53 protein-coding genes and 1 other RNA gene (1 of these 54 running past the window's edge) are annotated in these 56,153 nt (G+C 66.4%); 38 read left to right on the top strand and 16 right to left on the bottom strand.

Annotation, left to right across the window (positions count from 1 at the left end):
* The 3 genes from ACCC97_RS16010 to hmpA all read right to left on the bottom strand — a co-directional run.
* Nucleotides 1–766, bottom strand: the 5' portion of a protein-coding gene (locus ACCC97_RS16010) for an NAD(P)/FAD-dependent oxidoreductase (protein WP_413333838.1). Its footprint begins 872 nt before the window's first position; the window shows 766 of its 1,638 coding nt (coding positions 1–766); its start codon is at nt 764–766; the stop codon falls past the left edge of the window.
* A 141-nt stretch (nt 767–907) separates the two neighbouring features.
* A complete protein-coding gene (cysK, locus tag ACCC97_RS16005) occupies nt 908–1,828 on the bottom strand; it encodes a cysteine synthase A (protein WP_007838209.1) in 921 nt (306 codons plus the stop codon).
* A 115-nt stretch (nt 1,829–1,943) separates the two neighbouring features.
* The gene (hmpA, locus tag ACCC97_RS16000) at nt 1,944–3,128 is read right to left on the bottom strand and encodes an NO-inducible flavohemoprotein (RefSeq protein WP_413333836.1); all 1,185 of its coding nucleotides are present in this window, start codon (nt 3,126–3,128) and stop codon (nt 1,944–1,946) included.
* A 135-nt stretch (nt 3,129–3,263) separates the two neighbouring features.
* Here hmpA and norR point away from each other — a divergent pair, with 135 nt between their 5' ends.
* The 7 genes from norR (at nt 3,264) to ACCC97_RS15965 (ending at nt 10,646) form a co-directional block, all read left to right on the top strand.
* On the top strand, nt 3,264–4,850 hold the full coding sequence (norR, locus tag ACCC97_RS15995) for a nitric oxide reductase transcriptional regulator NorR (protein WP_007838212.1): 1,587 nt from the start codon (nt 3,264–3,266) through the stop codon (nt 4,848–4,850).
* A 59-nt stretch (nt 4,851–4,909) separates the two neighbouring features.
* Nucleotides 4,910–5,278: RNase P RNA component class A (rnpB, locus tag ACCC97_RS15990), an RNA gene on the top strand.
* 164 nt (nt 5,279–5,442) lie between these two features.
* The gene (locus ACCC97_RS15985) at nt 5,443–5,904 is read left to right on the top strand and encodes a MarR family winged helix-turn-helix transcriptional regulator (RefSeq protein WP_042674313.1); all 462 of its coding nucleotides are present in this window, start codon (nt 5,443–5,445) and stop codon (nt 5,902–5,904) included.
* A gap of 3 nt (nt 5,905–5,907) precedes the next feature.
* On the top strand, nt 5,908–8,019 hold the full coding sequence (locus tag ACCC97_RS15980; RefSeq protein WP_413333833.1) for an FUSC family protein: 2,112 nt from the start codon (nt 5,908–5,910) through the stop codon (nt 8,017–8,019).
* Nucleotides 8,016–8,222 carry a DUF1656 domain-containing protein gene (locus ACCC97_RS15975; protein WP_007838217.1) on the top strand — a complete coding sequence of 69 codons (207 nt, stop codon included), beginning with the start codon at nt 8,016–8,018 and terminating at the stop codon, nt 8,220–8,222. Before ACCC97_RS15980 ends, ACCC97_RS15975 begins: the two co-directional genes overlap by 4 nt.
* A gap of 13 nt (nt 8,223–8,235) precedes the next feature.
* Nucleotides 8,236–9,174 (top strand): efflux RND transporter periplasmic adaptor subunit, encoded by a 939-nt coding sequence (locus ACCC97_RS15970; RefSeq protein WP_007838218.1) that lies wholly within the window; start codon nt 8,236–8,238, stop codon nt 9,172–9,174.
* 5 nt (nt 9,175–9,179) lie between these two features.
* Nucleotides 9,180–10,646 carry an efflux transporter outer membrane subunit gene (locus tag ACCC97_RS15965; RefSeq protein ID WP_237726173.1) on the top strand — a complete coding sequence of 489 codons (1,467 nt, stop codon included), beginning with the start codon at nt 9,180–9,182 and terminating at the stop codon, nt 10,644–10,646.
* A gap of 9 nt (nt 10,647–10,655) precedes the next feature.
* Here the strand turns inward: ACCC97_RS15965 and ACCC97_RS15960 are convergent, their stop codons facing one another.
* From ACCC97_RS15960 to ACCC97_RS15950, 3 genes are all read right to left on the bottom strand, one after another.
* Entirely contained in the window at nt 10,656–11,198 is a 543-nt protein-coding gene (locus tag ACCC97_RS15960; RefSeq protein WP_007838220.1) for a hypothetical protein, read from the bottom strand.
* 77 nt (nt 11,199–11,275) lie between these two features.
* Nucleotides 11,276–12,004, bottom strand: a complete 729-nt coding sequence (locus tag ACCC97_RS15955) for an RNA pseudouridine synthase (protein ID WP_413333831.1) — start codon at nt 12,002–12,004, stop codon at nt 11,276–11,278.
* Nucleotides 12,001–13,665 (bottom strand): MBL fold metallo-hydrolase, encoded by a 1,665-nt coding sequence (locus ACCC97_RS15950; RefSeq protein ID WP_413333829.1) that lies wholly within the window; start codon nt 13,663–13,665, stop codon nt 12,001–12,003. Before ACCC97_RS15950 ends, ACCC97_RS15955 begins: the two co-directional genes overlap by 4 nt.
* Nucleotides 13,666–13,784: 119 nt before the next feature.
* Between ACCC97_RS15950 and ACCC97_RS15945 the strand changes: the two genes are divergently transcribed.
* Nucleotides 13,785–14,786, top strand: coding sequence for a Bug family tripartite tricarboxylate transporter substrate binding protein (locus ACCC97_RS15945; protein ID WP_413333828.1), 1,002 nt, complete (start codon nt 13,785–13,787; stop codon nt 14,784–14,786).
* Nucleotides 14,787–14,795: 9 nt separating this feature from the next.
* On the opposite strand, the gene ACCC97_RS15940 is transcribed toward ACCC97_RS15945, so the two are convergent.
* From ACCC97_RS15940 to ACCC97_RS15930, 3 genes are all read right to left on the bottom strand, one after another.
* Nucleotides 14,796–15,626 carry a TorF family putative porin gene (locus tag ACCC97_RS15940; RefSeq protein WP_413333826.1) on the bottom strand — a complete coding sequence of 277 codons (831 nt, stop codon included), beginning with the start codon at nt 15,624–15,626 and terminating at the stop codon, nt 14,796–14,798.
* 49 nt (nt 15,627–15,675) lie between these two features.
* On the bottom strand, nt 15,676–16,626 hold the full coding sequence (locus tag ACCC97_RS15935; protein ID WP_413333824.1) for a DMT family transporter: 951 nt from the start codon (nt 16,624–16,626) through the stop codon (nt 15,676–15,678).
* Nucleotides 16,627–16,689: 63 nt separating this feature from the next.
* Nucleotides 16,690–17,475: a GntR family transcriptional regulator gene (locus ACCC97_RS15930; RefSeq protein WP_413333822.1), complete on the bottom strand. Its 786-nt coding sequence runs from the start codon at nt 17,473–17,475 to the stop codon at nt 16,690–16,692.
* 166 nt (nt 17,476–17,641) lie between these two features.
* On the opposite strand from ACCC97_RS15930, the gene ACCC97_RS15925 reads away from it, so the two are divergent.
* Genes ACCC97_RS15925 through ACCC97_RS15905 form a run of 5 tightly spaced genes read left to right on the top strand, consistent with a single transcriptional unit; the run spans nt 17,642 to nt 22,344 of the window.
* On the top strand, nt 17,642–17,857 hold the full coding sequence (locus tag ACCC97_RS15925; RefSeq protein WP_007832390.1) for a DUF3311 domain-containing protein: 216 nt from the start codon (nt 17,642–17,644) through the stop codon (nt 17,855–17,857).
* On the top strand, nt 17,854–19,329 hold the full coding sequence (locus ACCC97_RS15920) for a sodium:solute symporter family protein (RefSeq protein WP_413333820.1): 1,476 nt from the start codon (nt 17,854–17,856) through the stop codon (nt 19,327–19,329). The genes ACCC97_RS15925 and ACCC97_RS15920 overlap by 4 nt, the downstream gene beginning before the upstream one ends.
* Before the next feature lie 35 nt (nt 19,330–19,364).
* Entirely contained in the window at nt 19,365–20,567 is a 1,203-nt protein-coding gene (locus tag ACCC97_RS15915; RefSeq protein ID WP_413333818.1) for an amidohydrolase family protein, read from the top strand.
* Complete coding sequence (locus ACCC97_RS15910) at nt 20,564–21,844, top strand: cyanate transporter (protein WP_413333816.1); 1,281 nt, start codon at nt 20,564–20,566, stop codon at nt 21,842–21,844. The genes ACCC97_RS15915 and ACCC97_RS15910 overlap by 4 nt, the downstream gene beginning before the upstream one ends.
* Before the next feature lie 23 nt (nt 21,845–21,867).
* Nucleotides 21,868–22,344 (top strand): nucleoside deaminase, encoded by a 477-nt coding sequence (locus ACCC97_RS15905; protein ID WP_413333814.1) that lies wholly within the window; start codon nt 21,868–21,870, stop codon nt 22,342–22,344.
* Nucleotides 22,345–22,366: 22 nt separating this feature from the next.
* On the opposite strand, the gene ACCC97_RS15900 is transcribed toward ACCC97_RS15905, so the two are convergent.
* Nucleotides 22,367–22,855, bottom strand: coding sequence for a hypothetical protein (locus ACCC97_RS15900; protein ID WP_413333812.1), 489 nt, complete (start codon nt 22,853–22,855; stop codon nt 22,367–22,369).
* A gap of 516 nt (nt 22,856–23,371) precedes the next feature.
* On the opposite strand from ACCC97_RS15900, the gene ACCC97_RS15895 reads away from it, so the two are divergent.
* Complete coding sequence (locus ACCC97_RS15895) at nt 23,372–23,626, top strand: hypothetical protein (protein WP_413333810.1); 255 nt, start codon at nt 23,372–23,374, stop codon at nt 23,624–23,626.
* Between the two features lie 59 nt (nt 23,627–23,685).
* Here ACCC97_RS15895 and ACCC97_RS15890 read toward each other — a convergent pair whose 3' ends face one another.
* Nucleotides 23,686–24,525 (bottom strand): alpha/beta hydrolase-fold protein, encoded by an 840-nt coding sequence (locus tag ACCC97_RS15890; RefSeq protein WP_413333808.1) that lies wholly within the window; start codon nt 24,523–24,525, stop codon nt 23,686–23,688.
* 254 nt (nt 24,526–24,779) lie between these two features.
* On the opposite strand from ACCC97_RS15890, the gene ACCC97_RS15885 reads away from it, so the two are divergent.
* Nucleotides 24,780–25,304 carry a hemerythrin domain-containing protein gene (locus tag ACCC97_RS15885; protein ID WP_413333806.1) on the top strand — a complete coding sequence of 175 codons (525 nt, stop codon included), beginning with the start codon at nt 24,780–24,782 and terminating at the stop codon, nt 25,302–25,304.
* 14 nt (nt 25,305–25,318) lie between these two features.
* On the opposite strand, the gene ACCC97_RS15880 is transcribed toward ACCC97_RS15885, so the two are convergent.
* The 3 genes from ACCC97_RS15880 to ACCC97_RS15870 form a co-directional block, all read right to left on the bottom strand.
* Nucleotides 25,319–25,633, bottom strand: a complete 315-nt coding sequence (locus ACCC97_RS15880) for an NIPSNAP family protein (RefSeq protein ID WP_007832404.1) — start codon at nt 25,631–25,633, stop codon at nt 25,319–25,321.
* A 150-nt stretch (nt 25,634–25,783) separates the two neighbouring features.
* On the bottom strand, nt 25,784–26,602 hold the full coding sequence (gene dkgB / locus ACCC97_RS15875) for a 2,5-didehydrogluconate reductase DkgB (protein WP_413333804.1): 819 nt from the start codon (nt 26,600–26,602) through the stop codon (nt 25,784–25,786).
* Nucleotides 26,603–26,639: 37 nt separating this feature from the next.
* Nucleotides 26,640–27,842, bottom strand: coding sequence for an MFS transporter (locus ACCC97_RS15870; protein ID WP_413333802.1), 1,203 nt, complete (start codon nt 27,840–27,842; stop codon nt 26,640–26,642).
* 281 nt (nt 27,843–28,123) lie between these two features.
* On the opposite strand from ACCC97_RS15870, the gene ACCC97_RS15865 reads away from it, so the two are divergent.
* From ACCC97_RS15865 to ACCC97_RS15850, 4 genes are all read left to right on the top strand, one after another.
* Nucleotides 28,124–29,062: an AraC family transcriptional regulator gene (locus ACCC97_RS15865; protein WP_413333800.1), complete on the top strand. Its 939-nt coding sequence runs from the start codon at nt 28,124–28,126 to the stop codon at nt 29,060–29,062.
* Between the two features lie 148 nt (nt 29,063–29,210).
* Nucleotides 29,211–29,501, top strand: a complete 291-nt coding sequence (locus ACCC97_RS15860) for a putative quinol monooxygenase (protein WP_007832417.1) — start codon at nt 29,211–29,213, stop codon at nt 29,499–29,501.
* A gap of 335 nt (nt 29,502–29,836) precedes the next feature.
* On the top strand, nt 29,837–30,349 hold the full coding sequence (locus ACCC97_RS15855) for a glycoside hydrolase family protein (RefSeq protein ID WP_042673238.1): 513 nt from the start codon (nt 29,837–29,839) through the stop codon (nt 30,347–30,349).
* A complete protein-coding gene (locus ACCC97_RS15850; RefSeq protein WP_413333797.1) occupies nt 30,346–30,801 on the top strand; it encodes a lysozyme inhibitor LprI family protein in 456 nt (151 codons plus the stop codon). The genes ACCC97_RS15855 and ACCC97_RS15850 overlap by 4 nt, the downstream gene beginning before the upstream one ends.
* 45 nt (nt 30,802–30,846) lie before the next feature.
* Here ACCC97_RS15850 and ACCC97_RS15845 read toward each other — a convergent pair whose 3' ends face one another.
* Entirely contained in the window at nt 30,847–31,434 is a 588-nt protein-coding gene (locus ACCC97_RS15845) for a hypothetical protein (protein WP_413333795.1), read from the bottom strand.
* A 335-nt stretch (nt 31,435–31,769) separates the two neighbouring features.
* On the opposite strand from ACCC97_RS15845, the gene ACCC97_RS15840 reads away from it, so the two are divergent.
* From ACCC97_RS15840 to ACCC97_RS15750, 19 genes are all read left to right on the top strand, one after another.
* Entirely contained in the window at nt 31,770–34,700 is a 2,931-nt protein-coding gene (locus ACCC97_RS15840) for a type VI secretion system Vgr family protein (RefSeq protein WP_413333840.1), read from the top strand.
* A 52-nt stretch (nt 34,701–34,752) separates the two neighbouring features.
* Nucleotides 34,753–39,543 carry an RHS repeat-associated core domain-containing protein gene (locus ACCC97_RS15835; RefSeq protein WP_413333793.1) on the top strand — a complete coding sequence of 1,597 codons (4,791 nt, stop codon included), beginning with the start codon at nt 34,753–34,755 and terminating at the stop codon, nt 39,541–39,543.
* Entirely contained in the window at nt 39,540–39,938 is a 399-nt protein-coding gene (locus ACCC97_RS15830) for a hypothetical protein (RefSeq protein ID WP_413333792.1), read from the top strand. The genes ACCC97_RS15835 and ACCC97_RS15830 overlap by 4 nt, the downstream gene beginning before the upstream one ends.
* Before the next feature lie 107 nt (nt 39,939–40,045).
* On the top strand, nt 40,046–40,942 hold the full coding sequence (locus tag ACCC97_RS15825) for an RHS repeat domain-containing protein (protein ID WP_413333790.1): 897 nt from the start codon (nt 40,046–40,048) through the stop codon (nt 40,940–40,942).
* A 334-nt stretch (nt 40,943–41,276) separates the two neighbouring features.
* Nucleotides 41,277–43,445, top strand: coding sequence for an RHS repeat-associated core domain-containing protein (locus ACCC97_RS15820; protein WP_413333788.1), 2,169 nt, complete (start codon nt 41,277–41,279; stop codon nt 43,443–43,445).
* Nucleotides 43,393–43,863 carry a hypothetical protein gene (locus ACCC97_RS15815; protein ID WP_157632285.1) on the top strand — a complete coding sequence of 157 codons (471 nt, stop codon included), beginning with the start codon at nt 43,393–43,395 and terminating at the stop codon, nt 43,861–43,863. Before ACCC97_RS15820 ends, ACCC97_RS15815 begins: the two co-directional genes overlap by 53 nt.
* A 67-nt stretch (nt 43,864–43,930) precedes the next feature.
* Entirely contained in the window at nt 43,931–44,341 is a 411-nt protein-coding gene (locus tag ACCC97_RS15810; protein ID WP_413333786.1) for a hypothetical protein, read from the top strand.
* Between the two features lie 190 nt (nt 44,342–44,531).
* The gene (locus ACCC97_RS15805) at nt 44,532–45,437 is read left to right on the top strand and encodes an RHS repeat domain-containing protein (RefSeq protein ID WP_413333784.1); all 906 of its coding nucleotides are present in this window, start codon (nt 44,532–44,534) and stop codon (nt 45,435–45,437) included.
* Nucleotides 45,434–45,724: a hypothetical protein gene (locus tag ACCC97_RS15800; protein WP_413333782.1), complete on the top strand. Its 291-nt coding sequence runs from the start codon at nt 45,434–45,436 to the stop codon at nt 45,722–45,724. Before ACCC97_RS15805 ends, ACCC97_RS15800 begins: the two co-directional genes overlap by 4 nt.
* Nucleotides 45,725–45,959: 235 nt before the next feature.
* A protein-coding gene (locus ACCC97_RS15795) for an IS3 family transposase (protein WP_413333780.1) occupies nt 45,960–47,062 on the top strand; the annotation gives its coding sequence in 2 pieces (ribosomal slippage) (nt 45,960–46,218 and nt 46,218–47,062; 1,104 coding nt in all).
* Nucleotides 47,063–47,142: 80 nt separating this feature from the next.
* Complete coding sequence (locus tag ACCC97_RS15790) at nt 47,143–47,535, top strand: hypothetical protein (RefSeq protein ID WP_413316009.1); 393 nt, start codon at nt 47,143–47,145, stop codon at nt 47,533–47,535.
* A gap of 51 nt (nt 47,536–47,586) precedes the next feature.
* Nucleotides 47,587–48,171: a hypothetical protein gene (locus ACCC97_RS15785; protein ID WP_413333778.1), complete on the top strand. Its 585-nt coding sequence runs from the start codon at nt 47,587–47,589 to the stop codon at nt 48,169–48,171.
* On the top strand, nt 48,168–48,803 hold the full coding sequence (locus ACCC97_RS15780; protein ID WP_007838424.1) for a 2-hydroxychromene-2-carboxylate isomerase: 636 nt from the start codon (nt 48,168–48,170) through the stop codon (nt 48,801–48,803). The genes ACCC97_RS15785 and ACCC97_RS15780 overlap by 4 nt, the downstream gene beginning before the upstream one ends.
* Before the next feature lie 7 nt (nt 48,804–48,810).
* The gene (dapF, locus tag ACCC97_RS15775; RefSeq protein WP_007838426.1) at nt 48,811–49,686 is read left to right on the top strand and encodes a diaminopimelate epimerase; all 876 of its coding nucleotides are present in this window, start codon (nt 48,811–48,813) and stop codon (nt 49,684–49,686) included.
* Nucleotides 49,683–50,387, top strand: coding sequence for a DUF484 family protein (locus tag ACCC97_RS15770; RefSeq protein ID WP_413316006.1), 705 nt, complete (start codon nt 49,683–49,685; stop codon nt 50,385–50,387). The genes dapF and ACCC97_RS15770 overlap by 4 nt, the downstream gene beginning before the upstream one ends.
* Nucleotides 50,384–51,019: a YdcF family protein gene (locus tag ACCC97_RS15765; RefSeq protein ID WP_413333776.1), complete on the top strand. Its 636-nt coding sequence runs from the start codon at nt 50,384–50,386 to the stop codon at nt 51,017–51,019. The genes ACCC97_RS15770 and ACCC97_RS15765 overlap by 4 nt, the downstream gene beginning before the upstream one ends.
* A complete protein-coding gene (locus tag ACCC97_RS15760; protein ID WP_007838432.1) occupies nt 51,003–51,992 on the top strand; it encodes a tyrosine recombinase XerC in 990 nt (329 codons plus the stop codon). Before ACCC97_RS15765 ends, ACCC97_RS15760 begins: the two co-directional genes overlap by 17 nt.
* A 14-nt stretch (nt 51,993–52,006) precedes the next feature.
* On the top strand, nt 52,007–53,221 hold the full coding sequence (locus ACCC97_RS15755; protein ID WP_413333773.1) for a class I SAM-dependent rRNA methyltransferase: 1,215 nt from the start codon (nt 52,007–52,009) through the stop codon (nt 53,219–53,221).
* 109 nt (nt 53,222–53,330) lie between these two features.
* Entirely contained in the window at nt 53,331–54,383 is a 1,053-nt protein-coding gene (locus tag ACCC97_RS15750) for a CobW family GTP-binding protein (protein WP_007838435.1), read from the top strand.
* Between the two features lie 137 nt (nt 54,384–54,520).
* On the opposite strand, the gene ACCC97_RS15745 is transcribed toward ACCC97_RS15750, so the two are convergent.
* Nucleotides 54,521–56,017: a YdgA family protein gene (locus tag ACCC97_RS15745; protein WP_413333771.1), complete on the bottom strand. Its 1,497-nt coding sequence runs from the start codon at nt 56,015–56,017 to the stop codon at nt 54,521–54,523.
* Nucleotides 56,018–56,153 lie beyond the last annotated feature (136 nt).

Raw genomic sequence — 56,153 nt, 5'->3', positions numbered from 1 at the left:
TCGTGCCCGTGGTCTGGTCGAGCACGGTGAGGCCGCGAAGGTGGCCGTCTTCGATGTGCACGTCGGTCACGCGCTGCTCGAAGCGGATCTCGCCGCCCAGCGCCACGATCTGCTCGCGGATGTTCTCCACCACCTTCACCAGCTTGAAGGTGCCGATGTGCGGATGCGCGACGTAAAGAATCTCGGGCGGTGCGCCGGCCTTCACGAACTCTTCCATCACCTTGCGGCCGAGGAAGCGCGGGTCCTTGATCTGGCTGTAGAGCTTGCCGTCCGAGAAGGTGCCGGCGCCGCCTTCGCCGAACTGCACGTTCGACTCGGGGTTGAGCACGCTCTTGCGCCACAGGCCCCAGGTGTCGCGGGTGCGCTGGCGCACGGTCCTGCCGCGTTCGAGCACGATCGGTCTGAAGCCCATCTTCGCGAGCATCAGCGCCGCGAAGATGCCGCAGGGCCCGAAGCCGACCACCACCGGCCGCGCCGTGCCTTCGGCCGCATTGGCCGGCGGCGTGTAGCGCATGTCGGGCGCGCTCTGGATGTGCGGATGGCCCGCGTGCTTCGCGAGCAGCGCGGCTTCGAGCTTCGCCTCCTTCAGCTGCACGTCGCAGATGTAGACCGTGAGCAGTTCGATCTTGCGCGCGTCGAAGCTGCGCTTGTAGACGGTGTGGGAGGCGATCGCTTCGAGCGGGACGTCGAGCGTCCTGGCGATCAGTGCGGCCAGCGCGTCGGGCGCGTGGTCGAGCGGGAGTTTGAGTTCGGAGATTCTCAGCATGGCGTGGGGCTTGTGGTTATCAAGCAGGCCAGAGATTTTACTCGCCCCAGGCTTCGCGCACTTCGTGTCGCTTCGCCTACCCCCTCCCGGGGGCAGCACCAGCGGCCCGGCGAAGCCGGTTCCGCGGTGCTTCCCGAAAAGTCAGGCGGGCAGGAAGCCTTCCACCGACAAGTACCGCTCGCCGGTGTCGTAGTTGAAGCCCAGCACCACCGCATCGGGTGCCAGCGAGGGCAGCTTCTGCGCGATGGCCGCGAGCGTGGCGCCCGACGAGATGCCGACCAGCATGCCTTCCTCGACTGCGCAGCGGCGCGCCATTTCGCGCGCCGGTTCGGCGTCGACCTGCAGCACGCCGTCGAGCAGCGAGGTGTCGAGGTTCTTCGGGATGAAGCCTGCGCCGATGCCTTGAATGGGGTGCGGCGCCGGCGTGCCGCCGGAAATCACGGGCGAGGCCACTGGCTCGACCGCGAACACCTGCAGCTTGGGCCACTTCTTCTTCAGCACCTTCGCCACGCCCGTGATGTGGCCGCCCGTGCCCACGCCGGTGATCAGCACGTCGATGCCGTCGGGAAAGTCCGCCGCGATCTCCTCGGCCGTGGTGCGCACGTGCACGTCGACATTCGCGGGGTTGTTGAACTGCTGCGGCATCCACGCACCGGGCGTGCCGGCCACGATTTCCTCGGCGCGCGCGATGGAGGCTTTCATGCCCCCGGCGCGCGGCGTCAGGTCGAAGGTGGCGCCGTAGGCCAGCATCAGGCGGCGGCGCTCGACCGACATGCTGTCGGGCATCACCAGGATCAGCTTGTAACCCTTCACGGCCGCGACCATCGCCAGGCCGATGCCGGTGTTGCCCGAGGTCGGCTCGACGATGGTGCCGCCGGGTTTGAGCGCGCCGCTCTTCTCGGCGTCTTCCACCATCGACAGCGCGATGCGGTCCTTGATCGAGCCGCCGGGATTGGCGCGCTCGGATTTGACCCAGACCTGCTGTTTCGCATTGCCGAACAGGCGGTTGATGCGGATGTGCGGCGTGTTGCCGATGGTCTGGAGGATGTTCTGGGCCTTCATGGAATCTCCTTGGGTGCGAGGGGCGGATGGTCAGCGCGCATTGTGGCGCCCCCTGGGCCGGGTTGCACCCGGCCCGCGACCGTTTCAGCACGAGGGGATGGCAGGCCGTTGCGGTTCAGGCCTCCAGGGCTTCCAGCGGCCCGAAGAACTCGTAGCGAAGCTGCTGCTTCGGCACGCCGAGCGCCAGCCCGTTGGCATACACCGACTGCATGAAGGGCTTCGGTCCGAGAAAGTACAGGTCGACATCGCGGTCTTCCGGCAGCAGCCCGGCCAGCAGCTCGCGGGTGACGAAGCCGGTCGCGTGCGGCGTGTCGCTCTCGCGCGGCGCGTCGTAGACATACAGCGGCTTCACGTTCGCATGCCGCTGCGCGAGCGCGTCGACGCGCTCGCGGAAGGCGTGCGCGCCGCCGTGCCGCGCCGCATGGACGAAGTGCACCGGCCGGCCCGTGTGGGCCACCGATTCGAGCATGCTCATCGCGGGCGTGATGCCCACGCCACCCGTCACCAGCACGAGGGGGCGCGCCTGTTCGCCCGCGGGCTGCAGCACGAAGTCGCCGCACGGCGCCTGCACCTGCAGCCGCGTGCCGGTCACGGCGGCCTCGTGCAGCCAGTTCGAGGCGCGGCCGCCTTCTTCCTTCTTCACGCTGATGCGGTACCACGGCTTGCCCGGCGCGTCGGACAGCGAGTAGTTGCGTCGCACCGGCTGGCCGTCGATCTCCAGCACCAGCGTGAGGTACTGCCCCGGCGAGAACGCCAGCAGCGCGCCGCCGTCCATGGGCTCCAGGTAGAACGAGGTGATGACCTCGCTTTCGTCCTCGCGCCGGGCCACGCGGAATTCGCGCATGCCGCGCCATCCGCCGGGTTGCGCCGCGTTGGCGCTGTAGACGGCTTCCTCCGCGGCGATGAGCAGGCCCGCCAGCGATTCGTAGGCTTCGCCCCACGCGGCAATCACCTCGTCGGTCGCGGCATCGCCGAGCACCTCCTTCACGGCGCGCAGCAGGTAGTGGCCGACGATCGGGTAGTGCTCCGGCAGCACGCCCAGCGCGGCGTGCTTCTGGATGATGTGGGGCAGGGCGCCGGCGATCGCTTCGAGCCGGTCGATGTGCGCGCCATAGGCGATGACCGCGCCCGCCAGCGCGCGCGCCTGCGTGCCGGCGGCCTGGTGCGCCTCGTTGAAGAAGGCCTTCACCTGCGGATGGCCCTCGAACATGATCTTGTAGAAGTGGCTGGTGATGGCCTCGCCGTGGGCCTGGAGCGCGGGCACGGTGGACTTGACGATGGCGATGGTTTGCGGGTTCATGGTCTGGCGCTTCCTCTGTTGAGATGCCTTCGTCTTCTCACGATCCGTGCCAGCCAGAAGGTCGCTGCAAGTGCTTGACGCCATTGGGGATTTATCAGGCGTGGTCAAATTCGCAACAACTTCATCGTTGTGCTTATGACCACATTGCGTGTCGATTCGACCACCGAAGCCCCGTCGCCCGAGCCCGAAGCCGAGGCCGCCCGCTACCGATCGCTGCTCGCCGCCGCGCGCGGACTGGTCCGCTGCGATGCCGCCGCGCTGCTGCAGCTCGATGTCGACGTGCTGAAGCCCGTCGCGGTCGACGGCCTGAGCGATGAAACCCTCGGGCGCCAGTTTCCCGTCGCCGCCCATCCGCGTTTCGCGCGCCTGCTTGACAGCGAACGGGGCCTGCGTTTCGCCCACGACTGCAACCTGCCCGACCCGTACGACGGCCTCGTCGCCGGCCAGCCGGGCATCCTGCCGGTGCACGACTGCATGGGCGCGCCGCTGCGCCTGCGCGGCGCCGTCTGGGGCCTGCTGACGCTGGACGCCCTGGAGCCGCACGCCTTCGATGCCGTGGGCCCGGCGCAGATGGAGGCACTGATCGCCCTCGTCGAAACCGGCATCGAGGCCGCCCACACGATCCGCGAGATGCAGGCGCGCGCGATGCGCGAGCAGGCCGTTGCGCAGGCGCTGCGTGCGGGGCGTGGCGCGCCGCGCGAGCTGCTGGGCAGCAGCCCGGCGATGAAGCAGCTGTGCGACGAGATCGACACGGTCGCCGTGTCCGACCTCACGGTGCTGCTGCTCGGCGAAACCGGCGTCGGCAAGGACCTGGTCGCGCAGCGCCTGCACGCGCGCTCGCGCCGCAGCGAGCAGCCGCTCGTGCAGGTCAACTGCGCGGCGCTGCCCGAGTCGCTGGCCGACAGCGAACTCTTCGGCCACAAGCGCGGCGCGTTCACCGGCGCCGTGCAGGACCGCGACGGCAAGTTCGAGATCGCCGATGGCGGCACGCTCTTTCTCGACGAGGTCGGCGAACTGCCGCTGAGCGTGCAGGCCAAGCTGCTGCGCGTGCTGCAAAGCGGCGAGGTGCAGCGCCCCGGCAGCGACCGCATGCGCAAGGTCGACGTGCGCGTGATCGCGGCCACCAACCGCGACCTGCCCGCGGCGATCGCGCAGGGGCGCTTTCGCGCCGACCTGTACCACCGGCTGTCGGTCTATCCGCTCGTCGTCGCGCCGCTGCGCGAACGGGGGCGCGACGTGCTCGTTCTGGCGGGCAGCTTTCTCGAGGAGAACCAGCACCGGCTGGGCGCGCGCAACCTGCGGCTCTCGCCGGCGTCGAAGGCCGCCATGCTGGCGCACGGCTGGCCGGGCAACGTGCGCGAGCTCGAGCATGTGATCAGCCGCGCCTCGCTGCGGGCGTTCCGGGAGCAGCCGCGCGGCTCGCGCTGGACGGCCATCGAGCCGCATCACCTGGCGCTGGACAGCGCTGCCGTCGTGGGAAGCGCCACGGCAGCGCCCGTGCAGGCCCCGGCGAACGAACACGCGGGGCCTGTCATCGCTGGCGGCACGCTGCGCGAGGCGACCGAAGCCTTCCAGCGGGCCTGGCTCTCGGAACTGCTCGCCCGCCACGGCGGCCGCGTGGCCAGCGCCGCGCGCGAGGCCGGCATCGACCGCAGCAACTTCCATCGGACGTTGCGCAAGCTGGGCTTGGTGCAGGCCGGCGACGGCGAAACGCCCGGCTGACGACCGGCGCGCGGCATTGTCTGAAGGGTCATTGATGGGGCGGGCGATAATCGCGCGGTGAAGCACGCCAGACCGCCGCTGGTGCAAGCCCGAAAGGGACGACGCTGCGCCTTCGGGCAACAGCATCGGGTCGAAAGACCGCACTGGAGGAACGTCCGGACTGCACAGGACAGCGCAGGAGTTAACGACTCTCCACCGTGAGGTGAGGATCAGAGCAACAGAGACGAGCCGATTGAGTTCGGGTGAAACGGGCAATCTCTGCGCGCAGCAACACCAAGTAGGCCAGTATCGAGGTGGTTCCGCTGAGCTGGCGGGTAGGTGGCATCGAGCCGTTTGGCGACAAACGGCCCAGAGTAATGGCGGTCACGTCGAAGGCTTCGCAAGAGGCCCTCGATGCACAGAATCCGGCTTATCGGCGGGCTTCACACTTTTCTTCCCTTTTCCTTTTTCGCGCCCTCGACCGCTGAAGGCAGCGGCCGCCTTGCCGCCAGCAGGAGTTGGTAGTTACCCTTATAATAGATAGCATGCTAATTAATAGGCGGCTATCGTGAGCAAATCGAGCAACTCCTCCCCGAAGCGCGAGAACGCGCTGATGCGGCTCGGCATGTCGCTCTCGGTGCTGCAGCGCGGCTACCGCGCGTCGGCGGACAGGGCGGTGGCGCACGTCGGCGTGTCGCAAACGCTGGCCTGGCCGATCGTGATGCTCGGGCGCATGAACGGCGAAGTGCGGCAGGGCGTGCTTGCCGATGCACTGGGCATCGAGGGCCCGTCGCTGGTGCGCTCGCTCGACCAGTTGGTGGAGGCCGGTTTCGTCGAGCGCCGCGAAGATCCGGCCGACCGCCGTGCCAAGACATTGCACCTCACGCCCGCAGGCAAGGCCGCCTGCGCGCCCATCGAGGCGGCGCTGAGCCTGATGCGCAGTGAGCTGTTCGAAGGCGTGTCCGACGACGACATCGCCGTCTGCCTGCGGGTGTTCGGCGTGCTCGAGGAGCGCCTGGGGCGCCCGGCCCAGGCGCCGCAGTCGCAGCAATCGCCGCAGGAAGGGCGCAGGTAAGAAATGCCTGCGCTCCGTCTTCCGCGCTTCAGCCGCGCGGAGCTTCTCTTTTCCGGCAAGAGCTTCGCCGCCGCCATGCTGGCGATGTACCTCGCCAGCCGTGCCGGCCTGCCGCGTCCGTTCTGGGCGCTCATGACCACCTACGTCGTCGCCCATCCGCTGGCCGGCGCCGTTCGCTCGAAGGCGCTGTACCGCTTCTGCGGCACGCTCATCGGCTCCACTGCGACCGTGCTGATGGTGCCCGCGCTGTCCAACGCGCCGGAACTGCTGACGCTGGTGCTCGCGCTGTGGGTGGGGCTGTGCCTGTGCATCTCGCTGTTCGACCGCACGCCGCGCTCCTACGTGTTCATGCTCGCGGGCTACACGGCCGCGCTGATCGGCTTTCCGTCGGTGCAGACGCCGCTCGCGCTGTTCGACACCGCCGTGGCGCGCGTGGAAGAAATCGGCCTCGGCATCTTCTGCGCCACGCTGGTCCACAGCCTCGTGCTGCCCGCGGGGCTTGCGCCGACCGTGCTGGGCCTGCTCGATCGCACGCTGCTCGACGCGCGCAAGTGGCTCGGCGACCTGCTGCAGCCCGCCGGCCGCAGCAGTGACGCCGAGCCGAAGCGCCTCGACGACGACCGCCGCCGCCTCGCAGGCGACATCACGCAGCTGCGCCTGCTCTCCACCCACGTGCCCTTCGACACCACGCACCTGCGCTGGACCGCCGGCGCGATCCGCGCGATGCAGGACCGCGTTGCCGCGCTCACGCCCGCGCTCTCGGCCGTCGAAGACCGCCTGCAGGCGCTGGAGCAGGCCGAGGGGCAACTTGCACCCGACGTGGCCGCGGTGCTCGCGCAGGCCGCGCAGTGGCTGCGCGAGGAGGCCGAACCTGCCTCCGCCCACAGTGCCGAGCGCCTGCAAGCCCTGCGCCGTGCCATCGACGCATTGAACGCCGCTCCTGCAGACGCGCAGCAGCCCACTCCATGGGGCCGCGCCCTGCGCATCGGCCTCGCCGGGCGCCTCGAAGAACTCGTCGACGGCTGGACCGCCTGCGCCCGGCTGCGCCTGGACATCGACGAAGGCCTCAAGGGTGCCGCGCCGCTGCGCCGCACGGCGGCGCTCGGCAGCCGCGTGCTGCACCGTGACTACGGCATGGCGCTGCTGTCGGCGCTCGCGGCCGTCATCGCCATCTGCCTGTGCGGCGCGTTCTGGATCGTCACCGGCTGGCCCATGGGTTCGGCGGCCACCATGATGGCCGCCGTCTTCTGCTGCTTCTTCGCCACCATGGACGACCCCGTGCCGGCGATCCACGGCTTTCTCAAGTGGACGCTGTGGTCCATCCCGATCTCGGCGCTCTATGTGCTGGTGCTCATGCCCACGGTGCAGGACTTCGGCATGCTGGTCGTCATCTGCGCGCCGCTCTTCTTGCTGCTGGGCTTCTACCTGCCGCGTCCGACGCATTTCATGCCCGCGATGGCGCTGATCTTCGGCGTGGCCGGCACGCTCGCGCTGCACGACACCGCCAGCTCCGACCTCGTGAGCTTCATCAACAGCATGATCGGCCAGATCGTCGGCGTGCTGGTCGCGGCGCGCGTCACGCGGCTGGTGCGTTCGGTGGGCGCCGACTGGAGCGCGCGCCGCATCCAGCGCGCCACCTGGCGCGAGCTCGGCGACATGGCCGCTTCGCCGCAGCCGCAGTACGCGCAGAGCGATGCGTATGCCGTGCGCATGCTCGACCGCATCGGCCTGCTCGCGCCGCGCATCGCGCAGGCGGGCGGCACCGTCGAAGGCGTGGCCGCCAACGACGCGCTGCGCGACCTGCGCATGGGCGCCGACATCGCCGTGCTGCAGCGCGTGCGCGCCCAGCTGCCGCTGGCCAGCTCGGCCGCGCTGCTGGGCGGCATCTCGCGCTTCTTCCGCCAGCGCGCCGAAGGCCGCACGAATCCGCGCCCGCTCGACCTGCTGCCGCAGATCGACGAAGCACTCGGTGCCGTGCTTGCCGCGCGCGGCACCGCTTCTTCCGCCGCATCGCGCTCGGCCGTCACCGCACTGGTCGGCCTGCGCCGCAATCTCTTTCCCGATGCGCCGCCCAGGCTGGCGGGCGCAGCGCTCTCCCAAGGAGCTTCCGCATGATCGGTGAAGCCAGTTTCTACGGCCTCTACGTGCCCTGGATCATGGTGCTGGCCCTCGGCGCGCTGCTCGCGCTGTGGGGCGTACGCCGACTGCTCGCGGCCACCGGCGCCTACCGCTGGGTGTGGCACCCCGCGCTGTTCGACATGGCGCTGTACCTGCTGCTGCTCTATGCACTGAGCCGCCTCACTTCCTACCTTCAATGACGACGAGATTCCGATGACAGTCCCCCGTTCCTCCGCAGACAACCCACGGGCCCGGCGCCTCGGGCGCGTTCTTCTCACCGTGGCCGTGGTGGCCGCCGCCGCGTGGGCCGGCCTGCGCCTGTGGGACCACTACGAACTTGCGCCGTGGACGCGCGACGGCCGCGTGCGCGCCAACGTCGTGCAGATCGCACCCGACGTGTCGGGCCTCGTCACAGCAGTACCGATCCGCGACAACCAGCCGGTCGCCGCCGGCACGCTGCTGTTCGAGGTGGACCGCGCCCGCTACGACCTCGCCGTGCGCCAGGCCCAGGCAGCGCTCGCCGCGCAGCGCGCCATGAGCGCCCAGGTGCAGCGCGAGAACGCGCGCAACGCGGGCCTCGACGACCTGGTGTCGAAGGAGTCGCGCGAGCAGACCCGTTCGCGTGTCGAGCAGATGCAGGCCGCCGTCGCGCAGGCCGAGGTGGCGCTCGACTCGGCCCGCCTCAACCTGCAGCGCGCCCAGGTGCGCGCGCCGGCCGACGGCCTCGTCACCAACCTCGACCTGCGCCAGGGCAGCTACGCCGCGGCGGGCCGCCCGGTGCTCGCGCTGGTCGATGCGCAGTCGTTCTATGTCGAAGGCTATTTCGAGGAAACCAAGCTGCCGCGCATCCATCTCGGCGACCGCGTGCGCGTCACCCCGATGGGCGGCGGCGCGGTGCTCGAGGGCGCGGTCGACAGCGTGGCCGCCGGCATTGCCGACCGCGACCGCTCCACCAGCGCCAACCTGCTGCCCAGCGTGAACCCGACCTTCAACTGGGTGCGGCTCGCGCAGCGCATTCCGGTGCGCATCAAGCTCGATCCGCTGCCGCAGGGCGCACGCCTCGTCGCGGGCCAGACGGTCACGGTGCAGGTGCTGGGGAACAAGCCGGCGCACAGCGCCGTGGCACCGGCAGCCGCGCCGCAGAAGGGGTGAACGCCGTGAGCCGCTTCGCATTTCGCCTTGCATCGCTGGCCGTCGCCGCCGGGCTCGCGGCCTGCGCGGCGGTCGGTCCCGACTACCGCCAGCCGCCCGAGGCGCTGGCCAGCCAGGGCGCCGCCGCGCGGCCCTTTGCCGAGGCGTCCGCCAACGCCGCGCCGCTGCCCGCCCACTGGTGGCGCCTGTACCACGACCCGTTGCTCGACAGGCTGGTCGAACAGGCCCTCGCGCACAACACCGACCTGCGCCAGGCCGTCGCCAACCTCGAGCGCGAACGCGCCATCGAAGACGAAGTGGCCGACGCCAGGTACCCGACCATCGGCGTGAACGGCGGCCCTTCGTTCGGCCATGTGTCGGGGCTGTCGCTGCTGCAGAAGGGCTACGAGCCGCCGAGCACCTTCAACTACAGCGCGGGCGCTTCGCTGTCGTACCAGGTCGACCTGTTCGGCCAGATCCGCCGGGGCATCGAGGCTTCGCAGGCCAACACCCAAGCCGCCGAAGCCGCGCTCGACCTCGTGCGCGTGAACGTCGCGGCCGGCACTGCGCGCGCCTACGCCGAGGCCTGCGCTACCGGCCTTCGCCTGCAGATCGCACAGAAGTCTGTCGCCTTGCAGCAGGACGCCGTGAACGTCACCGACCGCCTGCAACGTGCAGGCCGCGCCGGTGCCATCGACGCAGGTCGCGCGCGTGCGCAGCTGCAGCAGCTCAACGCCGCACTGCCGCCGCTGAAGGCCGAACGCCAGGGCGCGCTTTATCGTCTCGCCACCTTGACCGGCGCAGTGCCGCAGGACTTCCCGCGCCAAGTGGCCGACTGCACCATGCCGCCGCGCGTGGCCGGCACGCTGCCGGTCGGCGACGGTGCCGCGCTGTTGCGCCGCCGCCCCGACATCCGCCAGGCCGAGCGCGGCCTTGCCGCATCGACCGCGCGCATCGGCGTGGCCACGGCCGAGCTCTATCCCAAAGTCACGCTGGGCCTTTCAGGCTCCTCCGCCGGCCATGCCGACGACTTCGGCCGCAAGGACACCTTCGCCTGGAGCCTCGGCCCGCTGATCTCGTGGACCATTCCCAATACGGGCGTCGCACAGTCCCGCATCGCCCAGGCCGAGGCCGGCACGCGCGCGGCGCTCGCCAAGTTCGACGGCACCGTGCTCACCGCGCTGCGCGAAACCGAGACCGCACTCGGCACCTACGCGCGTGAACTCGATCGCCACGCCGCGCTGCAAGCCTCGCGCGACGAAAGCGCGAAGGTCGCCGCGCAGGCGCGCCAGCTCTACCAGAACGGCCGCACCGGCTACCTCGATTCGCTCGACGCCGAACGCTCGCTGGCTGCCAGCGAAGCCGCCCTCGCGGCCAGCGAGGCGCAGCTGGCCGACGATCAGGTCGTGCTGTTCATGGCACTCGGCGGCGGCTGGGAACCCGACGACGCGCACCTTGCGCAGGGTGCCGCGCCGGCCACCGCGAAGCAGTGACCACGGCCCTCAGCGTGCGAACAGCCAGCCGCCCTTGGGCTGGCGTACCAGCTCGTGGCGCTTGATGGCGCGTTCCTCACCGTCGTCGCCCACGTAGACCACCTCGAAGCGCAGCAGCTTCGGCGTGACCATCTTCCAGTTCTGGATGCGCTTGACCGTCACGCAGGCGGTCTTGTCGTGGTACTGCATCTCCGACATCGGGCCGCCCTGGAAGCCCGTGGTGTCGAACAGGCGGCCGGGCGCGGCGAAGGGGTTGAGCACCGCGCCATTGCGCGCGGTGATGCAGCCTTCGGTCCGCACGAAGGACTCGATGGTCGGCGAGGCGCTGCGCACCACCTTTCCCACAGCCGGGCTGGGGGGCTTGACGCCGATGGCATCGCGGATGCGCTCGACCTGCTCCTCGGTGATGGGCGCGAGGCCGTCCTTCGAGACGACGGCCGGCGGCGGCGCTGGGGGCGCGGACGGCGGTGACGGCGTGAGAAGCGTGCAGCCCGCCACCAGTGCCAGCGGCACGGTGCAGGCCAGGGCGGTGCTCGGTGTTCCGAACTTCATTGGCTCAGTCTCCCTGTCGGCGGCCCATCGGGGCCACGGCTGAAAATTGCGGGCCGTGAACATGCGGTGCATCGTTTTCAGAAGCGTTCGTGGGGTGCGAGATAGCGCCACTGGCCAGGCTGCAGCCCCGCCAGCGGCACGCGGCCGATGCGGATGCGCCGCATCGCAAGAATGCGCAGGCCCACGCCGTCGCAGATGTTGGCGATCTGCCCCGGCCGCGCGCCCTTGAGCGCGAAGCGCAGGCCCGTTTGCTCGTCGCTCTGGCGGCCGATGCTCACGCGCGCGGGCGAGCGCTCCAGCCGCGCCAGCACCTCCGGGCTCACCGGGCCGGCCACGTCCACCATCACCTCATGCTCGAGGATGCCCGCGTCTTCCTGCAGCTTGCGTTCGATGCGGAATTCCTGCGTGTAAGCGACCAGCCCGCTGGCGCCGGTCTCGAGCGGCGTCATGCAGTGCTGCGCCTTCGCATGCGCCGGCAGAAAACGCAGTCCGGCGCGCTCGGGCTCGTGATGATTCGCAGCCACCAGCAGGCGGTGCGCGGTGTCGGTGACCATGCCCGCAGGCTTGTACAGCAGCAATGTGACGGGCAGCACGGGCTCGGGCTTCGCGCCGGCCTCGATCTCGACCTGCTGGTGCGGCAGCACGCGCGACTGCGGCAGCATCTGCGGCACGCCGTCCACGCGCACCGCGCCGTTCTCTATCAGCAGCTCGGCTTCGCGCCGCGACACACCGGCCAGCGCCGCCACGCGTTTGGCGAGGCGGATGCCCTCGTCCTCACCCGGAGAGTTCCTGTTGCTGTTGTTCATCGAGCCACCGCCAATTGCCGGATGCGAGCCACGTGCGCGGCCAGCGAGCGGGCCGCCACCGGCCACATGCGTTCGGGTACGTCGTCGTAGGCCAGCGGCAGCCATTGCTCGGGGGTGCCTTCGGGCAGCTTCTGCATGGCGGCTGCGATCCTGGCCTCGCGCTTGAGCCGGTGCGCTTTCAGCATGCCGATGGCGGTGCGGGCAAAGCCGATCACGTAGCCGTGCGCGGGCAGGATGAAGCCGATGCCGCCGGCCGCGCAGGCCGCATCGAGCGTGTCGAGCGAATCGAGGTATGCCGTCATGTCGCCATCGGGCGGATCGACCACTGTGGTGCTGCCGTTGAGGATGTGGTCGCCGGAGAACAGCAGCCCGTCTTCTTCCAGCACCAGGCACAGGTGGTTGGCCGCGTGGCCGGGCGTGTGGATCACGCGCAGCGTGTGGGCGATGGGCTCGCCTTCGGCCGTTGTGCCCGACAGCACGAGCCGCTCGCCATCGGCCAGTTCGCGCTCGGGCGTGAAGCGTGCGCTGGCGCGAGCTGTCGGCTTCGAGGCCAGGCCGAGGATCGGCGGCCTGCCGCTCTTGCACAGCGCCTGCAGCGGCGCTGCGCCCGGCGAGTGGTCGGCATGCGAGTGCGTGCAGACGATCATGCGGATGTCGCCCTGCGTGGCGCCCCACAGCCGGCCGATGTGGCCGGCGTCGTCCGGGCCCGGATCGATCACGATGTAGCCCGTGGCCGCGTCGCCCACGATGTAGCTGTTGGTGCCCGGGCCGGTCATCGCGCCCGGGTTGGGCGCGGTGAAGCGCATCACGTTCTTCAGCAGCGGCACCGGGCGTTCGCTCTGCCAGTCGAGCACGTGCACGGCCTGCCCGTCGGGGCACACCAGCGCGAGCTCGCCGAACGGCGATTCGTGCTCCATGTAGCGCGCGTCTTCGCCCTTGAGCAGGCCGGCGCGCGGGCAGCTGGTCCACAGCGGGGTCTCGCCGGCGCAGGCCGTGAGCAGGGCGTCCACGGTGGCATACGCGGCCATGCGCTGCAGCGTGCGCACGGTCGGGAAGATCATGAAGAAGCTGCCTGCCGCATGGCGCGCGAGCGCATCGGCTGGGCGCACCCAGCAGGGCTCGAACTGTTCGCTCTCGTCGGCTGCGGGCTCCTGGCCTTCGGGCATGCGCGCCACCAGGAAGGGCACATCGAAGCGCCTGGGCAGGTCGCGGTCGGTGATCCAGTGCGCGAAGGTGAACACCCGGTCTGCATCGAGCGTCAGCCCGCGTGCCGCGCATTGGTCGGCAAAGGCTGTGCCCGCCGTGTTGCCGCGGTCCATGGCGGCGATGTCCTCGGCGTTAGCGGGACGCCCGTCGGCATGGTGCGCGAGCAGCACGCCCAGTTCCTCGAAAGCCTCGCGGATGGCCGCGATGGCCTGCGTGCGCTGCAGGCCGCTTTGCGTCGACCGCTGCGCGGCGATGCGCTGGGCCGCTTCGTCGGCGGCGTCGATCTGGCCGCCGGGAAATACATAGGCACCGGGCGCGAAACTGGCGGTGGCCGAGCGGCGGGTCATGAGCACTTCGATGCCGGCGGCGCTGTCGCGCAGCAGCAGCACGGTGGCGGCCGCGCGCGGGCGCGCGGGCTCTCGTGGGGTGTGTAGTTGTTGGGTGGAACGGACCATGGGGCGATTATGGAGAGCAGGCACGCGGCGTGCATGCCGCGCATAAGCTCATATGGAATCGGGCATCAGCGGCGCGCCACAATGCGCGCTTGCACCGCTTGCCTCGCAGAAAGACAGTCATGTTTCATTCTCCCTTCTCTCGAATTGCCCGCCGCGCACTGCTGCTGGCCGCTGCCTCGCTCGTTGCGCCCGCCGCCTTCTCCCAGCCGGACTGGCCGCAGCAACCCGTCACGCTGATCATGGGCTTTCCGGCCGGCTCGGGCGTCGACGTGGTGGCCCGCGTCATCCAGGAGCCGCTGTCGAAGCAGCTCGGCAAGCCCGTCGTCATCGACTACAAGTCGGGCGCCGCCGGCAACATCGCCAGCGAGTACGTGGCCCACGCCAGGCCCGATGGCTACACGCTTTCCTTCGGCACCGCAGCCACGCACGGCAGCAATGCCGCGCTCTACAAGAAACTGCCCTTCGACGTGGAGGCCGACTTCGTGCCGGTGGCGCCGGTGCTCGACGTTTCGAACGTGCTCACCATCAATCCCGACGTGATCAACGTGCGGACCTTGAAGGAATTCGTCGAGCTGGTCAAGGCAAATCCCGGCAAGTACAACTATGCGTCTACAGGCAACGGCGCGGGCACGCACATGGCCTTTGCCGAATTCAATTCGCGCCTCGGCCTGAACATGGTGCACGTGCCCTACAAGGGCGGTCCCGAGGCGATCACATCGGTGGTGCGCGGCGAGACCTGCTGCATCATGAACCAGGTGCAGACCGTGCTGCCGCACTACAAGGCCGGCAAGGTGCGCCTGCTGGGCGTAACCACCGCCGCCGCGGTGCCGGCCGTGAAAGAAGTGCCCACCATCGCCTCGAGCGGCCTGCCGGGCACCAAGGGCTTCGACAGCTCGATCTGGTTCGGCATCTTCGCGCCCAAGGGCACCGACCCGCAGATCGTCGACAAGCTCAACGCGGCCGTGAAGGCGGTGCTGGAGACCCCCGAGATCCGCGAGCGCTTCGAGAGCCAGGGCAACACCGTGCGCATCGAGTCGCCGGCACAGTTCAAGAAGACCGTGCACGACAACCGCGTGAAGTGGGCGGAGGTTGCGAAGGCCGCGAACATCAGCATCGACTGAGGCTGGCGTTCAGAGCGTCTTCGTCAGCGTCAGGATGAAGCGCGCCTTGTTGGGCGAGTAGGTCGTCTGGCCGAAGGGGCCGAAGCCCAGGTCGATGCCCGGGTTCGCGACCGCGACATAGGAGCTCTTCTTGTTGGCGCCTTGCACCGAACCGGTCAGCGACAGGCCGTTGCCGAAGTCGTAGCTCGCGCCCACGTTGTAGTCGACGTAGCTCTTGTAGCCCAGGCTGCGGATGTCGCTGGACATGTTCGTGTAGCCGACGGCCGCCTTCAGCGTGACCTTGGGCACGATCTCCTTGCTGTACGACAGGTTCAGGTAGCCGGTGTTGGTGCCCTTCAGGCCCGAGCCGGCCTTGTTGCCTGCGTAGCCGAAATAGTCCTTGGAGACTGTGTGCGAGTACTTGGCGGTGAAGGAGCCGAGGCTTTCATTGGCGTAGGTGCCCGCGACGTACAGCTCGGTGGTGTTGCCCGAGGAGTTGCCCGGGTAGATGTAGGAGAGCGCACCCACGTCCATGTCCAGCGGGCCGGCCTTGAACTTGTAGCCGCCGTACACGTCCATCTCGATGCTGTTGCCCTTGAGCCAGTTGACGCTGGAATTCCAGTTGCCGACGTAGAAGCCGCTGTCGCCGAAGGCGTAGTCCAGGCCGCCCTGGATGGCGGGCTTGAAGCCCTTGGTCTTGGCGTAGTCGTTCTTGCCGATCATGTCCTGGTCCTGCCCGCGGAACTTGTAGTTCGTGGTGAGCGCCACGTTGCCCGTGAGTTGCGCGCTCGCGAGCATCGGCAGGGCGGAAAAGGTGGGAAGAACGAGCATCGGCAGGGCGATGCGGAGAAGTTTTTTCATCGAAGAATTCGCTGACGGATGGAGGAGCCGGCAGCGTATGGGCGGGCGTCTAAACACCGCGTAAAAACCGCAGCGCGCGGCGCAAAAGTTTCGTCCCGGGCATCGTCATCGCGACCACGCCCGCCACCACGCAGGCCAGCCCGATCCACGCCGTGGGCGCCAGCCTCTCGCCCAGGAACGTCGTGCCGATCAGCACGCCGATGGGCACGCGCAGATAGGCCTGCGCGGCGGTGGACATCGGCCCCAGCGTCTTGATGAGCCGGAAGTAGATCGTGAAGGCCAGCGCCGTGGAGAGCACCGCGAGCGCGAGCACCGCCGCCATCGACGCGGCCGACGGCGAGAGCGTCCACGGCCTGTCGATGACGATGCTCGCGGGCAGCAGCATCGCCGCGCCGCTGACGAGCGAACCAGCGGCTGGCACCATCGGGTCCAACCCCTTGAACACGCGCCCGAACATCGCGGCGCAGCCGTAGCAGACGGCGGCCGCCACCAGCGCAAGCTGCGCGAGCAGCGAATGCCCGAGCCCGTTCAGCGCCTCGAAGCCCACGATCAGGCAGATGCCCGCCAGCCCCGCGCTCACGCCGAACAGGCGGCGCAGCGTGGGCTTGTCGGAGCCGCCGAGGCCCAGCCCCAGCAGGAAGATGAAGATCGGCGAGGTCGAGTTGAGGATGGTCGCCAGGCCGGCATCGACGCTGCGCTCGGCCCAGGCGATGAGCGTGAAGGGCAGCACGCTGTTCAGGCAGGCCTGCAGTGCGAAGCGGCGCCACGCAGTGGCGTCCTTCGGCAGTTTCACGCCGCGCATGTGCAGCACCGCGAGCAGCAGCGCTCCGGCGATCAGCGTGCGCGCCGCGATAAGCGTAACGGGCGGGATCGTCGCCACGCCGATCTTGATGAAGGTGTACGAGGCGCCCCAGCAGGTGGCGAGCACCGCGAGCAGCGCCCATTCGAAGGCCAGGTTGGCGCGGGGCTTGTCGATGGAGGAGGGTGTGGATGCGTGCATGGTGCGCCGATCATTCCCCGACCGGCGCGGCCACACTTCGGCCGCGAGCGAAGCGTGGATGCCTCAGTGGTCGTGCGCGTGCGGCTTGCTGCCCTTGTTGCCGCTGCTGGTGCCGCCGCCGTTCAGCAGCGTCGCAAGGTCCACTTCCTGCTCGGCCGCAGCGCCCGCGATCACGCGCTGCTCCAGCTCGTCCAGATGCTCCAGCGCTACCGCCAGCGCCTTGTCGAGCGATTTGCCCGTGGCCAGCGCCTCGATGATCTGCTCATGCTCGCGCGGCGCGCAGCTCGCGGCCTCGGCGGAGTCGTAGAGTGCCTTGTAGAGCTCGGTGTTCGAGATCAGCCGCCGGATGTACGACAGCAGCTCCTCGCTGTCCGCCATCTGCGCCAGCAGCAGGTGGAAGTCGCCCGCCAGCCGGACCGCGTCCTCGCGCCGGCCTTCCTTGAAGGCCTTCTGCTCCGCCTGCACGTGCTTGCGCAGCGTGGCCACCTGCTCGCGTGAGAGATTGCCGAAGAGCGTGGTCACCAGCCCCGCCTCCACGATGCGGCGCGCGCGGTAGATGCCGCGCATGTCGTCGATGGAGGGGTTGGGCACGAAGGCGCCCCGGTTGTGCTCCAGCACCAGCCGCTTTTCCGAGCCCAGCCGCGCCAGCGCCTTGCGCACTGCGCCGCGCGTGCAGCCCAGCGCTTCGGCCAGCGCGCGCTCGCGCAAGGGCGTGCCGGGGCGCAGCTTGCCGCTCAGCAAGGCCTTGGAGACCGCGCCGTAGACGCGTTCGTCCACGTTCGGATCGTCGGCTTCGGTGGGCTCGGGGGAAGGGGCTGTCGCTGGGGACTTGCGTGCGGCGGAGGGCATAGGCAACCGGATTATTGCCTGCGGACCGCACCCTCAGGGAAAGCCCCCGGATTGACTCGGCCCCGTGCACTCCGTACCATCCGCTTCCGTTTGGTTAACCAAATAAAAATGTATGGTTAACCAAAATTCCAGAAAATCACAACCCGAGACAAGAATCGAGGCTCCCATGAAATCCGCCAAATGGCTTGCCGCGCTGCCGGTCGCCGCCTTCTTCAGCGGGGGATGGCTGTCCTCCGTCGCTCCCACCTTCGTGCTCGGCATGCCCTTCCTGATGGTGTGGAATGTCAGCTGGCTGGTGCTGACCTCGCTGATCATGGTGGTCATCGACCGCGCCGAAGGCGACATCGATGCGCCTTCTTCCTCCACCGGAGGCGCGCGATGAACGCGGCACTCGGCGTCATCGCCCTGTTCGTCATCGGCGCGCTGGGCCTCGCCGTGCTCGCGCGGCGCGGGCGCACCATGAGCCTGGAGCAATGGGCGATCGGCGGGCGCGGGCTGGGCGCCATCATGGTGTTCCTGCTGATGGCGGGCGAGTCGTTCTCCACCTTCACCTTCCTGGGCGCGAGCGGCTGGTCTTACAGCAAGGGCACGCCGGCCTTCTACATCCTGGCCTACGGCGGGCTGGCCTATCTCATGGCCTTCTGGATGCTGCCGGCCATCTGGCGCTACGCCACCGCGCACAAGCTGGTGTCGTTTTCGGACTTCTTCGCGCACAAGTACGACAGCCGTGCGCTGGGCGTGCTGGTGTCCATCGTGGCGCTCATGGGCATGGTCGCGCTGCTCACCATCCAGCTGCGCGGGCTCGGCATCATCGTATCGGAGGCCTCGTACGGCTCCATCGCGCCGCAGGTGGCGATCTGGATCGGCACGCTGGTCATGGTCAGCTACATCCTGTTCTCCGGCATCCACGGCTCGGCCAGCATCGCCATCGTGAAGGACATCCTCATCCTCGCGCTTGCCGTGTTCCTCGGCATCTACCTGCCGTGGCACTACTACGGCGGCGTCGCGCCGATGTTCACCGCCATCCAAGCCGCCAACCCCGGCTTCTTCGAGTTCCCGAAGGAAGGGCTGAACCTCACCTGGTACAACTCGACCATCCTGCTGACGGCGCTGGGCTATTACCTCTACCCCTTCAACCTCACCTCGGTGTACGCCGCCAAGAGCGCGAGCGCGGTGCGCCGCAACACCATCCTGATGCCGCTGTACCAGGTGGTCATCGCCTTCCTGTTCCTCGTGGGCTTCGCGGCCATCCTGCAGGTGCCGGGGCTCAAGGGCTCCGACGTCGACCTGGCCCTCTTCGGCCTGGTGAAGCACACCTTCGACCCCTGGTTCGTCGGCGTGATCGGCGGCACCGGCGTGCTCACCGCGCTCGTGCCGGGCTCGATGATTTTGCTCACCGCATCCACCGTGATCGGCAAGAACGTCTACAAGGAAGGCTTCGCGCCCAACGCCACCGACAGGCAGGTGTCGCGCGTGGCGCGCGGCGTGCTGCCGGTGTTCGCACTGGTGGCGGTTTACTTTGTGCTGCGCGGCGGCACCACCATCGTGTCGGTGGCCATCTTCGCTTCGAGCCTGCTCACGCAGCTGCTGCCCTCGCTGCTCTTTAGCCTCATGAAGAAGCCCTTCGGCAACAGGCACGCCGCCTTCGCCGGCATCCTGGCGGGCGGTGCGGTGCTCGGCTTCATGATGACCACCGGCTCCAACCTGGGTACGCTGTTCCCGGCCGCGCCGGTCGTGTTCAAGTCGCTCAACACCGGGCTCGTGGCGCTGGCGACGAATGCGCTGGTGTTCGTCGTGGTGGCGCTGCTCACCCCGAACACGACCCGCCGCGCCATCGCAGCCCAGCCGGCCTGATGCCCAGACCAAGATAGAGAAACGGACCGCCCCGCATGCCATCGCTCCTGATCCGCAACGTGCGCCCCATGGGCGCCTCCCCCGTCGACGTGCTGGTGCAGGACGACCGCATCGCCGTGCTCGGCGCGGGGCTTGCCGCTCCGGCCGGTGCCACCGTCGAGGAAGGCCACGGCGCCTTGCTGCTGCCCGGCCTCGTCGAAGGCCACACGCATCTCGACAAGACCATGTGGGGCATGGACTGGTATCGCAACGAAGTCGGCGTGAACCTCATCGACAAGATCGAGAACGAGCGCGCCTTTCGCCATGCCAGCGGGCATGACGCGGCCGCGCAGTCGCTGGTGCTGGCCAAGGCCTTTCTTGCGCTCGGCACCACGCGGCTGCGCACGCACGTCGACGTCGATACCCAGGCCGGCCTGCGCCATCTCGAAGGCACCATCCGCACGCGCGAGGCGCTGCGCGAGCTGCAGCAGATCCAGATCGTCGCCTTCCCGCAGTCGGGCCTGCTGGGCCGGCCGGGCACGGCCGAGCTGCTCGACCAGTCGCTGGCGCTGGGCGCCGACGTGCTCGGCGGCCTCGACCCCTGCGCCATCGACGGCGACCCGGTGAAGTCGCTCGACGTGCTCTTCGGCATCGCCCACAAGCATCGGCGCCCCATCGACATCCATCTGCACGAGCCCGGTGCCATGGGCGCCTTCTCGCTCGACCTGATCCTGCAGCGCACAGAGGCGCTGGGCATGCAGGGCAAGGTGGCCATCAGCCATGGCTTCTGCCTGGGCGACGTGAGCGAACGCGAGCGCGAGGCATTGCTGGCGCGCATGGCGAAGCTCGGCGTGGTGCTCATCACCAGCGCGCCGCCTTCGCGCACCGTGCCGCCCCTCATGGCCTGCAGGCAGGCCGGCGTGACCGTGCTCGGCGGCAACGACGGCATCCGCGACACCTGGTCGCCTTATGGCAACCCCGACATGCTGGAGCGCGCCATGATCATCGGCCTGCGCTACAACCTGCGCCGCGACGACGAGATCGCGGTGGCGCTCGATACCGTCACCCACTCGGGCGCGCGCGGCTGCGGCTTCGAGGCCTACGGGCTCGAGGCGGGCTGCCGCGCCGACCTCGTGCTGGTCGATGCGCAGACCGTCGCGCACGCCGTCGTCTCGCGGCCCGTGCGCAAGCTGGTGGTGGCGGGCGGCTGCATCGTGGCGCGCAACGGCGTGCTGCAGGCGGATGTGGCGTCTCTGTGAGGGCAGGGCGCAGTCGTGACGGAGGCATCGCCTTCGCGATCGTCATCGTGCTGGTGGCGCTGAACCTGCGCGCCTTTCTCACGTCCAGCAGCCCGCTGCTCGAACCCATTCGCCTTGCAACCGGCATCGGCTTCCATGCGGTGGCGCTGCTCACCGTGCTGCCGATGTTCGCCATGGGCGCCACTTCGCTTTTCGGCGCGGCGGTCGGCCAGCGGGTTGGCGCGCGCGGCGGGGTCGCGCTCGGGCTTGCCATCATCGCCTTGGCCTGCGCGAGCCGATACGCGGCCGGCGGTGCAGCCGCGCTGCTGTGGAGCGCTGCGCTCGCCGGCGCCGGCGTCGGCCTGGTCCAGGCGCTGATGCCCGGCGTGGTGAAGCAGGCCTACCCGACGCGCATCGGCGTCATGACGGGGCTGTACTCCGCCGCCATCATGGGCGGCGGCGGCCTCGGCGCCATGGCCAGCCCGTGGGTGGCGCATGCATTCGGCGGCGCGCAGCCCGACTGGCACGCGGGCCTGTCGATCTGGGCGCTGCTTGCCGTCTTCGCACTGCTGTACTGGCTCAACATGCGGCGCATGGAATTCACCGCCGATGCGCCAAGGCAAAGCCTCTCGTGGCTGCGCTGCTTCGCAAGCCGCCGCGCGTGGCTGCTGGCCGCGTGCTTCGGCCTCATCAACGGCGGCTACACCAGCCTCGTCGCCTGGCTTCCGCACTTCTATGCACAACAAGGATGGACCGCGCAGCAGGGCGGATCGGTGCTCGCGCTGATGACCGCCGCGCAGGTGGTTTCAGCACTCGCGATGCCAGCCATCGCCCGCAGTCGCGGCCGTGATCTGCGCCCCTGGCTGGTGCTCACGCTCGTTGCGCAGCTCGCCGGCTTCTGCGCGCTGACCTTCGACGCACCCGTGCCGGCAGTCGCCATCGCCGTCGTGCTGGGCTTCGGCCTCGGCGGCGCGTTCTCGCTGTGCATGGTGCTCGCCCTCGACCACCTGCCCGACCCCGCACAGGCCGGCGCCCTCGCCGGCTTCATGCAGGGCGTGGGCTTCATGATCGCGGCGCTCGCGCCCTTCGTCACCGGCTGGGTGCGCGAGCACACCGGCGGCTTTACGCTCGCGTGGGCCTACCTTGCCGCCGTCGTGGTCGCGCTGCTGCCGCTCGTGCTGTGCTTCGACCCGCGCCGCTATGCAGCGGCCACGGCAGGCCTGTTCGATTCGCGCGCGCCGCAGACTGATGCACCATCTCTCTCCGCGCTCGAAGGCGCAGCCACCAGAAAGGTCTGAGCACCATGTACCAGGAACACTTCATGCAAAGGGCGTTGGCCCTTTCTGCCCAAGCCCTGCAGGAGCCCGGCACCGAGCCCTTCGGTGCCGTCGTCGTGAAAGACGGCGTGATCGTCGGCGAAGGCTTCAACCACTCCGTCGCCCACCACGACCCCACCTCGCACGGCGAAGTCGAAGCCATCCGCGATGCATGCCGCAAGCTCGGTACCGTGAACCTGTCGGGCAGCGAACTCTACACCTCGTGCGAACCCTGCGCGATGTGCGTGGCGGCAATGCACATTGCGGGCATTGCGAAGTTGTACTACGCGGCTTCGCTTGCGCAGTCGGGCGAGGCGTTCGACGGGGTGACCGTGGCGGCTCGACATCCGATCGATGTGGATGTGTTGCGGGCCGAGGCTGGTGCGACGCTTGCACAACGCAGCTTGCCCGCCGAGCAGAAGATGGACCGCGAGGCGGTGCAGATTCTTTGCGACTGGGCTGCGGCGCGCAAAGGAGCGTGAGCTTCAACTGATCGCAGTCGGATCAGCGAGGTGTCTGCGGCGTGTGGAGTGGGTCGCCCAGCTGGCAGGTGCATTCATGCGGGCAAGCCGGCAGGAAGTCGAGCTGCACGCCAAGAACCCGCTGGTCTGTGGCAGGTCCGCCCGAGAGAGACTCGGGGTCGGCGACATAGCTGCTCCTGGGAAGAGCGATCTTGGCGCTGAAGCGCAGTTCTTCTCGAAGAACGCGAGCCACGTTGCGTGCCCGCTCCAGGCCCAGGCCTTTGGGATCGTGGTCTCGCTCTTCCGGATTGACTGAGGCTCCGATGTAGATTGCTTCGTGGTTGGTGTACCGAGTCCGGAGCTCTTGCATCCAGGCCCCAAGCTTCAGGATCTGGTCGGTGGATACCGTCGCGGAATCGCGCTCAAAGTACACATAGAAGAGCTTGATTGGGCTGCATGCAAGCACGGCAGCCGGGCTCAGCATTGCGAGGGCGAGGGTCAAGGGCCCCAGGAATCGAAGGTGCTTGGTCACGATGTGTCTCAACCGGTAACGCCGAGGATATAGGACGCGAGGCTGTCTGCGTTGGAGCGAGACCTGAGATCTTCCGCGTGCTCCCTCGACTGAGTTGTTCCGTACCAGGTGTCGTTCGGCGATGATGCCTACGCTATTGCAGCCTTCGCAGTAGGCCCTGCCGCCGATCAGGGCAACGCGGTGCCCATGCAGATCGAGCAAAGGGCCGTCGTAGGGCAGCACCCGGCCGCCAGGGACTGGCGGATCTCCGACCACGAGAATCTTTCGTTCCATTCAATACGCTCCCGTCAAGTGACGGGGCGTTGTATGGCACCGAGCGCGCTAACACTGTTGTCTATCGTCAACCGCTCAGAAATTTCTCGCGAAAGGCAGGAATCGCAACTTGGCGCTGATTTCCTGTGCGGCTTGTGGAGTGCACCGTCCGGATTCGCGACGATGTTGTTACTCACCATTCCGCCTACTGCTGAATAGAGTGACTTCACGGCGCCACTCGCAGCGCGCCATGAGGAGCCGGCAATGAGCATCACAAGAAGCGACGTGGGCACCACAACGCAGGCCTCGGCCCGCGTCGCACGCGCACTCGAAATCCATCGCAGCGTTGTCGCATGCCACGAGCACATTGCGCACGGCAGTGGCGTTCACTCGCTCACCGCGGCACTGATGCTGCCTTGCTACAAGGCCGAGTTCCGCACCCTCGCACTCGCGATGACCTCGCAAGAGGAGCGCGAACTCAGGTACGCGCTCGATTCGGTTTGCGAACCCGCGGCATGAAGACGACTGCCTTCGCAGCAACTTTTGCTCCGCGACGTTGCTCCCGCCGGCCAGGCGAACTATGGCAACAGCTTCGCGACCGCGTCGGTGAACGACGGAACATCGGTGCCGATGTGCGTCGTCGAATACGTCGTTTCCGTGGCCACCAGGCCCCGGTACGAGCGGGCCAGGAGCCGCTTGTACATCCCGCCCACGGGCTCGAAGTTGCACTCCGCGGGGTTGCCGCAGCGCGTGAGAAAGAGCGTGGCGGGCAAGGGCTTGCCGCCGAGCGCGTCGTGCATCTTTTCTTCGAGCGCCTGGTGCCGGTCCGCCTGAACGCCGAACGAGCCTTCGAACGACAGGAAGTGCGAGAACGTCAGCTGGCCCGCCGCGCCCTCCAGAAACAGGGCGATGCCGGCCATGCTGCCGCTCAGCGACAGGCCCGTCAGCAGGCGCCTTCGCGCATCGGCGCGGTATCGCGCTTCGATGAAGGGCACGAGCTCGAGCGCGAGGAAGTCGTGGTACGCAAGGGCCCCGGGCAGCAGGTAGTCCCTTCCGCGTCGGGCCGAACCGCCGATGCCCACGAGGATCGCCTGCGTGCGGCGTGCCTCGAGGACGGCCCTGAAATTCGCGAACCGCGTACCGGGCGGATTGAAGACCGCATCGCCATCCAACGCATAGATGACCGGATACGCCGCCGAGCTGCCGTCGTAAGAGGCGGGCAGGTAGATTTCGAGCGGATAGGTCGCGCCGGTCCTGGCCGAGGCGATGGTGCCGGAGACGACGCGGCTGCTCGCCGCGGGCGGTGCGGCCGGCGCATCGGGAATGGCCGCGCCACCGCCGCTCCACATGCCGAACGCAACCAGAAGCGCGCAGCTTCCGGCCCATGCGAACGCGCGCAGCCAGCGTTCATGCCGCATCGGATGTCCTCCATCGCCTGTGTAGTTTGAAGATGCACCTCTCTTCAGAATGCCACGGGCTGCCGCGATCGCGGCCCAGGCCTGGGTAGACGAGACCCTGAAACAGTCGTATCAATCCCCGGGGCGGGCGACAAGCCGGCCTTCGAGACGAGGCTTGCGGCACCGGCTGCAACCATGTAGAACCATGGCGTTAAAGGCTAAAGCTCACAGGCAATCCCGGAGCAGTTCGCTGCTCCAAAAAAAGGAGGTGAAGCATGTTGGCAGCCGAATGCGCATGGGCCATCCTGCACGCCGAGCACGCCCGCACCCGGGAGTTGTTGGCTCGACTCGATACGGCGATGAAGACAGGCGACGGGACGCGCACCGGTCAACGCGCGGCGTCTGCCATCGAAGTCATCGAACGTCTCCAGGACTTCGAAGAAACGACCCACCGCCCCAAAGGCGTCGTCATGCTGAACATGCTGCGCGGAAGGTCGAGCGAAGCCGACGAGCTTCTCGATGAACTCGACTCGGAGAGCGAATGCTGCAACGGCCTCCTCTCGCAGGCAAAGACCACCTTGAAGCGCGCCGAAACCGGCGACGCGAGAGCGGCCGCGGAGGCCGAGGCCCTGTTGCAGCGGCACCGGCAGTTCATGAACGTGCACCTGGACAAGGAAGACACGCTCCTTCACTCGCAGACGGCGCTGCTGCTCACGGCAGAGGAATGGGCCGCCGTGGTCTCGTCCATTTCGAAGGAGGTACGCGCCGCGAAGGAGCGTGCACGACGACGCTCCCATTGAGCGCGGCGGCGGCTTCAGGGCAGGGGAAGCTCGCGCATCAGGTTGCTGCGCACCCACGTGAACGCGCCGGACTGCACGTTGTCCGCTTGCCAGCGGCGGAATTCGGGGTCGGCCGACAGAGGGTCCGTGACCTTCGCGTACGCGGCCGCGTTCTCGAACTGCACGGTCAGAACATAGTTGCCCAGTTCGCCGGCGGCCACGCTCCATAGCTGCGGGTCGGGCGCACCGTGCTTCTTCCAGAGCGCCGCGCCCACCTTCAGGGCTTCGATGACGGCGCCGAGATCGGCTCCGGGGTTGGGTCGCAGGACATATCGCGCTTCGTAGGCCATGGAAGTCTCCTTGGTCATGGCAGGAGCCGACATTGAAGCACCGGAGTGCCTGAGGGGCAAATCGATCGATGCGGCCCACGGCGCCGGCAGGCGCAGGCGGCCATCGGCGCGTGATGCCGCGCCTGCATGCATGGCAGGAGACGCTGACGATCAGTCCCAGGCCGGCGACAGACCGGCCGGGTCTGTCAGGCGCTCGTTGCGGTCGAGCGCCGCAACCTGCGCCATCTCGGCATCCGTCAAGCGCAGCTGCTGCGCCTTCAGGTTGCCTTCGAGGTTCGCGCGCCTGGTGGACGACGGAATCACCGCGTAGCCCAGCTGCATCGCCCACGCCAGCACCACCTGTGCGGCGGTGGCGTTGCGCGCCTTGGCAATCGCCTCGACGACCGGATCGCCCAGCACCTTGCCGTAGGCCAGCGTCATGTACGACGTGATGTGGATGCCGGCGCTCTTGGCGAACTCAGCCACCTTGCGGTTCTGCAGGTAGGGGTGCAGCTCGATCTGGTTGGTGGCGATCTGCTCCGCGCCCACGGCCGCAATGGCTTCCTTCATCAGCGCGATGTTGAAGTTAGACACGCCGATGTGCTTCGTGAGCCCCTGCGCCTTGGCCTCGGCCAGCGCACCCATGAACTCGGCCACCGGCACCGCGTTGCCGGGCGAGGGCCAGTGGATGAGCGTGAGGTCGACATGGTCTGTGCGCAGCTTGGCGAGGCTGTCTTTCAGGCTGGGCACCAGCTTGTCTTTGGCGTAGTTGTCGGTCCAGATCTTGGTGGTGATGAAGAGGCTGCTGCGGGCCACGCCGCTTTCGGCAATGGCCTGGCCCACCTCGGCTTCGTTGCCGTAGATCTGCGCAGTGTCGATGGCGCGGTAGCCCACGTCGAGGCCGTTCTTCACCGAGTCGATGACCACCTGGCCCTTCAGGCGGAAGGTGCCGAGGCCGAAGGCGGGAATGGTGTTGTTGTTCGTCTTCATGGCGTTGTCCTTGTGTGTTGAAAAAAGAGGGGGAGGTTCAGTGACCGACCGGCACCGGCCCCGAAGCGCGAACAGGAATGCCGGCACGCCGATCAAGCGATCCGCTCCATTGCGTGAGGGCCAGCGACACCAGCACAACGAGTGCGCCAATCCACGGCGTGTGCATCAGCCCCAGGTGCGTCACGATCAGCCCACCGATCCAGGCCGCGCCGGCAATGCCGAGGTTGAAGGCCGCGATGTTCAGGCCCGAGGCCACGTCCACCGCCTGCGGCGTGAAGCGTTCGGCCTGCTTCACCACATACACCTGCAGCCCCGGCACGTTGCCGAAAGCCACCGCGCCCCACATCAGCACCGCCAGCAGAGCCAGCCACTTGTGCGGCGCTGCGAAGTTGAACACCAGCAGCACCGCGGCCAGCAACGCGAAGATGATCTTCAGCGCCGGAATGGGGCCCTTGCGGTCGGCCAGCTTGCCGCCCCAGATGTTGCCCACCGCCACCGAGATGCCGTAAACCAGCATCACCCAGCCCACCGCGCCGGCGCTGAAGCCAGACACGTCGGTGAGGATCGGCGCGAGAAACGTGAACGGAATGAACGAGCCGCCATAGCCGATGGCCGTCTTCGCATACACCAGCAACAGGCGCGGCTCGGCCAGCACCTTGGCCTGCTGCGCCAGCGAGGCCGGCGGCGTGTGGCGGATGTTGCTTGGCACGAAGATCCAGCTGCCGATGAAGGCGACAACGCCCAGCGCCGACACGGCCAGGAAAGTCTCGCGCCAGCCGAAGTGCTGGCCGATGAACGTGCCCAGCGGCACGCCCGTGACCAGCGCCACCGTGAGGCCCGTGAACATGATCGCGATGGCGCTCGCCGCCTTTTCCTTTGGCACCAGGCCGGTGGCAATCGTCGAGCCGATGGAGAAGAACACCCCGTGCGCCAGCCCCGTGAGCACGCGGGCGGCAATCAGCGATTCATAGCTCGGCGCCTTCCACGCCAGCAGATTGCCGACCGTGAACAGCGCCATCAGCCCGAGCAGCAGCGCCTTGCGCGGCAGCTTGCCCGTGAGGGCGGTGAGCACCGGCGCGCCAATGGCGACGCCCAGCGCGTAGAGGCTGACAAGCAGGCCGGCGGAGGGGAGGCCGATGCCGAGGTCGGCGGCCACAGTGGGGATGAGGCCAACGATGACGAACTCGGTCGTCCCGATGGCGAAGGCGCTGAGAGTCAGCGCGAGCAAGGCGATTGGCATGAGAGCACTCCTTCTTGGATGTAGAGGAGTGTCTTGCGGTTACCTTTGCGGATAAATGGGGGGTGGGGCAGAAGATAGTTGTGTTGTCGTCAAGTATCGGTGGCGCTCGGCTCGCGATTTCCGTGCATGCAAACTCTAGAAGCGACGGCTGCAACGGATGAAGCGCTGCGACAGAACATCGGCAGCACCCAATAGCATCGGCCATGCGCCCCGACAACGGGTACGCGCCAACCGGCAACGCTGCGCATTCCGCTTTTCTTCTCCTCCCCACAACAAAACCGATGCCAGCTCCGCCCGTCGCCGACAACAAGCCCGAGGCCATCCCCACCGCCGCCTGGGCCCGTCTGCGCGACATGGTCGCGGCGCGAACCCCTGCGGACGGCCGCACCGATGCGCTGTATCCGGGGCTGCGCTGCTACCGGTTCTCGCGCCCGGTGCGTTACGAGAAAACCCAGCGCCTCACTCCGGGCGTGGTGGTGGTCTTGCAGGGCCGCAAGACCGCGCACCTCGGCGGCGACGGTCGTTCGCTCGACTACGGCGCCACGCAGTGCCTGGTGCTCGGGGCCGAGGTCGCGTGCCTCGGCACGGTCGTCGCGGCGAGCGCCGAGCATCCGTACCTCGCGATTCATCTCGACCTGCCGCCCGACATGCTGGTGAAGTCTTTTGTTGCGCTGGCAGAAAGTGGCACGCTGGCCGAGCCGGCCCGTGTGACCGAGAACTTCACGGCTGCGGTGGGGCCGGAGGTGGTCGAGGCCTTCGCCCGCCTGCTGCTGGCGGCCGACGACCCGGTGGATCGCCGCACGCTCGCACCGCTGGCGGTTGAAGAAATCGTGCTGCGGCTGCTGCGCTCCGAGGCCGCGGCCGCCATCCGCAGCGCGGGTGCCGTTACCAAGGCCGGTGCACGCATACAGACGGCCATCGCCTTCATGCGTCGCCATCTGGGCCGGCCACTGTCTGTGGCCGAGATTGCCAGCCACGTGCACATGAGCCCTTCGCACTTCGCGCACAGTTTTCGCGAGGTGGCCGGGGTCACGCCGATGCGCTGCATTCGCGACCTGCGCCTGGAAGAGGCGCGCATGCTGATGCTGGGCGCGGGGCTGCGGCCCGGCGATGCGGCCGCGAAAGCGGGCTTCGAGAGCGCGGCGCATTTCCATCGCGCGTTTCGCAGACGGTTCGAGGCGACGCCCGCCGAGTACGTGCGGCGCGTGCAGGCGGGTTGATGGGCTGAAGGGCTGATGTGGGGGATGGCCGGTCGCATCCTTCGCAGCCATGGTCAATTTCTTCGCAGCTTCGCGCCTTGGCGCGGGAGAGGGCGCTGGCTAACCTGCGTTCTTCCTTTTTCTTCAAGCCAGCGACAAAGAAATTTCCATGAACCCGATCAACGTCATCATCACTTTCGAAGCCAAGCCCGAGCGCGCATCCGCGTTCGCTCAACTCATGCAGCAGGTCAAGCAGTCGCTGCCATCGGCGGATGGATGCCGTGGCGTGCGGTTGTATGGGCACGGCGACAACGTCTGCATGTTCACGCTGGTCGAGTCGTGGGAGTCTCGGAGCAAGCATGAGGCGCATATCGCAGGCGTGGTGTCGTCCGGTGCTTGGGACACGATGGCGGCTGAGCTGGCTGGGGCGCCTGTCAGTAGCTATTGCAACGAGCTTTGATTTGAGGGCGGCAGCAGGAAGCAATCAGGCAACTGGTGCGGCCGCCCCCTCCAGCAGCCACTTCCGAAACGCCATAGCCCACGAGTCCTCCGCGCTCCCCTCAGGGCACACCAAGTAGTACGCATTGAGCTCGGATAGGCGGACCGGAGCTCACGTCGATCACGGACGCAGATAACGAGCTTGCGCAGGCTGCGTCAACGAGAGGGGCAGTCTTGAAGTGACACTATGATTTCGTGAGGGCCATGTTGGCCCTCCGCCGAGTTGGCTAAGACAAAAAATAGTGGCGCCGTCGGCGACTCAAGCATGAGCCACTGTAAGAAATCAAGGGAGTTGAAATGGCCAATGAAAACATGTCTATGAGCGCCAGCGGGCGTGCCGAGCTTCGCCGTCGCGAGGATGTTCGCCTTCAGTACTACAACGATCTGGCGAACAACTGCACATTTGGAGTCGGCGCTCTCGCGCATCACGGTCCTTGCACCGCAGAAGAACTGGTACGCCCCGTTACAGCCGCGCAGGTCGATGCCCAGTTGGCAACCAGACTACACACCGCCGAGGCCGGTGTCCGCCGGCACGTGAACAGGCAGACGCTTACGCAAGCCCAGTTCGATGCGCTGGTGAGCTATACCTTCAACCTCGGTGTGACGGGCGCAAGGTCGGTGCTGGACGCGGCCAACCGGGGTGCTGATGCCGATGTTGTGACTCATATGAATAACAACGTTTTTGTGCGTCCCCGCGATGCCCGGGGTCGTCGTTTGCGGGCCATCCGTTCGCAGGGTCTGGCAAACCGTCGGCGTGAGGAAACAGCGCCGTTTCAGCCTGCACAACCCACCGCTCGGCCTGCACGATGAAGCGCGTAGCGGCTCTATTGCTGGGGGCACTCGCGATTGCAGGCGCGGCCGCGTCTTCGTCCCCCCCGAAGTACCAGCCCGGCCCCGAAGAGGTGGTGGCTGCATTGGCGCATCGCTCCGGGCTGGCCGAAGACGCGCTGCGTGGCCTCCTGTCCAACTGCGATGCCAGTCAATCTGCAATGAACATCTGTGCATACCGTGACGCTGTCGCGGCGGAGCTGGTTCTTCAGCACGCTATCGCCAACAAGGCAGAGCAGTTGCCGGCCTGCAAGGACCGGCTCGAAGCCACGATTTCCCGCTGGGCAGCCGCGCGTGATCGCGGTTGCAAACGCAGCGCCGCCAAGGCCTATGGTGGCGGATCGCTCGAGCCGATGGCCATGTCGATGTGCGTGCAGCATGAGAACGAGCAAATGGCCAAGAAGGTCGAGCGCCAGCACAGCTGCGATCGCTAGGTACTTCTGACGCCCTTCACGCAGGGGGGCGTGCCGGGCCCCGTCTCAGCGCGCAGGTGCTTGGGTTTCCACGGGAGACGTGTCGATCATCTCTACAGCCAATGGCTCGGTGAAGATCCGCTTGAGGCGCTGCCCCGTCCACAGATAGTAGAACTTGCCTTCCGGAGGCTTCTCATTGAAGCTGCCGGAGATGATCAGCAGCCGGCTGTCGAGCCGGAAATCCACCCGCTCATCGCCGTTGCCCATGGCGCCCACGATCGCATCGACGTTGGGAAGGGTGTAGGCCTGGCCCGTGTTCTGGTCGAGTACCGCGAAGTTGCGGCAGTCGGTGCCGCATCCCCAGGCTGCCACCCGCAGATGGCCGGCGAAGTTGGGCGGCTCGTTGTAGGCGTGGTGGATGACTGTGGTGTAGCGCCGGGCCGTTCGGGTCGTCAGCCGCAGTGGTGGGTGTGAGTCTGCAAGGGGCTGATCGTGCGCGGTGGTCGGGTAGTCGGTGAACTGCGGCGGCGCTCTCGGTGCCGCGGCGGCGGTGGCCGGGCACAGCAGGATCATCGAAAGCGCGGAGGCAATCGCCAGGCCTTGCGGGAGTGTGAAGCGTCTTGCACTTGGGGCGGATTGAATCGTTGGGCTCATGGGTCTTGCCGATGAAAAAGGCGGGAGGTGCTGCGGGGGAGTTCGGTGGCGCCGGGCATGAGCTGAAGATACATGTTCGGGTCGCAGCCCATCGAAGTCATCGATGCCGGCCGCGGCCACATAGGAGGGCATCCGGCGATCACGGCGAGCAAGCGGGCACTTCGTGAAGTCGTCCACGTTCGAGCTGTGCGCGGTGCTACTTTTGGGTGCTTACGCGAAGGCTGCAGTGCCTTACATAATCGAACAAAGCTCGCCCTGGTCCACAGCGGCGGTCATCTGCAGGGAGATCCCATGTCCATCCACGACGGCGTGTGCGCACGCACGTCCTTGTCGCCATGACGCGGCGCGTCACCATCGCCACGCCGGCAGGCGATGCGCTTCAGTTCCATCGCCTGGCCGGCCGCGAAGCACTCAGCCAGCCGTACACCTTCGACGTCGATCTGCTGGGCAGCCACAACGCCATCGACCCCAAGGCGCTGCTCGGGAAAAGCGCCTCCGTCGCCATCGAGACGGAGCATGGCGACACCCGCCATCTCGGCGGCATCGTGACCAGCTTCGGGCTGTCTCAAGAAGACAGCCGGCAGTCTTTCTACAAGATGCGGCTGCGTCCCTGGCTTTGGCTGGCAACGCGCAGAAGCGACTACCGCATCTTTCAGGACCAAACGGTTCCCGACATCGTGACGGCCGTCCTCGGGCGCTACGGCTATCCCATGGAGCAGAAGCTCAGCCGCAGCTACCGCGCCTGGGACTACTGCGTGCAGTACGGGGGGCCGACCGGCGGGGAAACGGACTTCGAGTTCGTCTCGCGCCTGTGCGAGCACGAGGGCATCTACTACTTCTTCCGCCACGAGGCCGGGCAGCACACGCTGGTCTTCGCCGACGACATCGCGAGTTCCCATGGCCCGCTGCCCGGCGGCGAAGAGCTTCGCTACCACCCCGACGAAAAGGCCGGCATGACCGGTGGCCTGGAGCCTGCCGAACGCGTCACCGAATGGATGCAGCACGAGAGCATGCGCCCCGGCCGGCACCAGCGCCGCCACTATGACTTCGAGAAGCCCAAGGCCGACCTGACCACCCAGCGGCAGATGCCGCCCGGCCACGACCACGACGGTTTCGAGCAGTACGAATGGCCCGGCAACCACACCGAGCTCGGCGATGGCGAAACCTATGCGCGCGTGCGCAACGAAGAGCAACTGAGCGAGCGCAGCCGTGCGAGCGGGCGCTCGAACCGGCGCGACCTGGCGCCGGGCTTCACCATGCGCCTGGCCAGCCATCCCCGCGCCGACCAGAACCAGCAGTACCTGCTGCTCGGCGTGGACTACGACCTCCAGGAAAACCTCCTGGCCAGCGAAGGCGCGAGCGCCTCCGAGGGCTCCGTCCAGCGCTTTGCCTTCGACGTGCAGCCCACCACCTACGCATGGCGGCCGAAGCGCAGCACCGTCAAGCCGCGCACGCGGGGGCCCCAGACCGCCGTGGTCGTCGGCCCGGCCGGCGAGGAGATCTGGACCGACAGGTACGGGCGGATCAAGGTGCAGTTCTTCTGGGACCGCCTGGGCCAGCACAACGAGAACTCCAGCTGCTGGCTGCGCGTGTCGCTCGGCTGGGCCGGCTCGACCTTCGGCATGGCCGCGTTGCCGCGCATCGGCCAGGAGGTGGTTGTCGATTTCCTCAACGGCGACCCGGACCACCCCATCGTCGTCGGCCGGGTACACAACGCCGACGAGATGCCCGCCTGGCAGTTGCCTGAGCAGAAGCACCTGGCGGGCCTGCGCAGCCGCGAGCTCAAGGGCGGCCAGAGCAACCACCTGGCGCTCGACGACACGACCGGCAAGATCCAGGCGCAGCTCAAGAGCGACCATCAAAGCTCCAGCCTGAGCCTGGGCCATATCGGGCGCATCGACGACACCGCGGGGCGCAAGGACGATCGGGGCCAGGGCTTCGAACTGCGCACCGATGGGCATGGCGCCATCCGGGCGAAGGCGGGCCTGCTCGTCACGACCGAGCCGCGGCCCAACGCCCAGGCCCACATCACCGACATGCGCGAGACGGTAGGCCGGCTGACGCAAGGCCGTGACCTTCACGAGAGCCTGGCGGAGGCGGCCAAGGGTGCCAAGGCACACGAAGCGGGCGACCAGGATGAGGTCGCCAAGGGCCTCAAGGAGCAGAACGATGCGATCAGGGGCAGCGGCGGCAACGCGGCCCAGGGCGAATTCCCCGAGTTCCAGGAGCCGCACCTGACGCTGGCGAGTCCGGCCGGCATCCAGGCCACGGCACAGGGCTCCACGCACATCGTGAGCGTCGAGCACACGGCCATCACCAGCGGGGCGCATGCCAGCTTTGCCACCGGCAACAGCTTCCTGGTGAGCGCCAAGGACGCGGTGCGCATGGTCGCCTTCAACAACGGCATCCGCATGGCGGCCGCGGCCGCCGACATCGACATCACGGCGCTGAAGGACAGCATCAACGTACTGGCCAAGCTCAACGTCAAGATGGAGGCCAACCGGATCACCATCACGGCGAAGGAAGAGGTTCTTATCAACGGCGGCTCCAGCTATACGCGCTGGAATTCCGGCGGCATCGAGAGCGGCACCAACGGCCTGTGGCGCGCGCATGCCGCATCGCACTCGCTGGTGGGGCCGAAGAGCGACGGGCAGCCCCGGTTGCCCCAGCCGACGCAGCTGACGCGGGGGCAGCTCGACCTGTACCACCAGTACGTCAAGGCCGACGGCGCCAAGCGCCAGGGCGTGAAGCAAGGCGACTACACGGTGGTCGACTCCGACGGCGGCACGCACACCGGCAAGCTCGACGCGAACGGCTTCGCCTCCGTGGCGGGGCTTCCGCTCGGCCAGGCCAAGGTCACGTTCGGCGGCGATCCGAGCGATCCCTGGGACACGGGCAGCTACTTCGGCCTGCCGAACCGCTGGCCCGCCCAGCCCGCGAGCGACAAGTCCATCGATGCGGGAGGTGGCGGATCGAGCTTGCTCGGCGGCGCAGCAACGGGCCTGCTGGGCCAGGCTGGTGGAGCCCTGGGCAGGGCGGGCGGCCTCGTGAGCCAGGCCAGCGAGGCGGCAAGCACGGCGCAGCAGGCCGTCGGCGCCGTGCAGGCCATCCAGCAAGGCGGCGCCAAGGCATTGCTGGGCCAGGTCGGCCAGGCGGCCGGCGGCATGGCCGCGCAGACCGTGGGCGCCATGGTGCCCAAGCTGCCCGCGCCGCTGCCTTCGATGCCGACGCTGCCGCTCGGCCAGACGCCGGGCTTCGCGGGCTGATCGCCGGTGCCGCTCGACGACGACCACCAGAGAACACGGGAGAGATTCGCGAATGGCTGACCAGGCCCCCCAGAACGACGCGCAAGCCAAGGAGCGCGAGCGCCAGACCGCGGTGGCGCCGCTCAACACCATCGGCGAGGAAGACATCGGCGCCGGCGCCGCCAAGATCGACAAGTGGCTGCGCAAGCTCACCAACGACTACGTCACGCTGAACGTGCTGACAACTTTCGCGGGCAGCCTGCCGGTCATCGGCAACATCATGGCGCTCATCGACGCGGTCTGGGACCTCGTCGAGATGGTCACCAAGAAGGCGTACAGCGACGTGCTGCAGTGGGTGAGCCTGGCCATCAACCTGCTGGGCGTGATCCCGTTTCCGCCCGCCACCGGCGCGGCGCGCATGAGCCTGCGGCCCATGCTGCACCTGCTCAAGCAGGAGATCGCCAAGTCGGCCAGGAACGTGGTGCCGAACATCGGCGAGGCGTTCATCGCCGTGCTCGTCACCCACCTGAACGACACCATTGCCGGCACGCTCGACAAGTTCGTGGACGAGGCGCTCGGCCAACTCGACGGCTTCCTGCAGTCCTGCGCGAAAAAGGTCGACGGCATCGCCGACGCGCTGATCGGCGCGCTGCAGGTGGCGCTCGGCGAGAAGCCGGTGTTCGCGACGGGCGTTGCTGCCGAGAGGAACACCTACGACCCCAAGACCCAGAGCACCTGGAGCCGCATGATGGCCGCCGCGGCCGAGGCCGCGAAGAAATCCGCCAACTACGTGGCGGCCACCACGAGCCACTATGCGCTGCCCGACAGCGCCAAGGCGATGATCCGGGACACCGTCGCCAGTTTGACCGACCTCAAGGGCATGGCGCGGCGGCAGATCATGCGGCTGGGCGACGAGGGCCTGCAGTACGGCATCAAGTGGATGATCAAGATCCTCAAGGATGCGTTGCTCAGGCGCAAGGGAAAGCACAGCGCCAACATTTCCGCGAACCACGGAACGCAGGTGGAGAGCAAGAAGCCCGGCGGGGAGCACGGCGCCACGTCCGCCCAGGTGCCGGCCAGCGGCGACCCCAGCTGCAAGAACTGCACGAATGCCGCCGCGGGCGGTGCCATCAGCCTGGCCACCGGCTGCGAGAGCTTCGGCCACACCGACTTCGTACTCGGCGCGCCCCTGCCTATCACCTGGACGCGCACCTACCGCAGCGACCTGGCCGCCTTCGACCAGGGCAGCCTTGGCGCGCGCTGGATCACGCCCTACAGCACGCGCGTGGACGTCGCCAAGGCCGCCAAGGGCCGCCGCCAGGGCCAGATGAGCCTGATCTATCACGGCGCCGACGGCCGCAGCCACGCCTTTCCGGTGCTGGCCGTGGGACAGAGCCATCGCAACCCCATCGAGGAGATCACCCTCACGCGCCTCAGCGAGCGGCTGCTCGCGGTCGACTTCGGCAAGCCCATGCCGGCCGGCGAAGCCGCCGACTGGCGCGAGACCTACGAGCTCGTCGACACCATCGCCGCCAAGGCCGGCTCGCAGGGCAAGCAGCACTTCCGGCTGGTGGCGCAGCACACGCGCAGCGGCGCCGCCATCGGCCTGCGCTACGACCACGTGATTGCGGCCACCGGCGAGCAGGTGCTGAGCGACATCGTCAGCAGGCAGGGCGAGGCCATCATCGCCCACGTCGGCACCCAACCCGATGCGCAGACCGGCCTCATCAAGGCCCTGTGGGAGCTGAAGGACGGCCGCGTCGTTCGCCAGCTGGCCGCCTACACCCACGATGGCGAAGGCGACCTCGCCACCGCGCAGGACGAGAACGGCGCCGGCTGGCACTACAGCTACAGCCACCACCTCGTCACGCGCTACACCGACCGCACCGGCCGCGGCATGAACCTGCAGTACGACGGCACCGGCGCCGACGCCAAGGCCGTGCGCGAGTGGAGCGACGACGGCAGCTTTGCGCTCACGCTCGAGTGGGACAAGAACATCCGGCTCACCTACCTGACCGACGCCCTCGGCGCCGAGACCTGGTACTACTACGACGTGCTGGGCTACACCTACCGGATCATCCACCCGGACAAGCGCGAGGAGTGGTTCCTGCGCGACGACGCCAAGAACATCACGCGCCACATCCATACCGACGGCACCACCGACGACTACGTCTACGACGCCAACGGCAACCTCAAGACCCACACCCGCGCCGACGGCAGCAGCGTCCATTACGCCTACGACGCGCGCCACCGCGTCACCGGCATCCTCGATGCCGAGGGCGGCACCTGGAAGCGCGACTACGACGCGAACGGCAACCTCACCGAAGAGATCGATCCGCTCGGCCACAAGACCGAATACGCCTACGACCCCGCCGGGCGCCCCGTGCGCATCACCGACGCCAAGGGCGGCATCAAGACCCTCGCCTACACCCCCGACGGCCAGCTGGCCAGCCACACCGACTGCTCGGGCAAGACCACCCAGTGGGCCTACGACGGCCGCGGCCGCCTGGCCAGGATCACCAACGCCCTGGGCCAAGCCACCCGGTACCGCTACACCGAAGCCGGCGAAACCGCGCGGGCCGCGATGCCGGCGGACCACGCCAACCACCCGGGCCAGCTCGAGGAGATCGTCCACCCCGACAACACCAGCGAGCACTTCGCGCACGACGCCGAGGGCCGCCTGCTCGCCCACACCGACGCGCTGGGCCGCCGCACCAGCTACAGCTACACCCGCGCCGGCCTCGTGTCCCAGCGCACCGGCGCGGCCGGCCACACCCTCAAGTACCACTGGGACCTGCTGGGGCGCCTGCGCGAACTGCACAACGAGAACGGCAGCCGCTACGACTTCCGCTACGACCCGGTCGGCAGGCTGCTCGAGGAAACCGGCTTCGACCGCAAGACCACCCAGTACCGCTACGACGAAGCCAGCGGCGTGCTGGCCGAGGTCATCGAGGCCGGCCACAGCACCCGGCTCGAATTCGACCCCCTGGGCCGCCTGAGCGAGCGCCAGACCGGTGACCAGGCCGAGCGCTTCGCCTACGACCGCAACGGCCGCCTGGTCGAGGCCACCAACGCCGAGGCCAGGCTCCAGTGGTTCTACGACCGCGCAGGCAACCTCGTGCGCGAGCACCAGCACTACCTGGACCATGGCCACACGGCGGTCTGGCAGCACGGCTACGACGAGCTCCACCAGCGCGTTGCCAGCGTCCGTCCCGACGGCCACGTCACCCAATGGCTCACCTACGGCTCGGGCCACGTGCACGGCCTGCTCGTGGACGGCCAGGACATCCTGGGCTTCGAGCGCGACGACCTGCACCGCGAGATCGGCCGCGACCAGGGCAACGGCCTGCACCAGGGCTCGCGCTACGACCCGGCCGGCCGGCTGCTGGAGCAGCAGATCTCGCAGACGAAACCCGGCGCGGTCGAGGCTGTCGGCATCCGCCGCAGCTATGCCTACGACAAGGCCGGCCAGCTGGTGGCCATCGGCGACAGCCGCCGCGGCAACCTGAGCTACCGCTACGACCCGGTGGGGCGCCTGCTGGAAGCCCACAGCCGCCTGGGCCGCGAGACCTTCGCCTTCGATCCGGCGGGCAACATCGGCGACCCTTCCGACCTGGACGCCAACACGCAGCCCGCCGGGCGCGTCACCACCCGCGTGGCGGTGCGCCTGGGCGGCGACGGCCGCAGCATGGCCGGCCGGCTGATGGACAACCTGCTCAAGGACTATGCCGGCACCCACTACAAGTGGGACGAGCGGGGCAACCTGATCGAGCGCAGCCGCAATGGAGAAAAGACCACCTTCACCTGGGATGGCTTCAACCGCATGCGCAGCGCCGAGACCTTCGGTGAGACCACGAGCTTCAGCTACGACGCGCTGGGCCGGCGCATCGCCAAGCGCACCAGCGATGCAGTGACCCTGTTCGGCTGGGACGGCGACACGCTGGCCTTCGAGAGCACGCAGAGCACCGAGGGCCGCCAGGAGCATCTGGGCCGCGGCGACAGCGTGCACTACCTCCACGAACCCGGCTCGTTCGTGCCGCTGGTGCAGATCCGGCAGGCGCAGGCGGTGGCGCTGAGCCAGACCACGGACGTGAAGGCACTGATCGCGGCCAACGGCGGGCGCTACGACATCGAGCAGGATCCGCTGTGGAACGGGGAGCAACTCAAAGCGCCCCAGCCCTTCTCAAGAGAGGAGATCGCGTTCTACCAGTGCGACCACCTGGGCACGCCGCAGGAGCTGACGGACCACGAGGGGCGCATTGCCTGGTCGGCGAGCTACAAGGCCTGGGGGGAAGCGAAGCAGGCGATCAGCGAGGCGGGGCGGAAGGCCGGGTTCAGGAATCCGATCCGGTTCCAGGGGCAGTACTTTGACGACGAGACGGGGCTGCACTACAACCGGTATCGATACTACGATCCCGTGGGTGGGCGATTTATATCCAATGATCCGATTGGATTGCTTGGCGGGATCCACCTTCAGCAATATGCTCCAAATCCCACTGAATGGATTGACCCGCTTGGATTAAATCGTACAAGCGGCGCAGGCCGAAAACCGGAGTCATCAAAGCCCAATCAAAACCCCAAATGCTCCGAATGCAGAAGACCGTGGGAAGTAAATCGCTACGACAGACTTTGCGATGGTCATGTCCCCGGTGTTGGCAGAGTGAAATATTTCCATGATCCCAAAACCAGGCAGTGGTGGTCGCCGGATCAAACAGGACATGGTGGAAGTGCCTGGAAAGTTTACAACAGTGATGGTTCTTGGAGAGCTGATGCGGACCGGTATGGCGACTTTATGAGCAAACATAAGAGTGAAACCGGAAAGAACGTTGACCTCAAAAATATGAAGTGCAAGGATGTTCAATGATTGAGTCAGCAGAAGAATTCGCAAGACTGAGATTAAGCTCTACAAAAGAAGAATATGACCGCGCCGCTCACGAAGAGGCACCAGTTGAGGTTTGGATCGATGTAATAGAAAATTACCCCGAACTCAGGCAATGGGTCGCACACAATAAAACCATTCCTCTTGAAATACTCGAATACTTGGTCAAAAATCATCCCGAAGTAAATTCATTTGTGGCAGGCAAAAGAAAGTTATCTCCGGAGTTGTTTGATATATTGTCTAGAGATGAAAATTATCTTGTTCGCGAAAGAATTGCAATTAATGCAAAAACCCCCATCCACATACTAGAGAGACTTTCAAAGGATTTTGCAGAAGATGTAGCACAAGCAGCACGCTACAATTTAAAAAATAGAAAATAGTTTCGAATTTAAATCTAAATGTAATACTACGGCGCGCTGCGCCGGCGCATCGCCAAGCGATCCGAGCTCGACGTCACCAGGAGCTGCAGGCCTGGCGCGGCGACAGCGTGCACTACATCCACGAGCCCGGCTCCTTCGTGCCGCTGGTGCAGATCCGCCAGGCGCAGGCCGTTGCGCTGAGCCAGACCACGGATGTCAAGGCACTGATCGCGGCCAATGGCGGGAGCTACGACATCGAGCAGGATCCGCTGTGGAACGGGGAACAGCTCAACACCCCAGCTCCCTTCGCGAAGGAAGAGATCGCGTTCTATCAGTGCGACCACCTGGGCACGCCGCAGGAGCTGACGGACCACGAGGGGCGCATCGCCTGGTCGGCCAGCTACAAGGCCTGGGGGGAAGCCAGGCAGGCGATCAGCGAGGCGGGACGCAAGGCGGGGTTCAGAAATCCGATCCGGTTCCAGGGGCAGTACTTTGACGACGAGACGGGGCTGCACTACAACCGGTATCGGTATTACGACCCGGTGAGTGGGAGGTTTGTATCGAAGGATCCAATCAAGTTGCTGGGAGGCTTGAACCTTCAGTTGTATGCGCCGAGTCCGACAGAGTGGATCGATCCGTGGGGGCTTGCAAGCTGCTCGCTTTACAGATCGATGAAAACGGGAGCAGATGGATTGCCACTACCTGAACCTACTGCAAGAGGCTTGGGGGCGCGTATTCCAGGCGATCTATCTGCTGATGAGCACGGAAACGTTCATCCCAACACCGGTGGTATATCAGTCGCTCCGCATACGCCGGGGAATCTGCCTAGCCATCGCCGGCCAGCAAGTCTTGGAGGAACAGGCAAAGACGAGGTGTGGGGCATCAACTCAGAAAATCTTGGGCCGGACTTGCGGTATGTGCAGGACTGCCCAACGCACGGAACTATTCAGCCCAGCCGCACGATGCCAGCCGGCGAATACCAAGCCGCCCTAGAGCGAACGAAGACAAGATGGAGAAAGCCATGACACACGATGCATTCCCCTCCCAGGAAATTCAAAAAGAAGTTGCATGTCAACTAGAGAGAGGCGCCGACTTCATGCAACTCCACGGGCTGCTCAGTCAGTACAAGAAAAAGGGACTAACCGCAGACGAGGTTGCACACGAGCTAGAACAACTTAGGAACTCTGTGACCGTCGAATCCAGAGAGGACGCAATACTCGAGCTATTGGACATAGTTCGTGGGTTTTGCTCGCCCAGTCTAAAAATTTGGTGAAGCACGGTTGTCAAATATTTAGACGGTTGATGACTAGATGTGATGTTTCCGATGGTGTCGACGGCGAAGTACTCCGCTAGATCGCTGTGATCGATTTGGAATCAAACGCGTACCACTGGGACCTGCTGGGGCGCCTGCGCGAACTGCACAACGAGAACGGCAGCCGCTACGACTTCCGCTACGACCCGGTCGGCAGGCTGCTCGAGGAAACCGGCTTCGACCGCAAGACCACCCAGTACCGCTACGACGAAGCCAGCGGCGTGCTGGCCGAGGTCATCGAAGCCGGCCACAGCACCCGGCTCGAATTCGATCCCCTGGGCCGCCTGAGCGAGCGCCAGGCCGGCGACCAGGCCGAGCGCTTCGCCTACGACCGCAACGGCCGCCTGGTCGAGGCCACCAACGCCGAGGCCAGGCTCCAGTGGTTCTACGACCGCGCAGGCAACCTCGTGCGCGAGCACCAGCACTACCTGGACCATGGCCACACGGCGGTCTGGCAGCACGGCTACGACGAGCTCCACCAGCGCGTTGCCAGCGTCCGTCCCGACGGTCACGTCACCCAATGGCTCACCTACGGCTCCGGCCACGTGCACGGCCTGCTCGTGGACGGCCAGGACATCCTGGGCTTCGAGCGCGACGACCTGCACCGCGAGATCGGCCGCGACCAGGGCAACGGCCTGCACCAGGGCTCGAAGTACGACCCGGCCGGACGGCTGCTGGAGCAGCAGATCTCGCAGACGAAACCCGGCGCGATCGAGGCTGTCGGCATCCGCCGCAGCTACGCCTACGACAAGGCCGGCCAGCTGGTGGCCATCGGCGACAGCCGCCGCGGCAACCTGAGCTACCGCTACGACCCGGTGGGGCGCCTGCTGGAAGCCCACAGCCGCCTGGGCCGCGAGACCTTCGCCTTCGATCCGGCGGGCAACATCGGCGACCCTTCCGACACCGATGCCAACGCGCAGGCGGCCGGCCGCGTCACCACGCGCGTCGCGGTGCGCCTGGATGGCGATGGCCGCAGCATGGCGGGACGGCTGATGGACAACCTGCTCAAGGACTATGCGGGGACCCACTACAGGTGGGACGAGCGGGGCAACCTGGTCGAGCGCAGCCGCAACGGAGAAAAGACCACCTTCACCTGGGACGGCTTCAACCGCATGCGCAGCGCCGAGACCTTCGGCGAAACCACAAGCTTCAGCTACGACGCGCTGGGCCGGCGCATCGCCAAGCGAAGCTCGCACGCGACGACCTTGTTCGGCTGGGACGGCGACACGCTGGCCTTCGAGAGCACGCAAAGCACCGAGGGCCGGCAGGAGCATCAAGCCTGGCGCGGCGACAGCGTGCACTACATCCACGAGCCCGGCTCGTTCGTGCCGCTGGTGCAGATCCGGCAGGCGCAGGCCGTGGCGCTGAGCCAGACCACGGACGTGAAGGCACTGATCGCGGCCAATGGCGGGCGCTACGACATCGAGCAGGATCCGCTATGGAACGGGGAACAGCTCAACACGCCCGCTCCGTTCGCGAAGGAAGAGATCGCGTTCTACCAGTGCGACCACCTGGGCACGCCGCAGGAGCTGACGGACCACGAGGGACGCATCGCCTGGTCGGCCAGCTACAAGGCCTGGGGCGAAGCCAGGCAGGCGATCAGCGAAGCGGGACGCAAGGCGGGGTTCAGGAATCCGATCCGGTTCCAGGGGCAGTACTTTGACGACGAGACGGGGCTGCACTACAACCGGTATCGGTACTACGACCCGGTGAGTGGGAGGTTTGTTAGCACAGATCCGATTAAATTGGAAGGCGGATTTAATACACACGTCTATGCTTCCAATCCGACTGAATGGACTGATCCGCTTGGCCTGAGCTCAAAGAAAAACAATGTCCAATCTCCGTCAACCCCCGTTTGCCGAAATCGTCGCCAAGCGCTGAATAGCGCCAAAGATTTGGCAGGAATACCTCGTTCACAACAAGCTGCCGGTCAATGGCAAGTTGGAAATGATCCAAGAAGGCGAGGCAGTAAAAACTACGTCTACTCCGAAAATCCTGCAGAGTTCGGTCGATTTTACGAATATGCAGACGCAACCGGTGCGAGAAAAGTAGTTGTTGAACACACGAGTGACCCGAGGCGAGGCCCGCATGCACATGCGGGCGAAGCAAAGGGAAGCGATCCAAGGAATTACGATTTCAGAAATCAAAGATATCAAAAAATCGATGACCCAAAAACTGGAGACCATCATGCCGACTACGGCTGCGGACAAAATTAGGGAAAAAATTACTCAACGCCGAGGCAACGAACTACTGCAAAGGCTTGAAGGATTAGAAGCCGGAGTCTTGACCAAATCCAGTAACTATGATCTATCGTGGCACACGACAGCAACAAAAGAAAATAGCGCATACGAATCAAGGCCCACACTACTCTTTCCAATAGATAATTCTCTCGAAGCAATATGCAAAAAATTTGAGGAATTCACAAAAAAGCATGGCGCTGAACTGTTAATTCAATTCGAGCAACCGTTTGTTATGAAAATAAAAATTCGAGAACCGGAGAGCTTTATTCGTAGCCTCTACAAGAATCAAAGGACAAAAGATTTGACCATCTTCAAGATTCACCCGGATGCTGTTTTTGAAGTACAAGAATTGGAATACGACATCAAGCTATTTGTGGTTGACAAAACAATTTAGATCTTAGACATCCCAAGCACCAGTACTTCTTAAGCCCCGTTTCCACTATCGCCAGCCAAGATCTCCAATGCGACTACTTATATTTCCACTGCTGCTTCTCGCTGCCAGCATCAGCTTTGCCGCGGAGATCACCTCAAAAGAAATCAATTTAAGAAAACTGCACCAACGCTACGTCAAAGCAGGTTATTCGACCCTAGATTTGCCAGAATTCAATAAGAGGATTGCATTTTCCGGGGTGGTGATCGGAGGATCGAGCAGAGGCTTCAACAGAGGCCCGGATAGCGCGAATGGCAGTGCATTGCTCAAAGCGGGCGTTGCCGGTTCGGAAAACGAACTGGTTCGTATGGTTGCACGCGATGCCGCCAATGAAGCCCACATGGGAACTCTGACGGTCGGCAGTGCATTCAGGGCCACATGCACCGTCGCATTTGCCTCGGGCACGGGCTATATCCCGCTGCAAGATTGCGTTTTTCGCTGAGCGAAGCGTTCAAGACTGCGCAGGTCCATATCACCACGTAGCGCATCTCAGCTACGACGCCCTGGGCCGGCGCATCGCCAAACGCTCCGAGCACGAGATCACCCTCTTCGGCTGGGACGGCGACACGCTGGCCTTCGAGAGCACGCAGAGCACCGAGGGGCGCCAGGAGCATCTGGGCCGCGGCGACAGCGTGCACTACATCCAGGAGCCCGGCTCGTTCGTGCCGCTGTTGCAGATCCGGCAGGCGCAGGCGGTGGCGCTGAGCCAGACCACCGACGTGAAGGCGCTGATCGCGGCCAATGGCGGGCGCTACGACATCGAGCAGGATCCGCTGTGGAACGGGGCGCAGCTCAACACGCCCGCCCCGTTCGCGAAGGAAGAGATCGCGTTCTACCAGTGCGACCACCTGGGCACGCCGCAGGAGCTGACGGACCACGAGGGGCGCATCGCCTGGTCGGCCAGCTACAAGGCCTGGGGGGAAGCGAAGCAGGCGATCAGCGAGGCGGGGCGGAAGGCCGGGTTCAGGAATCCGATCCGGTTCCAGGGGCAGTACTTTGACGATGAGACGGGGCTGCACTACAACCGGTATCGGTACTATGACCCGGTGAGTGGGCGGTTTGTCTCAAGCGACCCGATAGGGTTGCTTGGAGGCACCAACCTTCATGCAGCAGTTCCAAATCCGACGGGCTGGATCGACAGTAACGGCCTTTCACCGGCTGAAATCCTCAAGAAAGTCGCACAGGTAAAGGCGGGGAGAAGTGTCACCGTCTGCTCGTTCAAAGAAGCATCAACGGTTCTGTTTGCGGCATTTCCAGATGCGCAAAAATCAGCGGGAGCAGGCGACAAGGACCCTGCAAAAACTGCTAGAGACAAAGCCGCATTTAAGTCAAATCGGCAGAATGGCACAGGAAGGGCCTCGTATCACATGGATTTCAAAACCAATCCTGCGACTGGTGTGCTCTATGGGCACGAATCGCTTCCGAACGGGCATCCACATAAAACCATGCCGCACATCAATGTCATCACTCCTGAAGGCGATCGGCTCGATATTTTTGTTGATAGGCCAACCAAGTGCCCTTCGGCAAAGAAAAAATGAATGACGCAGAAATTATCTTAAAGATCGGCGCATTGATTCGGTCAAAAAAATCTTTCTGGATCAATGGAAATTACCTCCGGGAAGGTGAAGTGGTCCACTGGGAATGCTTTGTCAAGGTTCTAGGAACGGTGGTGGCCGTTGGGTTTGATGAATATCTAGAAAAATATGAAGATGCAGTCGATCTGTATGATGCATATATACGCAAGCAATTTGCAAATATCGAATTGGCGTTGACGTTTATCCTTAATTCCCTTCCTCTTGTCGCCCAAAGTTTGCGCAGCAATTAGGGAGACTGAATTCATGGACTTAGCAGGCGAGAAAGCCATGATGATGTCGACTACGGGTGCAGAAAAAATTAGAGAGAAAATAATTCAGCGTCGAGGCAATGAATTGCTGCAGAGACTTGACGGGCTAGAAGCCGGAGTCTTGGCCAAAGCTAGCGACTGTGGTGCGAGGCTGACCTGCCCGATTTCTCCGAGACATTGATTTCTAGGAAGATGGCTCCCGCCCGAAGAGGAGCCCATGAAGAAGAGTCGATTCAGCGAAGAGCAAATGGTCACGATCCTGCGCGAAGCAGATCGCACGACGGTGGCCGAGGCCGCCAAGAAGCACAAGGTCAGCGACGCCACCATCTATGCCTGGCGCAAACACTTCGGCCAGATGGAGGCGGCCGACGTCAAGCGTCTGAAGGCCCTGGAGTTTGAGAACAGCCGGCTGAAGAAGCTCCTTGCCGAGCGAGATCTGGACCTCGAGATCCTCAAGGAGATCAACGCAAAAAAATGGTGAGCCCGCTGGCTCGGCGCGAGCAAATGGCCTTCGTGCGCGCACGGGGCTTGAGTCTGCGCCGCGCCTGCGGGCTCATCGGTATGTCACGTGCCACGCCCAGCTACGAGCTGCGCCTGCCCGCCAAGGATGCACCGGTGCTCGCGGCGATGAAGGAACTCTCGGCCCAGTATCCGCGCTACGGCTATCGCCGCATCCGCGTGTTCCTGCGCCGCAAGGGCTTCGAGTTGAGTTGGTCTCGCACGCACAGGCTGTGGCGCCAGGCGGGCCTGCTGGTGCCCCGGAAACGGCCACGCAAGCGCATCGCTTCGGTGCGCCCGCGCGTTCACACGCCGTTCAAGGCCAACATGGTCTGGGCTTACGACTTCGTCTTCGACACCACGGCCAGCGGTCAGCAGATCAAGTGCCTGACCGTGGTGGACGAATACACCCGCGAGTGCTTGGCCATCGATGTGGCCGGGGCCATTCGCTCCAAGCGCGTCATCGAGGTGTTGTCGCGCCTGGTGAGCCTGCATGGGGCGCCGCTGTTCATGCGCTCGGACAACGGGCCCGAGTTCGTCAGCCAGGCCATCCTGGAGTGGATCGCGCACGCCGGCATCGCCACCGTGCTCAACGACCCGGGCAAGCCTTGGCAGAACGGCACCGACGAGAGCTTCAACGGCAAATTCCGTGATGAGTGCCTGTCCATCGAGTGGTTCCGCTCGCGCCGCGAAGCCGCCGTCCTGATCGAAGCCTGGCGCAATCACTACAACGAGGTACGTCCCCACAGCAGCCTGCAATACTTGACCCCGGCGGAGTTCAAACTCGAACTCCGCAAAGAACTGCAACCCGCCGTCTTCTAGGAAAAACTGTCTCGATTAAACCGAGCAGGTCAAGGCCCCAATGGGATCGTCACCGCTTTCCCGGACCTTGATGGACGACCATGAAGAAAATTTTCCCTTGGTATATCCGCGCAATGGATTACTTCTTGCTGGCGATGACCGACGACGATCTTGACGAATTTAATATTAACAACGCTGAGTGCCAAGCCAAGCTATTCGATGCGATGAAGGCGGACTTTGATCGCTTCGGCCCAGTAAGCAAGCAAAGAACCCTGGAGTCCCTCGAGTACCTCTACTCGTCAGGCCAGATTGAAAAACTTTGGGGCTACGTGGTTCCGGGGGCGGCCGACGTGGAAGAAGTCGAAGACAAGCACGATTTCCTGCGCGCGCTGTACCGGAAGCTGTCGGGTCACAAGCTTGAGCAGAAGGATTTCGGCGCCGACGTGGAGCTGGTAACGGACCCCGGACCGCGCGGCGTCGACATACGCGAATAACTTGGCCGGGCAGCGACATCATCAGCAAGCAGGGCGACGCCACGCTCGCCCATGTCGGTACCCGCCCCCATGGGGCGCCTGCTGGAAGCCCACAGCCGCCTGGGCCGCGAGACCTTCGCCTTCGATCCGGCGGGCAACATCGGCAACCCTTCCGACACCGGTGCCGACACACAGGCGGCCGGCCGCATCACCACCCGCGTGGCGGTGCGCCTGGGCGGCGATGGCCGCAGCATGGCCGGCCGGCTGATGGACAACCTGCTCAAGGACTATGCGGGGACCCACTACACATGGGACGAACGCGGCAACCTGGTCGAGCGGACCTGGAACGGCGAGAAGACCGTGTTCACCTGGGACGGCCTCAACCGCATGCGCAGTGCGAGCACCTACGGCAAGACCACGAGCTTCAGCTACGACGCCCTGGGCCGGCGCATCGCCAAACGCTCCGAGCACGAGATCACCCTCTTCGGCTGGGACGGCGACACGCTGGCCTTCGAGAGCACGCAGAGCACCGAGGGTCAGCAGGAACAGGCATGGCGCGGCGACCGCGTGCACTACCTCCACGCGCCCCGACCCCAAGGAGAGAAGGGTAGAGCGCGCGACGGCACCGCCCATGCGCTGCAGATAATCGAAACATGATCGCGCTCGACTGCTACTACAGCCTCTCCTCCCCCTGGGCCTACCTCGGCGGCCCGCAACTGCAGGACATCGTGCGCCGCCACCACGTGCGGCTCACGCTCAAGCCGTACGACTTCCAGGCCGTGGTGCCTCAGACCGGCGGCATCCCGCTGAAGACCCGGCCGGAGCCGCGCCGCACGTACCACGCGCTCGAGCTGGCGCGCTGGAGCGACTACCTCGGCATGCCGCTGAACCTGGCGCCCGCGCACTATCCCAAGGGCGCGCCGAGCGACCCGAACTGGAACAAGTACCCTGGCTGGATGGTGATTGCCGCGCAGCTGCAGGGGCTCGACGCGCAGCCGCTGTCGCACGCGCTGCTGCGCGCGCTGTGGGCCGAGGAGCGCGACACCTCGCAGGCAGAAGTGCGCATCGCGGTGGCCGACGAGAGCGGCTACGACGGCGCCTCGCTGCAGGCGCTGGAGCAGGCGGCCGAGACGCTGGCAGCCTATCGTGCCAACAGCGCGGCGGCAGTGGAGGCGGGAGTGTTCGGCGCACCGACCTTCATCCTGAACGGCGAGCGCTTCTGGGGGCAGGACCGGCTGGCGTTTCTCGATCGGGCATTGGACAGACTGCGCCAAGCCAGCGGCGGATAATCCAAGGATGCGAATCCGCTTTACCAAGATGCAGGGAGCCGGCAACGATTTCGTCGTGCTGGACGAAACGCGCGGCACGCTGGGCCTCAGCGCCGCGCAGTACCGCTTCCTGGCCGACCGCCATTTCGGCGTCGGCGCCGACCAGATCCTCACCGTGCGGCCCTCGCCCGCGGAGGGCATCGATTTTCAATACGTCATTCACAACGCCGACGGCGGCGAGGTGGAGCAGTGCGGCAATGGCGCGCGCTGCTTCATGCGCTTCGTGAGCGAACACAAGCTGACCAAGAAGACCGAAGTGCGCGTGCAGACGCTGGCCGGCGTCATCGAGCCGCGCATGGGCGCGGACGGCCGCGTGACGGTCGACATGGGCGCCCCCGTCTTCGAGCCCGAACGCATTCCCTTCGACACCGCCGGGCTCGACCCGCAGCATGACGGTGCGTGGCAGAAGTGGCATCTTGCGTTGGGTACGCGAGCAGGCAGTGCTATCGTTTCGGTAGCGGTGCTGTCGATGGGCAATCCGCATGCGGTGCAGGTGGTCGACAACGTCGACACCGCCCCGGTGGCCGAGCAGGGCCCGCAGATCGAGCACCATCCGCGCTTCCCGCAGCGGGTGAACGCGGGCTTCATGCAGGTGGTCGACCGCTCCAACATCAAGCTGCGGGTGTTCGAGCGCGGTGCCGGCGAAACGCTGGCCTGCGGCACGGGCGCCTGCGCGGCGGTGGTGGCGGGCATCCGCCTCGGCCTGCTGGACCGCCGGGTCGACGTGCAGACGCACGGCGGCATCCTCACGATCGAGTGGCAGGGAGAAGGCCAGCCGGTGCTGATGACCGGGCCGGCCACCACGGTCTTCGAAGGCGATATCGAGGTGCCTGAGCTGCCATGACCCCCTTCACGAACAACAACGACGCCAAAAACGCCATGAATCCGATCACCGAAGACGACATCGCGAACTACCTGGCGAACACGCCCGATTTCTTCGAGCGCCATGCCCAGCTGCTGGCGCAGGTGCAGCTCACCAGCCCGCACGGCAACCGCGCCGTGAGCCTGCAGGAGCGCCAGGCCGAGATGCTGCGCGAGAAGATCAAGGCGCTGGAGCACCGCCTGATGGACATGGTGCGCCACGGCACCGAGAACGTGGTCATCGCCGACCGCCTGCAGCGCTGGACCAAGGGCCTGCTGACCACGCGCGATCCGCGCAGCCTGCCGTACAGCATCGCGGTCGACCTGCAGTCGCTGTTCCTGGTGCCGCAGACGGCCATCAAGGTGTGGGACTGCGGCAGCGAATACCTCAACGAGGCCTATGCCCAGTGGGTGAGCGACGACGTGAAGGCGCTGGCCACTTCGCTGACCTCGCCTTACTGCGGGCTCAATTCGGGCTTCGAGGCGGCCAACTGGCTGCCGGAGCCGCAGGCGGCGATGTCGATCGCGCTGATTCCGCTGCGCCCCGACGCCGAATCGCCGGCCTTCGGCCTGCTGGTGCTGGCGTCGCCCGACGCGCAGCGCTTCAACGCCGAGATGGGCACCGACTTTCTCGAGCGTATCGCCGAGCTGGCGTCGGGCGGGCTTTCGCGGCTGCGTCCTTGAAACGCCCGCGCTGGTTGCGGCGGCCCTGGCAGGTCGCGCTGGCCGGCGCGCTGCTGGCCGTGGCGCTGGCGTACGCGGCCATCGGAGCGTTCATCTGGTCGCATGCCGAAGAGCTGCTGGCGCATCCGACGCAGCGGCCGGCCGACGCGGCACTGGTGCTCGGCAGCCGCGCCTATCTCGACGGAAAGCCGCACCCGTGCCTCACCGGCCGGGTCGATACGGCATTGGCGATGGCGCATGCCGGCGTGGTCAGGCAGCTGGTTTTTTCAGGCGGCGTTGATTCGGAAGACGGCCGCACGGAGGCCATGGCGATGCAGGAGCATGCCGTGGAGGCGGGCTTTGCCGGGCCGATGTTGCTGGAGCCGGCGTCGACTTCCACGCGGCTGAATCTCTCGCTGTCGCGTCCGCTGCTGCTGGCGGCCGGCGTGCGCAGCGTGGTGATCGTGTCGGAGCCGTATCACCTGTGGCGGGTCGAGCGGCTCGTGAAGATGAGCGGCTTCGACCAGAGCTTCGACGTGCAGTACGCGGCGGCGCCCACGTCGTGCTGGCGTGCCCTGGGCCCGTTCTCCAAGGGCGCATTGCGCGAGCCGGCGGCCATCATCAACAATGCCGGCCATGGCTACCTCTTCTGAGCCGGTCGCATCCACTCCATCGGACTGGATCGAGAAATACCTGGAGCACGTGCGCGTCGAGCGCCGGCTCGCGGCGCGTACGGTCGAGCTCTACGCCTTTCACCTGCAGGCCCTGCGCGACCACGCAGCCGAGGCTAGGCTGCCGCTGGACCGCGTGCAGACCGCCCACGTCCGACGCTGGATGGCGCAGCTGCACAGCGCCGGGCGCGAGCCGCGCGGCATTGCGCTGGTGCTGTCGTGCTGGCGCAGCTTCTACCGCTGGCTGGGCCACGAAGGCCTGATCGGCTTCAACCCCGTGCAGGATGTGCATGCGCCCAAGGCCGGCAAGCCCTTGCCCAAGGCGCTGGGCGTGGACGACGCGGTGCGCCTCGCCGAGCTGTACGACCCCGAGGCCGACCCCTGGACCGAGGCGCGCGACGGCGCCATCGTCGAGGTGCTCTACGGCTGCGGCCTGCGCGTGAGCGAGCTCACGGGGCTCGACGCGCAGGCGAGCGGCACGGCGCGCGGCTGGCTCGATCTCGATGCGGGCGAAGCCAATGTGCTCGGCAAGGGCAGCAAGCGCCGCATCGTGCCGATGGGCAGCAAGGCGGCCGAGGCGGTGCGCGACTGGCTCGCCGTGCGCGCAGACTGCGCCGGACTGGCCACCGCCCGGCTGCGCGACCCGCAGGCCGCGGCCGCGCTCTTCATCAGCGCCAAGGGCCTGCGGATGTCGTCGCAGGCGGTGTGGAAGCTGCTGCGCGAGCGCAGCCTCAAGGCCGGCCTTGCAGCGCCGGTGCATCCGCACATGCTGCGCCATTCGTTTGCGAGCCACGTGCTGCAGTCGAGCAGCGACCTGCGCGCGGTGCAGGAGCTGCTGGGCCACGCCAACATCGCGACCACGCAGGTCTATACACGGCTGGATTTTCAGCACCTGGCCAAGGCCTACGACGCGGCACATCCGCGTGCCAAGGCCAGGCCCGAGAACGACAAGTAAGCAAGCAACGAATAATGAAAACCCTTCGCCTCAAACCCGGCAAAGAGCGCTCGATGCAGCGCCGCCATCCCTGGGTCTTCGAATCCGCCATCGCGCGCGGTGGCGCCGACTCCGGCGAGACGGTGCGCGTGGAGTCGCACGACGGCGCCTTCCTCGCCTGGGCGGCGTTCAGCCCCACGTCCAAGATCCGCGCGCGGGCCTGGAGCTTCGTCGAAACGCAGCGCATCGACGCCGCGTTCTTCGCCTCGGTGTGCGCCCGCGCCGTGACTGCCCGCGGCCTGTTCGATCTGCAGAGCGACGGTGTGCGGCTGGTGCACGGCGAGGCCGATGGCCTGCCGGGGCTGATCGTCGACCGCTACGGAGACACGCTGGTGGCGCAGTTTCTTTCGGCCGGCGTCGAGCGCTGGAAGGACGTGCTGGCCGACGCGCTGCTCAAGGCCACCGGCCTGACGAAGCTCTACGAACGCTCCGACGCCAGCGGCCGCGAGCGCGAAGGCCTGAAGCCGGTCACGGGCTGGCTGCGCGGGGAGGGCACCACCGAAATCACGATCCGCGAGCATGGCTGGAAGCTGTCGCTCGACATCGCCACCGGCCACAAGACCGGCTTCTACCTCGACCAGCGCGACAGCCGCCAGCGCTTTGCCGAGCTGGCGCAGCACCGGCGCTTCAGGCGCGTGCTGAACTGCTTCTGCTACACGGGCGGGTTCACCGTCGCGGCGCTGGCGGGGCTGAAGGCCGCGGGCGCGCTCGAAGGCGCGGAGCTGGTGTCGGTCGATTCATCGCAACCCGCGCTCGAACGCGCACGCGGCCATCTCGCGCTCAACGGCTTCGAAGGCCAGGGCATCCAGGCGGAGTTTCTCGACGCCAACGTCAACACCGTGCTGCGGGAGTTCATCGACCAGGGGCGCACCTTCGACGCCATCGTGCTCGATCCGCCGAAGTTCGCGCCCACGGTGGCGCATGCCGAGCGCGCCGCGCGGGCCTACAAGGACATCAATCGCCTGGCGCTCAAGCTGCTGGAGCCGGGCGGCGTTCTGTTGACGTTCTCGTGCTCGGGCGGCATCAGCGCCGACCTGTTCCACAAGATCGTGGCCTCCGCGGGGCTCGATGCGGGCGTGGACGGCTATATCGCCGAGCGCCTGGGCGCAGCGCCAGACCATCCGATGACCATCGAATTCCCGGAAGGGGAGTACCTGAAGGGCCTTGTGGTGGTCCGAAAGCCAGCCTGAAACCGGCTTGACCCTGCCACCAACGCAACTCAGTGGCATTGGCTAAACTGCCGGCCACGCCTTTTTCGCCCCCTTTTTTCCTGTTTTCCGCTTCCGGAGCACTCCCTTCATGGCCCTCATTCCCGCGACCATCCTCACCGGCTTTCTCGGCTCGGGCAAGACCACGCTGCTCAAACGCATCCTGACCGAAGCCCACGGCCAGAAGATCGCGGTCATCGAGAACGAGTTCGGCGAAGAGAACATCGACAGCGACATCCTCGTGACCGAGTCGAAGGAGCAGATCGTGCAGATGAGCAACGGCTGCGTCTGCTGCACCATCCGCGAAGACCTGCGCGAGGCGCTGCAGCTGCTGGCCGCCAAGAAGCGCCAGGGCCTGCTGGATTTCGACCGCGTGGTGATCGAGACCACCGGCCTGGCCGATCCCGGCCCGGTGGCGCAGACCTTCTTCATGGACGACGAGATCGCCGAGAGCTACCTGCTCGACTCCATCCTCACGCTGGTCGATGCCAAGCATGCGCCGCAGCAGCTCAACGACCGCCAGGAAGCGCGCCGCCAGGTGGGCTTTGCCGACCAGATCTTCATCAGCAAGAGCGAGCTGGTGTCGGCCGAGGAGACCGATGCGCTCATTCATCGCCTGAAGCACATGAACCCGCGCGCGCCGCAGCAGAAGGCGCACTTCGGCGATGTGCCGCTGAAGGACATCTTCGACCTGCGCGGCTTCAACCTGAACGCCAAGCTGGACATCGACCCCGACTTCCTCAAGGAAGAAGACGATCACCACGATCATGACCACGCGCATGGCGAGGCATGCGACCACCCCTCGCACAAGCACGAAGGCGGCCACGGCCACCATCACCACACGGACGACGACGTCAAGAGCTTCGTCTACAAGGCCGACCGGCCGTTCGACCCGGCCAAACTCGAAGACTTCCTGGGTGCGATCGTCAACATCTACGGCCCGCGCATGCTGCGCTACAAAGGCGTGCTGAACATGAAGGGCACCGAGCGCAAGGTGATCTTCCAGGGCGTGCACCAGCTGATGGGCAGCGACCTGGGCCCCGAGTGGGGCAAGGACGAGGCCCGCCAGAGCCGCATGGTGTTCATCGGCATCGAGCTGCCGCGCGAGATCCTGGAACAGGGTCTAGAGCAGTGCCTGGTCTGAGGCCCTGACTTGCTCCTTCCCCCGCTGGGGGAAGGTTGGGATGGGGGCAGGCCTTCGATCGGGCTCTGCGCTTTTTTCGGAGGCCGTCGTGCCCCCACCCCGGCCCTCCCCCAGAGGGGAGGGAGAAACACCGCGGCTTACTTGCCCGCGCTGCCCATGCCGCCCAGCGGCTTGCCGTTGACCTTCAGGCTGCCGTCGCTGAACTCGACCTGGCCGGTCACGTCGTCGCCGTCGCGCTTCACGAAGCCCATGGCCTCGCCTTGCTCGACCAGGCCGGCCACCATTTCGGGCGGGGGCGTCTGGCCGCTCTCGGCGCCGGTTTCGGCCAGCTTCTCCAGCCACTTCATGGGCAGGCGCGCATGGGCCTTGAGTGCGCCGCGCTTCATCATCAGCGCGGTGCCCGGCAGTTGCAGGTCTTCGTCCGTCACGCCGGCCATGCTGACCGTGTAGCCGAGTTCGCCGCGCTTGCCGTCGATCTCGACCAGCATCCTGTCGAGGCCGGCCTCGGGGGCGTACTTGGCCATGGCCTTGAGGTCGGGCGCGAGCTGCTCGGCCAGCGCCTGCATCGCTGCCTGGGAGGCCTTGCTGCCGCCCTTGCCGCAGCCGTTGACGGCACCGGACTGCATCCAGGCGTCGGCCAGCTTCTTGTAGCCGGCGGCATGGATGCGGCGCGCGCTGCTGGTCAGCTCGAACTTGTCGATCTTGGTTTCGCCGATCTTGCCGGCGCCCTTGAGCGTGCCGCTCGACGTGTAGAGGCCGTCCTTGATGCTCGCGTCGGCCAGCAGGTCGATGCCCTGGAGCACGACGGTCGGCAGCGCCTTCGGTGTTTCGGCCGCAGCCGCGCCGTCAGCGGCTGCCTTCTTCTTGATGGCGAATTCGAGGGTGTCGAGCCGGCCTTCGCTCTTGCCGGTGGCAAGGAACCAGCCGGCGCTGCTGTCCATGTCGGCCTTGGCGGTGAGCTTGCCCATCTTCATGGTGATGCCGCTGCGCGCGTCGCTGAAGTCCAGGCCGGGCACGGTGAGGTCGTAGCGCGCCTGGGTGCGTGCTGCGTTCACTTCCACGCGGGCCTGCGCGCCTTGCCAGTCGAGCCGGCCCTTGCCTTCCTCGGCCAGCTTGACGGGCGCGACGGTCAGGTCGGTCGTGACGGCGCCGCTGAAGCCGACCTTGGTGTGCGCGGTCAGGGGCTTGGCCTTGCCGAAGAACTTCTCGACATCGGCCTGCACCTTGGCGTCGAGCACCAGCTCGCTGTCGATGGTGGCCGCCGCCAGCGTGCCGCCGGCCAGCGGGCCGTGGTGGATGGTGTCGCGGATGGTGAGGCGCAACTGCTTCGGCGGCTTGATGCCGGCGTCCTCCTCGTCGTCTTCCTCCGCTTCGTCGCCCTCGGCGGGCTTGCTGGCGACGGCCGCGGCGGCATCGGGCGCGCAGCCGATTTCCAGCGTCACGGTGCTGACGGCGCCGAGGAAGCCGCGTTCGTACTTGCGCTCGGCCACGCGCACCAGCGCGGTCTGCTTCGGCAGCTCGTCGAATGCGGTGTCGTAACGCGACTTGATCTGCGAACCGGCCCACCAGGTGCTGCCGCCGTAGGCGACGGCGATGGCCGCGGCCAGGACTCCCAAAACTGCTTTCTTGTTCAAGGCTTGCTTTCTTTTTGCGAATGATCGGATAAGCCCTGCCGCCATATGGGCAAAGGCTCGGGCCCCCCCCCGGCCCCCCCCGCCCCCCCGGGGGCGTGGAAACGGGGTTTGCCGCCCCCCCCGGCCAACCCCCCCC

Origin of the sequence: Variovorax sp. Varisp85 (assembly GCF_047304045.1) — a bacterium.
In the GTDB taxonomy this organism is placed as follows: Bacteria; Pseudomonadota; Gammaproteobacteria; order Burkholderiales; family Burkholderiaceae_C; genus Variovorax.
Note: the sequence above shows the minus strand (reverse complement) of the source record. Positions and strands in the feature narration are given on the sequence as shown.

Bases quoted from the DNA above. Each gene is read 5' to 3' on its own strand.
- cysK (WP_007838209.1), bottom strand. From the start codon at position 1,828: ATGAAGGCCCAGAACATCCTCCAGACCATCGGCAACACGCCGCACATC.
- hmpA (WP_413333836.1), bottom strand. From the start codon at position 3,128: ATGAACCCGCAAACCATCGCCATCGTCAAGTCCACCGTGCCCGCGCTC.
- norR (WP_007838212.1), top strand. From the start codon at position 3,264: ATGACCACATTGCGTGTCGATTCGACCACCGAAGCCCCGTCGCCCGAG.
- ACCC97_RS15985 (WP_042674313.1), top strand. From the start codon at position 5,443: ATGCGGCTCGGCATGTCGCTCTCGGTGCTGCAGCGCGGCTACCGCGCG.
- ACCC97_RS15980 (WP_413333833.1), top strand. From the start codon at position 5,908: ATGCCTGCGCTCCGTCTTCCGCGCTTCAGCCGCGCGGAGCTTCTCTTT.
- ACCC97_RS15975 (WP_007838217.1), top strand. From the start codon at position 8,016: ATGATCGGTGAAGCCAGTTTCTACGGCCTCTACGTGCCCTGGATCATG.
- ACCC97_RS15970 (WP_007838218.1), top strand. From the start codon at position 8,236: ATGACAGTCCCCCGTTCCTCCGCAGACAACCCACGGGCCCGGCGCCTC.
- ACCC97_RS15960 (WP_007838220.1), bottom strand. From the start codon at position 11,198: ATGAAGTTCGGAACACCGAGCACCGCCCTGGCCTGCACCGTGCCGCTG.
- ACCC97_RS15955 (WP_413333831.1), bottom strand. From the start codon at position 12,004: ATGAACAACAGCAACAGGAACTCTCCGGGTGAGGACGAGGGCATCCGC.
- ACCC97_RS15950 (WP_413333829.1), bottom strand. From the start codon at position 13,665: ATGGTCCGTTCCACCCAACAACTACACACCCCACGAGAGCCCGCGCGC.
- ACCC97_RS15945 (WP_413333828.1), top strand. From the start codon at position 13,785: ATGTTTCATTCTCCCTTCTCTCGAATTGCCCGCCGCGCACTGCTGCTG.
- ACCC97_RS15940 (WP_413333826.1), bottom strand. From the start codon at position 15,626: ATGAAAAAACTTCTCCGCATCGCCCTGCCGATGCTCGTTCTTCCCACC.
- ACCC97_RS15935 (WP_413333824.1), bottom strand. From the start codon at position 16,626: ATGCACGCATCCACACCCTCCTCCATCGACAAGCCCCGCGCCAACCTG.
- ACCC97_RS15930 (WP_413333822.1), bottom strand. From the start codon at position 17,475: ATGCCCTCCGCCGCACGCAAGTCCCCAGCGACAGCCCCTTCCCCCGAG.
- ACCC97_RS15925 (WP_007832390.1), top strand. From the start codon at position 17,642: ATGAAATCCGCCAAATGGCTTGCCGCGCTGCCGGTCGCCGCCTTCTTC.
- ACCC97_RS15920 (WP_413333820.1), top strand. From the start codon at position 17,854: ATGAACGCGGCACTCGGCGTCATCGCCCTGTTCGTCATCGGCGCGCTG.
- ACCC97_RS15915 (WP_413333818.1), top strand. From the start codon at position 19,365: ATGCCATCGCTCCTGATCCGCAACGTGCGCCCCATGGGCGCCTCCCCC.
- ACCC97_RS15905 (WP_413333814.1), top strand. From the start codon at position 21,868: ATGCAAAGGGCGTTGGCCCTTTCTGCCCAAGCCCTGCAGGAGCCCGGC.
- ACCC97_RS15895 (WP_413333810.1), top strand. From the start codon at position 23,372: ATGAGCATCACAAGAAGCGACGTGGGCACCACAACGCAGGCCTCGGCC.
- ACCC97_RS15890 (WP_413333808.1), bottom strand. From the start codon at position 24,525: ATGCGGCATGAACGCTGGCTGCGCGCGTTCGCATGGGCCGGAAGCTGC.
- ACCC97_RS15885 (WP_413333806.1), top strand. From the start codon at position 24,780: ATGTTGGCAGCCGAATGCGCATGGGCCATCCTGCACGCCGAGCACGCC.
- ACCC97_RS15880 (WP_007832404.1), bottom strand. From the start codon at position 25,633: ATGGCCTACGAAGCGCGATATGTCCTGCGACCCAACCCCGGAGCCGAT.
- dkgB (WP_413333804.1), bottom strand. From the start codon at position 26,602: ATGAAGACGAACAACAACACCATTCCCGCCTTCGGCCTCGGCACCTTC.
- ACCC97_RS15870 (WP_413333802.1), bottom strand. From the start codon at position 27,842: ATGCCAATCGCCTTGCTCGCGCTGACTCTCAGCGCCTTCGCCATCGGG.
- ACCC97_RS15865 (WP_413333800.1), top strand. From the start codon at position 28,124: ATGCCAGCTCCGCCCGTCGCCGACAACAAGCCCGAGGCCATCCCCACC.
- ACCC97_RS15860 (WP_007832417.1), top strand. From the start codon at position 29,211: ATGAACCCGATCAACGTCATCATCACTTTCGAAGCCAAGCCCGAGCGC.
- ACCC97_RS15855 (WP_042673238.1), top strand. From the start codon at position 29,837: ATGGCCAATGAAAACATGTCTATGAGCGCCAGCGGGCGTGCCGAGCTT.
- ACCC97_RS15850 (WP_413333797.1), top strand. From the start codon at position 30,346: ATGAAGCGCGTAGCGGCTCTATTGCTGGGGGCACTCGCGATTGCAGGC.
- ACCC97_RS15845 (WP_413333795.1), bottom strand. From the start codon at position 31,434: ATGAGCCCAACGATTCAATCCGCCCCAAGTGCAAGACGCTTCACACTC.
- ACCC97_RS15840 (WP_413333840.1), top strand. From the start codon at position 31,770: ATGACGCGGCGCGTCACCATCGCCACGCCGGCAGGCGATGCGCTTCAG.
- ACCC97_RS15835 (WP_413333793.1), top strand. From the start codon at position 34,753: ATGGCTGACCAGGCCCCCCAGAACGACGCGCAAGCCAAGGAGCGCGAG.
- ACCC97_RS15830 (WP_413333792.1), top strand. From the start codon at position 39,540: ATGATTGAGTCAGCAGAAGAATTCGCAAGACTGAGATTAAGCTCTACA.
- ACCC97_RS15815 (WP_157632285.1), top strand. From the start codon at position 43,393: ATGACCCAAAAACTGGAGACCATCATGCCGACTACGGCTGCGGACAAA.
- ACCC97_RS15810 (WP_413333786.1), top strand. From the start codon at position 43,931: ATGCGACTACTTATATTTCCACTGCTGCTTCTCGCTGCCAGCATCAGC.
- ACCC97_RS15800 (WP_413333782.1), top strand. From the start codon at position 45,434: ATGAATGACGCAGAAATTATCTTAAAGATCGGCGCATTGATTCGGTCA.
- ACCC97_RS15790 (WP_413316009.1), top strand. From the start codon at position 47,143: ATGAAGAAAATTTTCCCTTGGTATATCCGCGCAATGGATTACTTCTTG.
- ACCC97_RS15785 (WP_413333778.1), top strand. From the start codon at position 47,587: ATGTCGGTACCCGCCCCCATGGGGCGCCTGCTGGAAGCCCACAGCCGC.
- ACCC97_RS15780 (WP_007838424.1), top strand. From the start codon at position 48,168: ATGATCGCGCTCGACTGCTACTACAGCCTCTCCTCCCCCTGGGCCTAC.
- dapF (WP_007838426.1), top strand. From the start codon at position 48,811: ATGCGAATCCGCTTTACCAAGATGCAGGGAGCCGGCAACGATTTCGTC.
- ACCC97_RS15770 (WP_413316006.1), top strand. From the start codon at position 49,683: ATGACCCCCTTCACGAACAACAACGACGCCAAAAACGCCATGAATCCG.
- ACCC97_RS15760 (WP_007838432.1), top strand. From the start codon at position 51,003: ATGGCTACCTCTTCTGAGCCGGTCGCATCCACTCCATCGGACTGGATC.
- ACCC97_RS15755 (WP_413333773.1), top strand. From the start codon at position 52,007: ATGAAAACCCTTCGCCTCAAACCCGGCAAAGAGCGCTCGATGCAGCGC.
- ACCC97_RS15750 (WP_007838435.1), top strand. From the start codon at position 53,331: ATGGCCCTCATTCCCGCGACCATCCTCACCGGCTTTCTCGGCTCGGGC.